Genomic DNA, 46834 nt, shown 5'->3' with positions numbered 1-46834 from the left:
AATGCTGTATTGCCGCCTCCAATACAGGCCACTACCTGGTCTTTAAAAAACATCCCATCACAAAGGGCACAATAAGATACGCCTCTGCCTGTAAATTCCTCTTCACCTGGCACCCCTAATTTTTTGTGATTGGCTCCTGTGCAAATTATAACGGTCTTGGCTTTAACTTCTTCACCTGAGAGTTTTATTTTGTTGTCCTTATATGCATGCTCTATTTTAATGACTTCATCTGTGAACCTGTCAAATTCAAAGGAGGACAGGTGTTTTTCCATTTTTGCCATGAGTTCATACCCTTTTATCCCCTCTGGGAAACCAGGATAGTTTTCAATAATCTCTGTATTTAGGACCTGTCCTCCTGGGGCAAATTTTTCTGTCCAACCAATTTTAACTCCAGCCCTTAACAAATACATACATGCTGTTATTCCTGCAGGTCCTCCGCCAATTACAAATGCTTCATATTCTTTCATCACTAAAACGCCTTTTCATCGATCATTTTTTTGAGGTTACTTTTGGCCACAGCTCCAGTAACCTGGGAAACCACTTCACCATTTTTAAACAAAATAAGTGTTGGTATAGCCCTGATACCATATTTACTTGGGGTTGATGGATTTTCATCTACATTCATTTTAACAATTTTTACTTTCCCATCATATTCCTGGGCCAACTCTTCTACAACAGGTGCAATAGCCCTACAAGGTCCACACCATGGAGCCCAAAAATCTACCAACACAGGTAATTCACTTTTTAAAACTTCTGTCTCAAAATTGTTGTCAGTAACTGCATTTGCCATAATTTCCTCCTATAAATTAAAAAATATTATAAAACTTGCTGCAATATTGATTATAGATATTAGCAAGATGTGTTCATTGTCAACTCCTGTTTTTTCACTTTCAAATAGTCAAAGGGAATAGGTTTACCCCTAGGGATTGCATCTATGTCAAGGGGGTGTATATATCCATTTTCATATAAAATCCTTCCAGCATTCGCTATCATAACTCCATTATCAGTACAAAATCTTTTATCTGGAAAATATACTGGAATAGAATATTTTTTTCCAAGATCCAAAAAATAATTTCTGATTATAGAATTGGCAGCAACTCCACCTGCAATCAATAATGACTTTATGCCATTATTTTTTTTTAAAGCCCTCTCAAGCTTTATCTCTAAGGTCTTTGCCACACAATGATTAAAGGACGAGCATACTTTATACAACATAGGATCAATATCTTTAATTTGTTCTATGTCTAGTTTTGTTGGCATTTTTTTTAATCTGATTTCTGGATGATTATTTAAAAAATTTAGAACTGCTGTTTTAAGTCCACTAAAGCTAAAGTCTAAGTTATCATTATCTATATACGGGAGTGGAAACATTTTTGGATCAGGGCTAGCTAAGTTGGCTAACGTATCTATGTATTTACCTCCAGGATAGGGAAGATTAAGTAGTTTAGCGGTCTTGTCAAATGCTTCACCCACTGCATCATCTAGGGTCTTACCTATGAGATCAAATTTTATAGGGTCGTGGACTCTGTATATTTGAGTATGGCCCCCTGATATAAGGAGGCCAAGTGCTGGAAATTCTATCTTATTTTCAATAAGACATGCAAGGATGTGGGCATGAAGGTGGTTTACGCCAACTAGTGGTCTATCAAGCGATAGGCACAGTCCTTTAGCAAATCCAAGACCCACGAGCAGGCTCCCCATAAGTCCAGGCCCCCTTGCAACACAAACAACATCAATGTCTTCAGGATCTAAGGAGGATTCTTTAAGTGCCTTCATAAACAAAATCGGCATAGATTCTAGGTGATTTCTTGATGCAATTTCAGGGACAACGCCACCAAAAATGGCGTGTATATCTTCCTGTGACAAGAGCTTTTCGCAAATTATGTTATCATCCTTTAAAACAGCTATTCCTGTATCATCGCAAGAGGTTTCAATTCCAAGATATATACTCATATGATTTAATTATTCACTTTTGCTTTCTTTGTATATTTCCCTGGCTTTCTCGACCTCTTTTTTTGAGCCTATGAAAAGTGGTGTTCTTTGATGTAATTCCTGGGGCTCTATCTCCAAGATGCGGTTTAATCCATCAGTGGCCATTCCACCTGCATGTTCAACCACCATGGCCAGTGGAGATGCCTCATATAGTAATCTGAGTTTTCCCTTGGGCTTTTTTGGATCCCTGTAGTCTGCGGGATACATAAATATTCCACCATATAGAAGAGTCCTGTGAAAATCAGCAACTAAAGATCCAATATATCTCAGACTGTACAACCGACCAAGATCACTATTGGGATCTTTAAAGGTCGAGACAACTTTCTGGGTCGCTCCATCCCAATAGTTCCAATATGCCTCGTTTACTGAATATATCTTGCCCTGCTCAGGAATTCTAATATCAGGATGGGAAAGTAAAAATTCCCCAACAGTTGGGTCCAAAGTGAAACCATGAACTCCACCATCTTTTGTTGTATATACCATCATGGTAGATGGTCCGTAGATAAAATAGCCAGCTGCAACTTGTTCTATCCCTTTTTGAAGGACGTCACTTAACTCAACCTCTGGACCAACCCTTTCTCTTTTTGACCTGTATATGGAAAAGATGGTCCCAATGTTAACATTGGCCTCGATATTTGAAGATCCATCTAAAGGATCAAACACCAAGAAATAATCCCCAACTGGCAAACCATGGGGTATCTGAATAAGATCAGCGTGTTCTTCCGAAGCCATTGCGCATAAAACACCAGCCCTTTGCATCCTGTGGACTATCACTCTGTGGGCGTATTCATCTAATCTGGTTACCTGTTCCCCATGTATATTTTTATCTCCAGTATACCCTAAAATGTCTACTAGCCCTGCCTTGTTTACTTCTCTTGATATTATTTTTGCAGACAAAATAAGTTCGTTTAAGAGTCTAGTAAAACGTCCAGTAGCCATGGGAACCTGCTTCTGATGGAGTAGAAGGTGTTCTATTACAGTTACCTGCCTCATCTCTGGCCTCCTTTAGGTAATAATATTTATTCCTTGATTAAATAAAAAATGGGCTTTTCTCCTAAAAATCTTACCATCCAATAAAAGTTTCCACTTTTTGTTTGAATTGTACCCTTACTTTTATTTTTTATCAATGGAATCCACTTAATTTCTAAAATATGTGATCTCTCAATACCATTATCTATAATTATATATTTATCAGTCACAATAGCAAATTTTTGTAGTAAGTTACATTTATAAAAGGCCAACTTTTTGATATTTAATACAATTGATGTAACATTATACTCTCCTTCTCCTTTTCTCTGACGGTTAAGTAAAATCATCTTGTTATCATAAATTAAATAAGTCATCGAATTTATTGATGAGGCTGGATACTCTTTAACAAGTTTATCTGGTTCTACACAGAGTTTTTGTCCAACCTGTTTTTTTAGGGTAACATGATCCTTTGTTCCTTGAAGTAAATATACCCCCAAAACCCACGGCCTGTTGGAAATAATTTTTTGAGATATCACTTCAAAGTTTGCATTTGACAACTTTTCTAACGATTTGGTTATGTAGTCAAGCTCAGTATCAAACTTATAAAAAGTAACTGCTAGTTTTTTCTCATCTAATGAAAGCTCCCATCTTTTTTTAGAAATATTCGTATCCACCTTTAAAAAACGGCCCTGCCATAGATAGGTAACCTTTGACCACACTGAACATCCTGTTAAAATGAAAACCAATAAGTATATAGTAAGTAGCTTTTTCAACTGTTTTCTCCTCATATCTATTTTTTTATTTGTAAAAGGGTTAAAAGTTTATTAATATTTAACACATGGGATATATTGCTTTTTGCTTTCCGTGGTTTTATCCTTTTTAACCTAAAAAAGGCAACCCAAAAAAGGGCAAAAAAATGGAATTGGGTATAATTTTTCTTATGGTTATAGTAGTTGTATCTGTGGATTTTTTTATTTATCTAAAGATCAATGAAAAGTTTAAAAATGGTGCATCTCATCTAGAGGAAGACTATATCAAACTCAAAGAAAAATATGAAGCTTTGAAGCGTGAAGTTGAGATGTTGAAAAAGGAACTCAAGGAAAAAGAAGCAGAGTATGTGAAGTTGAAGAACAAAAAAGAGGTGGAAGAAAGAAAAAGTGAGCAGGCAGTGCCAGATGAGGTAGAAATTTTGTTGTCTGAAAAATTAGTGTCTACCTCTGACATACAAAAGGCCAAGGATTTTATAAAAAACAACAATGTTTCTTTTTCCATAAGTGATGCCTTAGTGCTTTTAGGTAAGTTAGATCCCAAAGGAGCCCAAATCGTTAAGGCCAAATTAAGGAAGGATGAATAATGTCCATAGCAATTTCTGCAATAATATTATTTTTAATATCTTTTTGGGTACTGGGTTATATTTATCAACAAAACAACGCCCAGATGTCGGTATCTCAAAGAAAATTTAATGAAAAGATTAATTCTTTAAACAAGAAAATAAATGCCCTTGAAAAAGAAAAAAAAATTTACCAGAAAAAAATTAGCTCCCTTGATGAAGAGTTAAAAAAAATAAAGAAAAAAATAGAAGATATTGAAGAGAAAAATAAACTAAAATTAGATTAAATTGCACGGGCCTCTAATCGTGTGGCCAGCTTTTTTAAAGTAGTTAGGAGCTTCCTTTTATTGGCCCTGTGTTTTGGCTCTATTGGTCTAGCACCTGGTGCAGCAGAAAGTTTTTGTTCAGCCTCTTTAATGCATTTTTTGAGTTCAATTAATTTTGTTTCATCAGTTTCTTTTTCCAATAGTTCCCTGTAAATATTAATGGCACCTTTATAATCTCCTTGAGCCATTAATATATCTGCCATAGTTTTGGTTTTAAATTCTATTTCTTCGTTTGTCTGATCCTTTGTCTCAGCCTGGCTTTTCTCTTCACCCTCTTCAATTTTTTGCTTTTTCTTTTCATATTTTGATTTTTCTTCTAATGGAGTTTCTTTGATAGATGTTAAAAGGTCGTGTCCTTTTAGATATCTGTAAAGGGATTTACTTATACTGGGTAAATTTCCATTTTTAAATACTATGCTCAAGACAAAAATTATCAGAGCTAAATCATAATTTCCATTTTTAGATAGTAATTCCGCCCAGTTTTTCCAGAAAGAGGTGTATTTAGTAAGTATAGAATGAATTTTTTCAATATGTAAATTAGCCTCATTTTCCATGTTATTTTTTGTAAGAAGATCTATCAAAAGGAGACGGGCTTCCATATGTTCTGGATGTTTAGATAACCCCATTTTTAAAGTAGATATGGATTTATCTATCTTATCTTTTTCAAGATATAATTTTGCAAGCTGAAAAAAAAGTTTGGATGAAGGATCTTGTTCTAAGATCTCTTCAAATAGTTTTATCCTTTCATCTAAATCCATATTTTAATCCTGGAATAACCTATTGGAATTAGTTTACTCTGATATAAATAAATTCATTTTTCCTTCCAAAATGCAGCCTCTGTCTGATTATCTTTTCCTGAAATTCCTTATTATTTTTTATAAGTTGAATTTTTTGACTTAATTCAATATTATGTAAATTAAGATGTTGTATTTTTTTTTCGTAATTTTCCTTTATTTTTTTTAGTGTTAGGTAATAAAAAATACCAGTTGGTGACATTGTAAACTTGTATAATAAAAAAATATTCACAAATAAAAGAAAAATAATACTAATTTTTATTAGCTTCATTCCCTCAATCTAGTTTTGCAGGTATTTTAATTTTGTCAAATTTAACATACAATTGTTAATTTCTCGACACAAATCCTTTGCAATATATTCTATTTTCTCAAACTCCTTTTCAGAAATTTCTATATTATTTATATTCTTTTTCATATTTTTCAAAAATACATATTCTTTTTCAAAAAACTCCCTTCCAATAACCCTATTAAAAATCGGTTGTGTTTCAAGGATAAAATCTATCCAGCTTAGAATTTGCAATTTTGTTTTTTTTCTAGTCATTTTTATTCACAAAATTCCATGGAGTTAAAAAGTCTTCATGCCTTTTGATTGCATTTTGGATTAAATCATCAATATTTTCAAAATCATCAGTTGAAATATAGGAATTTACGCCCAATATAAATTCTTTATTTGGATCAAAAGTTTTTGCTGAACTTCCCATGGCTATAACATTTATTTGTCTTCTTAAGTTCCCTGGCCAAAGTTCTATCTCTTTATAAATCATTTTTGTGTCTGGGGCATCAGAAATTATGATCATATTGTATCTGTTGAGATTTATTTTTGCCACTGCCTCTTCTGTTTTTGAAGCTGTGCTTATTATATATCCCAATTTTTCCAGTATTTTTTCTAATTTGTCAAATAGTTCCTTTTCCTTTAAAAACACAAAAGCCACCTTTGAACCTGGTGGATGCATTTCAGGTTCAACTGATGGTAAATTAAGTGCTTGATCAAGACTATTTTCTTTAGACTCAGTGTGAAGATTTCTTTCAACACGTATTTTATGACCACATGCAGGACATTTTACACTGAATTTAGACACATTAGGAATCTTTTCATCTGGTATTTTGAATTTTTTATTGCAGTTTGAGCATTGTATCTCCATAGAATATCCTTTATTTATAGTCAGTTATTCTTTTTTCATATTCTAAATCCAATTCTAATCCCTCTATATCACTGACCTTTTCTCCCTTTTTCGCCTTGATTTTATCTATCATTTGTCCAAGTCTGGCCTTGTCAGAACCATTTAGCATGGCAACTTCTTCAGTTATAATGTCATCTTCATACAGTTTTGCAATATATTGATCAAAGGTGATCATTCCATATGTGGAGCCAGATTCTATTACATTATAAAAGGTCTTTTCTCCTTGCTCACCATTGACGATTAGATCCCGAATTCTGATATTGTTTACCATAATTTCAAAGGCAGCCACACGTCCCCCCTGTTTTTTAGGGAGAAGTCTTTGAGATACAACATATTTTAAACTTTCAGATAAACGACCCCTAATTAGCCTTTCTTCTGCAAGATCAAACATCCCTATTATCCTGTTCACAGTTTGTCCAGCATCTGATGTATGAAGGGTTCCCATGACCAAATGTCCAGTTTCTGAAGCCTCCAGGGCTATTTCAACAGTTTCCCTATCCCTCATCTCACCAACAAGGATTATTTTTGGTGCCTGACGAAGGGCAGCCCTAAGGCCTGAGGCAAATGTATCAAAGTCTATCCCCAACTCTCGTTGGTTAATAGTGGCTTTTTTGTGGGGGTGTATAAATTCAATAGGATCTTCTAAAGTAATAATATGTTTTTTTTGGGTAGAATTGATGTAATCAATCAAAGCTGCAAGGGAGGTTGACTTACCTGTTCCCGTTGCACCAGTAACCAAGATCAATCCAAATTTTTCCTTTGCCATTTGATAAAATATTTCTGGCAGACCTAATTGTTCAATGGAGGGTGGTTCCATTGAGAGTTTTCTCATAACTATTGCAAGGGAGCCCTTTTGATTGAACACATTCACCCTGAATCTTGACCTTCCTCTAAGTTCATAAGATAAATCACAAGATCCTGTTTTTATTAAATCTTCATAGAGTTTCATGTTCCTATTTAAAAGACATTCCACAATGCAATCAATTTGCCACGGCTTTAATTTCCCTGGATCTGGGTTAACTGGAATGTCACTAAGTTCTCCATCCACTTCTGCCTGGATTTTTTTCCCAACTGTAAATAGTATGTCTGAGGTATTGGGTGCATAATCTAAAATTTGCCCCACCATATGGTCTAATTGCGATCTTAACATATTTTATATCTCCACAGATTTATTCTGAATTTTTAAACTTCTGTAAAATCTTTTGGAGGTTCAGATAGAAATTGTTTGAATTTTTCCTTATTAACTGCCTTGTTATATGCCTGCTCAGGATCAATTATGCCTTTTTCAAGGAGCTTCATAATGGCATCATCCAGAGACTGCATTCCATATTTCCTTCCAGTTTCAATCATGGAATTGATTTGAAATACCTTATTTTCTCTTATTAAGTTTCTCACAGCTGGGGTAGCTATTAAAATTTCCAAAGCAGCGACCCTTCCCTTTTTGTCTATTCTCTTAAATAGGTTTTGTGCAATTATCCCTCGTAGGGAATCTGCTAAAGATGACCTGATCTGGCCTTGCATTTCAGAAGGAAATACCTCAATAATCCTATCAATGGTCTTTGATGCTGAGATTGTATGTAATGTTCCAAATACAAGATGTCCTGTTTCAGCAGCTTCCAGGGCAAGAGCTATGGTCTCAAAATCTCTCATCTCACCAACTAGAATAATGTCTGGGTCTTCACGTAAAGCACCCCTTAGGGCTGCTTTAAAACTTTTGGTGTCCCTACCAACTTCCCTTTGATTTATAAGGCAATTAATAGGTTGATGCACAAATTCAATTGGATCTTCAATGGTCAATATGTGGTCTTTTCTATTTCTATTGGCATAATCGATCATAGCGGCAAGGGTAGTGGATTTACCACTTCCAGTTGGACCTGTAACTAAAACCAGCCCCTTGGGAAGCATTGTTAAATTTTTTAGGATTGGAGGTAGTCCCAGCTCATCAATGGTCAAGATTTTTTGTGGTATTTCCCTAAATACAGCAGCAATACCCCTGCTTTGTAAAAAGAAGTTTGCCCTGTATCTGGCAATATTCGGAACTTCATATGCAAAGTCAATATCTCCGGTCTCTTCAAATTCTTTTACCTTTGACTCAGGTGTTATTTCATAGAGCATCTTTTTTAATTCTTCATGCTCAAGAACTTTATATTTTACCCTTTGTAAGTCCCCATGAAGTCTGATTATGGGCTGGGACCCTGATGATAGGTGCAAATCCGATGCACCCACTTCATGCATCATTTTAAAAAAAGCATCAATCTGTGCCATATATATTCTCCACTTTAAATCTTAACTTACTTCTTTTAAAAATTTATATGTATAATTTACACCAGAAAACAGAGTTAGAGCAAGTGCAATATAGAGCAAAATATTTCCCCAATATGATGGATCAAACTCCTTTATTTGGTAGTGAAAGATAATGGGGCTGAGCGCTATAATTTGAAATATAGTCTTTAATTTTCCATACTTATCCGCAGCTATCACCATTCCCTTTTCAGATGCTATTGCCCTGAGACCAGTTACCATTATTTCCCTGCCTATTATTAAAATTGATATCCAGGCAGGTACCCATCTTAAATATGTGAGCATTACAAGGGCAGACATAATGAGCAATTTATCTGCTAAGGGATCCAGAAATTTTCCAACATTGCTTATTAAATTATATCTTCTTGCTAAAAAACCATCTAAAAAATCTGTAATAGATGCCAGGATAAATATTATTGTAGCGACAGTGCAGGAAAATTTAGATGGGAAATACAAAAGCACCACTATAAAGGGAATTGCCAAAATCCGAAGTAAAGTCATTTGATTGGCTTTGTTAAGCATTATGTCCTCCATGGACAATCATTTTTCTTCTTTGGATAGGGTTAAAATATAATTTTTGTTCTTAAGTCTTTTATACAATCTTAACACTTTTTTTACATAATTTTTCGTCTCCTTATAAGGCGGAATTCCATTATATTTTATAACTGCATTTGGTCCAGCATTATACGCAGCTATAACTAGTTCTATTCTATTAAACCTATCCATTAACTTTCTTAAGTACCTAACCCCACCTTCAATATTTTCCTCTGGGTCAAATGGTGAGAAGATTTTTAATTCTCTTTGAGTGACTGGGACAATTTGCATTAGGCCCTTGGCGCCTTTTTGGGAAACTGCGTGGGGATTAAAATTAGATTCAACCTTTAATATTGAATAGGCAAGGTAATAATCTACATTGTATATTTGACAATACCTCTTTAAAATTTTTTTTATTTGCTTTTTATTGATAAGACTATAATCAGAGATAAAAGGTCTGTATTTGGGATTATCTGGAATATCTGTAAAATGTAAAACCCCATTTTTATCCTTGAAAAAATATATAGTTCCTGCGTCTGAAATACTAGAAGCTAATATAAAGATAATAATGAAAAATGAAAAGAATCTTGTCATTAATTTAACCCGTTATAATCTCCTTTCATCCATCCATGTTTACCCACTAATTCAACAAATTGTGCAGGACCAAGGTCTTTTTTTAAATATTTGCCCTGTTTTTTTATAATTTTAATAAGGCGCTGTTTTCTTTGAATACCTCCCATTGGGATCACTAAGATACCAGGATCCTTGAGCTGATAAAGTAGGGGAGAAGGGAGCTTTGGACCTCCGGCTGTAACAATTATTCTATCAAATGGTGAAAATTCAGGCCAACCCAATGTTCCATCGTCTAATTTTAGTTTCACATTAAAGTATCTCAATTTGGTCATTCGATTTAACGCATTTATATAAAGGGGCTTAATTCTTTCCACACTATATACTTCTGCCCCCATTTCAGCAAGTACTGCAGCCTGATATCCTGAGCCAGTCCCAATTTCCAGAACTTTCATCCCTGGTGCAACTTCAAGAGCTTCGGTCATTTTTGCCACAATATATGGTTGGGAAATGGTCTGGCCATATCCAATTGGAAGAGAATCTTTGGAATATGCCCTATCAGCCAGGGCCTCATCTACAAATTCATGCCTTTTTACCTTTAACAAGGCCTCTATAACAGCAGGATCTCTAATGCCTTTGTCAATAACCTGCTCTTTTACCATTTTTTCTCTTCTTATCCTAAAATCTAACTTCATAAACTTCGCTATATAACTATTTTTTCTCAGCCCTCAACCAACCACTAGTGACTATACTTTTCTCTCTGTCTTTTTAATGCCTCTTCCTGCTCTTCAAAAGAGGAAAAGCCGGCCTGGTGTAGTGCATCCAATACAGTTTGATCCCAATCCCAATTGGCATAAATTACTGGTTTATGCAATTTATCTCTAAAGGATTCTAGTTCATTTCTGTAAAATTGCTCTTTTGGGGTTTGCAAATTATTATATAATTGCCTGCTAAGTCTGTTTATCTCTCCTTCATACCACTGGAGTATGTCAGAAGGGGTGGTATTTTGTTTAATTATGTGTCCATAACCCTCTTGATTTAAGATATTACACAGTCTTTCAAAGTGTTGCTGCTTTAACCATTTTCCGAGATCTTTCAACTGTATATTCTCTTGCTCAAGTTCATATACATCGTGCTTAGTCTGGGCATATGTATCAGGCACTACAGATGCTGATACGATGCCTGCAATGCATACAAGCCCTCTAATTATTTTACTATTAGACACACCCTGACCGCAGAAACCAACTTTTTTGCCATATTTTTGCCCTGTAAAAATAGTAGTTAAAATAGCCCATACAACTGCTGGATCTTCTTCGTCGTATACCTTTCTAAGTCTGGGATTATCCCTATCTGTTCCCAGTACCAGCTGGGTCATATCGTTGGAACCAATGGAAAATCCGTCAAATTCCTTGATAAATTCCTTTGCTAGAATAGCATTACTGGGGATTTCTGACATCTGAATAATCTTTAGTCCATCTTCACCACTTTTTAGGTTGTGAACGTGTTCTAAATATCTTTTCATGGACCTTGCTTCTTCCAGAGTCCTTACAAAAGGCAACATCAAACACAAATTTTTACCACCATATGCGCCCCTGGCCAATTTAAATGCCTCTATTTCCCAGTCGTGGAGGTTTCTGGAAACACCCCTATATCCTAACATTGGGTTGTCTTCTACCTGTTCAAACAAAAGCCCACCTACGAGATTTCTGTATTCATTGGTTTTAAAGTCTGTGGTTCTATAGATAATTTCTTTGCCATAAAAAGCCATGGCAAAAAGGGCTAGCCCCTGTGCAAGGGATTGTACATATAATTCTTTCCCTGTCCTATATCCTTTGCTCCTGATGTGATTTGCGATTTTCCCAGGTAGATTCCTTACATCGTCCATTCTCTGTCCAAGACCTACTTTTTGGGCAACATCTTCCCTTAACTTTTTTATTCTCTCAATTACATGTCTAACTTCTGGATCATCTTTTATTCTCTCATAGTGAAAATTGATTTTCTCCTCAATTTCTTCTTTTTTTTGTCTATCTTCGCGGGAATCTCCAAGGGTAAGTAATTTATCATAGTAACCCATTACATAGGCAATGTGTTCTTTGATATCAGTAGATGTCTTTATTTCATTTAAATAGTGGGTAGCGTTTTCTAAATATTCATCTAGTGCCCTATCGCATTCCCTTATTTTCCTCTGAACTGCTAGCTCTTCCTCTCTTCCTGCTGTAACCTTTGCACTCAGTTCCTCTATCTTGTCTGTTAGGCCAGAGATTATACCTACGTATTTTCTTAGGTTTAGATCAAAAGTCAAAATTCCATTGTCCAGTTGTTCTTTTATTATCTTTGTAAGTTCATTATCAAGTTCTTTCAATTTTTCTTCAACATAGTTATTGAGCGTCCCATTATCGTAGGCTTCAAGTGCCATTGGGTGTACGCCTATATTCCCCAGCATAAACTCTGCGCGCAAGAGTCCTACTTCAAAATCAGGCGAGTATCTCAGTCTGGAGAGAAACATTGCCTGTCCAACATCTGCAAGTATTAAGCCTATTTTTGTCTTGGTTGGTGGGAGTTTAGATACATCTACCTCTCCCCCAACTTCTATTAGAGGAAGTGCTCCCCTATACACCTTCCCCCTTGAACCATCAACAGTTACTTCCTGCCCATCTAAAGCCCTTAATGATTCAACTTTATTTATACCAATAACTGAGGGTATGCCTAATTCTCTAGAAGTTATGGCAGCATGGGACGTATCTCCACCTGCACTTGCAAGTACTGCAGAAGCTATCCTCATCCCTGGCACCATATCAGGATCTGTCCTCTCAGCAGCCAGTATATCCCCTTTGTTAATCTTATTTAACTCCAGGGCAGAGCGTAAAAATCTTACCTTACCACTACCTGCCCCCCTGGATGCACCATTTCCAGTAAGGAGAACTTCAGCATCCTCTAAGGCCTTGGGATCTACTTCCAATCTTTTCATATAGATGGTGTATGGGTGTTTTTCAAACTCAATATTCCACCTTGTTTCAGGCCTTGCCTGAACAAACCAGAGTCTATCCCATTCATCTATACAAAACTCTGTGTCCATTATGATTCCGCCATAGGCCTGGCTTATCTTTCTAACACCCCTGGCCACTTCTTCTGCCTGAGCAAGTGAAAGCGACCACTTATACACTTCCTCTTCTGGAAGACTTACAACAACAGTTCCGCTTTCATCATCTTTGTATACAATTTTTTTGTCTTTTTTACCCATTTGTCTGATTACTACTTCTTGCCCATCATCCCTTTGAAACACATAATATTTATCAGGGGTGACCATTCCAGATACAACTGCTTCCCCAAGACCATAACTTGCATCAATGGATACCAGGTCATTTCTGTCTGTCCCTCTACAACCAGTTGCTGTATCTGCAGAAAAGGCAGTTCCAGATATAACAGGGTTAATCATCCTCATTATACAAACTGATAGCGAGGTATTTTCAATGGCCCATTCTTTTTTTGCATTTTCAGCAATGGTATCATCACCAGTTTTTTCAGCAAGATCCACTGCATCTAAAATTGCTTCCCTTCTATATGTCATTGAACGCAGATTATAAGCTGATGCACAGTCCCATTGATAGGCAACTATTACTTCATCTTCTGATGTTATATTTAAATAGGTGTCCTGAAGCCCAGCAAATGCCTTTTTAGCACTATCTTCACCTGCAGCAGAGGATCTAACAGCCACTCTTACATTTTCTTCTCCAACTTCTTTGCAAATCTCCCTATATGCCTGACGAACAGCCTCCTTTACCTCCTCAGGTAAATCCACAGACAATATAGCCACCTGGACAAGTACTGAACGTTTTCTCAACTGGTCAATGCCCTCTGGAGATGTGGCAAATCCTTCAACCACGTTGTTTATAAATTTCCTTAACTTTATAAGCCTCTGTCCTTCTTTTTCCTGTAGTTTTTTCACCTTTGCTGCAGTCTTTCTGACAAATTTTCTCAAAAATTCAGGATCACTATTTACTTCAACGCTGTTCCAGTCCACCTGCTCATATTCCCTTTCAACAACCTCTCTGATCAAGGTTGCATTAACATTTGTCTCATCCAATAATTTATGAAATGCCTTGGCAGATATTGCCCGAAATTGCGGTGCCCTTATCCCTTCAATCTGGCTAATAATAGCTGTATTATAGTTCTTCCCTCCAACCAGGTATTCACCCTGCTTCCCCAAAAGAACAATTTCGCTCCCACTGAGTACCAATTTTTTTGTTAAATCTTCTGTAGAAGCAACAACTTTGGTCTTGACCTCTTCTTGTAACTTGACATCTATTTTAGGCTCTATTTGATTCTCTTTTTGTTTTACCATTATTTTCCTCCTTAAATATCAAAGTCATAGAGAAAATTTTTAAATATAAGAAGCTACTAAATCTCCCATCTCTGAACACGATACTAGTTTAAAACCCTTTGTATAAATATCCTGGGTCCTATAACCCTCTGAAAGTACCCTATTTACTGCATTTTCAATAGATTTAGCCTCATTTTCCAGAGAAAATGAATATGTGAACATCATGGCCAATGATAGTATTGTTGCCAAAGGATTTGCCTTGTTTTGGCCAGCAATATCAGGAGCTGATCCATGTATTGGTTCATATAGGCCTGGACTATTAGCATCTTTTATAGATGCGGATGGAAGCATTCCTATAGATCCTGTAATAATGGATGCTTCATCAGATAAGATATCTCCAAATAAATTTGAGGTAACAATTACATCAAATTGGGAAGGATTTATTACAAGCTGCATGGCTGCATTATCTACATACATATGTTGAAGCTCAATGTCTGGATACTCTCTGGAAATATCTTCTACAACTTCTCTCCATAGTCTAGAGACATCTAAAACATTGGCCTTGTCTACAGAACACACCTTTTTATTTCTTTTTCTGGCAATTTCAAAGGCTACCCTTGCTATCCGCCTGATTTCTTTTTCTGAATATACCATTGTATTATATCCAAATCTCTCCCCATTTCTTATTTCAATGCCCTTAGGTTCACCAAAATAAATCCCTCCAGTAAGCTCCCTTACAACTATTAAATCTATGCCCTTTTCAACTATCTCTGTTCTAAGGCAGGATGCATCTTTTAATTCCTTAAAAACCTTTGCAGGTCTGAGATTGGCAAAAAGCCCCATCGCCTTTCTAATTCCTAGTAAACCTTTTTCAGGCCTTAAATTGTGGTCAACATTATCCCATTTAGGTCCACCTACTGCACCAAGTAATACTGCATGGGATTTTAAACATTTGTCTATTGTTTCTTGAGGAAGTGGTTCGCCACATTCATCTATAGCACAGCCGCCAATTAGTGCGTGGTCAATATAAATCTCATGGTCAAATTTTTTTGCTACTTTTTTTAGGACCTTTTCGGCCTGGGCCACTATCTCTTTGCCTATTCCATCTCCTGGAAGGACGCAGATTTTTAATTCCACCTCTAATTCCCCTTTATCTTGTTTTTTACATATTCAATAAGTCCACCTACTTTCAATAAATTTAACATAAAGTCTGGTAATTTTGGAATATTTATAATCTGGTTTTTAGTTAAATTTTGAATTTCCCCTTTTACTAGATTAACTTTAAGTTCATCACCTTCATCAATATTTTCCCACATGTCTCCAATTTCAATTAAGGGAAGACCCATATTAAAAGCATTTCTATAAAATATCCTCGCAAAGCTATGGGCAATAACCAATGGAATCCCTGCACCCAATATGGCCAGTGGAGCGTGTTCTCTGGACGATCCACAACCAAAATTAGGGCCAGCAACTATTATATCGCCCTTTGATACTTTTTTTACCCACTTTGGGTCTATGCCTGCCATACAATGACCGCCAAGCTCCTTAACATCAGTTGTAACCAGAAAACGTGCAGGAATAATAGCATCGGTATCTATGTGCGCCCCAAATTTATGTACCTTGCCTCTAAATTCCATAACCTACCTCTTTTATTGTTCTATGTTCAGAACCCAAAAACTAGAACCCTTCTAATCACTAGTTCCTATGACTATTTTAGGATGTACTATTTCACCACAAATAGCACTGGCTGCTGCTACATAAGGGTTTGATAAATATACAAAACTTTCTAAACTCCCCATTCTGCCTTTGAAATTTCTATTGGTTGTGGCCACAGCTACTTCCCCTGACGCAAGTATCCCCATATGTCCTCCAAGACATGGTCCACATGTGGGAGGACCTACAATTGCGCCAGCATCAAGAAAAATTTCTATCAACCCTTCTTTTAAGGCCTGTTTATAAATATTTGGAGTTGCAGGAAGTATTATTAATCTTACACGTTTTTTAACTTTTCTTCCCTTTAAAATTTCTGCTGCTTGTCTTAAGTCAGTAATCCTGCCATTTGTGCACGAACCAATTACTACTTGATCAACCTTTACTCCCCTCACCTCTTCAACAGGTTTCACATTTTCAGGAAGGTGTGGACACGCAACCTGAGGCGATAGTTGGTCAACTTCAATAGTTATTTTCTTTTCATAACTGGCATCCTCATCTGGATAGACAAAATCCTCAACCTTTTTCCCCCTCTCATCCATATATTTTTTTGTGACCTCATCAATGGGAAATAGTCCTACTTTTCCTCCTGCCTCTATGGCCATATTGGCTATGGTCATGCGCATCTCAATATTTAATTCTTTTAATGTATCCCCACCAAATTCCAATGCCTTATATAAGGCTCCATCTACCCCTATATTTCCAATTAAATTTAAGATTATATCTTTTCCCTGAACAAATTCAGGTAGTTTACCCTTTAGCTCCACATATATAGTTGACGGGACTTTAAACCATGTCTCACCTAATACCATTGCAGCCGCTATGTCAGTACTACCAAGCCCTGTTGCAAAAACTCCAAGTCCCCCATATGTGCATGTGTGGCTGTCTGCGCCAACAACAATATCCATAGGTTCAACTAATCCAAGTTCTGGAAGCAGGGCGTGTTCAACACCAACATCTCCGCCTTCAAAATAATATTTAATTCCCATTTTTTTTGCAAATTCCCTTACGAATTTTACCTGTTCTGCTGAATCTATATCCTTATTTGGGGTAAAGTGGTCGCAGACAAGTATTACTTTCTCAGGGTCAAAGACCTTTGTTGCTCCCATTTTTTCAAAGGATTTTATTGCAAGAGGAGCTGTGATGTCGTTTGCCAGCACCTTAGATACCTTGCACTGGATGATTTGACCAACTGAAAAATCCTTTTGTTTTGTATGTGGTTCTAATATCTTTTGAACTAAACCCTTGCCCATACCTTTTCCTCCTGTTTTCGGGCGAGACGATTCAATGCGTTAATATAGGCCTTTGCACTCGCCACTATAATATCTGGATCAGATCCCCGTCCTATAGCTGTCTTGTTTCCTTCTTCTAACTTTACAGTAACTTCACCCTGGGCATCTGTTCCACCTGTAATTGCATTTATGGAAAATTTAACCAATTTTGGTTGTCTTCCTATTAGCTTACTTATCGCATTAAATACTGCATCAACAGGACCGACCCCAAATTCTGAGATCTGCTCTTCCATTCCATCTATGTCCATTTTCAATGTGGCAGTTGGTATTGCCATATTTCCTGAGATAGAACAGAGATATTTTAATTTGTATTTATCTGGTATCCTGTATATTTCCTCTAAAACTAAGGCTTCTAAATCTTCCAGAAAAATCTGTTTTTTCTTGTCTGCCAGTCTTTTTACTGCATGAAATACCTGATCTAGCTGCTCTGGAGTTAATTTATAACCGAGGTTTTCTAGCTGTTGTTTACACGCATGTCTTCCTGAATGTTTTCCTAAAACCAATTCAGAGGGTGGCCTACCTATTGATTCTGGGGTCATGATCTCGTAGGTGAGTCTATTTTTGAGTATTCCATGCTGGTGGATCCCTGCCTCATGGGCAAAGGCATTGCCACCAATAATTGCTTTATATGCAGGTATGGGCATGCCAATGATCATGGAGAGGAGTCTACATGCTGGATAGATGAGTTCCTTCTTTATATTAGTTTCAAATCCATAATATGAGTTTCTAACATGAAGAGCCATAACCACTTCTTCCAATGCCGCATTCCCTGCTCTTTCTCCAATACCGCACAGGGTAACTTCTACTTGCCTAGCTCCTGCTCTGATAGCAGCCAGGGTATTAGCAGTTGCAAGACCCAGGTCATTATGACAATGGACACTTAAAATTGCATTGTCTATATTTTTAACATTTTTCTTTAGATATCTAATTAAATCTCCAAATTCTTCTGGCTGTGCATATCCAACTGTATCTGGGATATTTATTGTGGTAGCGCCTGCATCAATTGCAGTTTCCACTACTTGTACCAGAAAATCCCAGTCAGAGCGAGAGGCATCTTCTGCTGAAAATTCAACATTGTGGGTGTATTCCCTGGCCTTTGACACAGATTTTTTTACAGCAGCTATAACTTCTTCTCTACTCATCCCCAATTTGTGCTGCATGTGTATATCTGATGTAGCAATAAATGTATGGATTCTGGGATAACGGGCACCTTTGATTGCTTCAAAGCCCCTGTCAATATCTGCGTCAGATGCCCTACAAAGGGCAGCTACCTGGGCATTTTCTACAACTTTACTAATTTCTTTTACAGCTTCAAAATCTCCCTCACTTGCTGCGGGAAAACCAGCTTCTATTACATCAACACCAAGATTATCCAGTTGCCTGGCAAGTCTTTTCTTCTCTTCTATATTCATTGTAGCGCCTGGGGATTGTTCTCCATCCCTTAAGGTTGTATCAAAAATATATATTTTCTCAGACATATTATTCCTCCTTGGAAATTTCAACTTAACTCTTTGAAAAATTAAAACTTTTTAATTTTATTAATTATTTCCTAAATCAACCCAATTACGTATTTATAATCGGTCTTTATTTTATGAGGACTTGCGCTTTGCAAGCCCTCTAAGCAAAGGGCGATCTTTTTGAAAAGGATGATATATATAGGTATAAATTGGGCCGTATAAGGTATAAAACAGAAAAAACAAAAATGTGATTAAATAAGGTTCAGAACCAACCAGGACAAATAGAAGTACCACTAAAACTGATGACGTAAATGGTCTTGCTTTGAACAAACTTAAGTCTTTAAAAGAATAATATTTTACCTTGCTAACCATAAGCAGCGATAGACAAAATGTTGATGCCAGCAAAAAGCAAGATAGTGCTTTTTCTGAAAATAAATTATCAAAGGCCGCCCATTTTGAAAATAAGATAAAAGTAGCCAGAAAACAAGCAGCAGCGGGAATAGGCAGTCCCATAAAAAATTTGGGATCATATATATCTTTTCTCATAGCCATTAGATTAAATCTCGCAAGTCTAAGAGCCCCACACGCCAGAAAAAGAAAGGAAATTGCAATCCCAAGTCTTCCAAAATAATGTAATTTCCAGAGATACACAATTATTGCTGGAGTTACTCCAAAGGCTATTAAATCTGCCAATGAATCCATCTGTATCCCAAAATCAGAGCTTGCCCTAGTGAGCCTGGCAACCTTTCCATCAAGTCCATCCAATACGCAACTAATAAGTATTGCCATGGCTGCATGATAAAACTTACCTGAAATAGCCCATAAAATCCCCACAAATCCAGTAAACATACTGGCTGTTGTGAGCATGTTGGGGATAACATAATAACCAATAGGTGTGCGTTTATTTTTTTTCATAATCCTTTCCTTGTTTTTTTGCCAAAATAGTTAGTCCAGCAACAACCTTTTGCCCTTTATTTATTATAATTTCATAGCCAGAAGGAAGATAAAGGTCAACTCTTGATCCAAATTTTATCATTCCAATCCTTTGACCAATTGTAAGTTTATCTCCTTTCTTCACCCAACACACAATTCTCCTGGCAATGAGGCCTGCAATTTGAACAACTGTAAAGTCTCCATATTTTGTTTTGACAGAGATTAAATTCCTTTCATTTTTTTCAGAAGATTTATCTAATGATGCATTAAAAAATTTTCCAGATATGTATTTTATCTGTTGTACCTCACCAGATACAGGAGCTCTGTTTACATGGACATTAAAAATATTCATAAAAATAGAAATCCTTGATCTTTCTATACCCTTTATGGGATCTAAAACCTTCTTTATTTCAACTACCTTTCCATCAGCCGGACTTACAACTACATTTTCATCACATGGGGGATACCTTTCTGGATCACGAAAAAAATTCAACACAAAAAAAGTCAATGCCAAAAATAAAATACACAAAATTTTAAAATCTATTAATGCAAAGATAAAGGTACAAAAAGCAAAAAATAATATAAAGGGTATTCCCTCTTTAGCAATACCAAAAGACATACCAGTTAATATACTTTTCATAATGTATTCCTATGTGCTTACGTAAATTTTTTATTTACACTTTTAAATCAAAAGTAATCTCTTTGAAAAACAGTTGTTGTTAAATCACCCTAAATTTAGGACCTGAACAGAACTAGGTATCTATCTATTATTTCCAAATCCTGGTACATATAATTTTTTTTCAATCCATTTCAAAAACCACCCGGCCAAAGTAACCATAATTAAGTAATAAAGTCCAACTGCTAGAAAAACCTCTGTAAACCTAAAAGTCTTTGTGGCAATAATTTTTCCTTCACCAGTTAGTTCAATACAGGTAATTATGTAGGCAAGTGAAGAGTATTTTATCAAATAAATTATTTCATTGCCACAACCAGGCAGTGCCCGCCTCATGGCCTGTGGCAAAATAATGTTGACAAGGCTTGACCATTGAGAAAAACCAAGGGCCTGAGCAGCCAATATTTGACCTTTTTTTATGGATAAAAGGGCTCCCCTTATGTATTCAGAGTGATATGCTCCACTACACAAGGTAAATCCAAGTGTGGCTGCTAAATAAGGGGAGAGATAAATTCCTATATTGGGTAATCCAAAATAGAGAATAAATAACTGTACAACTAAAGGAGTCCCTCTAAAAATAGTAGCATAACCTGCTGCAATTTTAGAAAAAATACCTTTTCCATTGGCTCTCAGGGTCCCAATTATAACCCCTATTATTAGACCACAAATCACAGAAGGAAAAATTAAAGACAATGATACTAAAAGTCCTTTATTTAAAGCAGGTATTACCTGATTCATATAAAATGAGGTGTCAAACAACTTACCATCTCTCCTAAATTTTAGGCAAGTTTTGAGCAAAAATCTAAAGTACGGGACTTTTTACTAAGCAGTCTCTTTGGTGTATCATGCTCAATTATCATCCCATTTTCCATAAACAGGATCTCTTTTGCAATGTTTTTTACAAAACTCATTTGATGGGTCGCCATAAGCATGGTCATGCCAGATTCGCTTAAATTTTTAATAACCGATAAAACTTCCATGATGAGTTCTGGATCAAGGGCAGATGTGGGCTCATCTAAAAGTAAGACAACTGGATCCATGGCAAGGGCCCTTGCTATAGATACCCTCTGTTTTTGCCCCCCTGAAAGTTCTGCTGGATACGCATGTAGCTTATCTGATAGACCAACCCTCGCAAGTTCAATTTCTGCTCTTTCAAAAGCCTTTTTTTTGGGAAGTTTTTTTACCTTTCTAAGTGCAATAGCCACATTATCAATGGCAGTTAAGTGATCAAACAAATTAAAGTCTTGAAAGATCATTCCAATTTGTTGCCTCAGCGCCAGTATCTCTTTCTTTTTTTTAAAAGAAACCTCTTTCCCGTTTAAGATTATCTGCCCTTTGTCTGGAATATGGAGTAGATTAATACACTGGAGCAAAGTGGATTTCCCTCCACCTGATGGCCCAATTAAGACCTTTAAGTCCCCTTTATCTAAGGATAAGGAGACATCTTTTATAATTTCCCTACCTCCTAGGACTTTGGTCAAATTTTTTATCTCTAGCAATGTTTTGTTATTCGATCTGTAGTCCATTATTAAATAGTGTATCCTGGGATTTTTAATTTGTTTTCAATTTGTTTAAGCAAGTAAACTCCTGCCCATGTCAAAATGAAATATATCACACCAGCACAAAGATACATTGCAAGTTGTTCATATGTCCTAGATGCAACAAAGTGTGTCCTAGACATTATCTCAGATGTTCCCAATACAAAGGCTATGGCTGAATCCTTTAAAACAATTGAGTATTCATTGGACCAGCCAGGTAGAGAAATTCTAATTACCTGGGGAAGGATGATGAACAAAATTCCCTGGGCATCTGTCATGCCCAGGGCCTTTGCCGCCTTTAATTGTCCATCTGGAATAGACTGGATACTTCCCCTAAATATCTGAGATTGATAGGCCCCACCTCTTAGTCCTAGAACCAAGACTGCTGACCAAAAGGCAGAGATATTTAAGTCTATTAAGGTAAATAGTCCAAAATAAAACAGAAATAAAAGAACTAAAACAGGAACCCCCCTGAAAAACCATACATAGATATTTGCAATAAACTTAAGTATGTTGTTGCCATAAACCTGGACAAGGCTTAAAGGAAGACCTATAAAAAAACCACAGGCCATGGCGCCAACTACAATGGCCACTGTATTAACGGCTCCTCCAAGCACATATGGAAGACTTGAGATGACTACTTCTAAAGAGTGCAACATAATAGTAGGAACATGGTGCGGGCACCAGGGATATAAAAGTGCCCGCCTAATTTTTTACTGTCCAGGTTTATATTTTTTTATTAATTCCTGCCAATACGGGTCTTTCATGAGCATTCTAAGTCCAGTATTTAACGTATTTAAAAGCTCTTTATCCTGTTTCCTAACTGCGTATCCAAATTTTTCAGAAGGCATTCCAAAAGTACCTAATACCTTGACGGGCCTTTTCTTTGCTGCATCATAGGCCGGAGCATCGTCCATTGCAGCTGCATCTATCCTTCCATTAACCAGATCAACCACTGCAAGTGGAGCAGAGTCATAATATCTCAAGGTAAAATTCCAGCCCTTTTTGCTTTTGTTCTTTTCAAGCCATTCAGCTTCAGATGTCCCCCTTTGAACACCTAAAATCTTTTTTCCTTTTAATACATCATCAACTGTTAAGTTGGAATCTTTTCTCACAACTATCACCTGCTTGATTTCCCAATAAGGGATTGTGAAGTTAACCACCTTTTGTCTTTCAGGAGTAATACTCATTCCAGCTGCTATCATATCTATTTTTTTTGCAAGCAGGTTTGGAATTATTCCATCCCAATCCATTGGCTTGTGTATGACCTTAAAACCCATTTTTTTTGCAATCCAATTTAGTGCCTCTACGTCAAATCCAGTGGGATTTCCATTTTTATCAACATAAGAAAATGGCGGGAAGTTGGCATCAATACCATTAATATAGATCTTTTTGCCTGCAAAACTACTTACTGAAAAAACTAAACAACTCATCAAAATAAAAGTAAAAATTTTTTTCATGACCTATTCCCCCTATTTGTTTTAGCTCAAGGTTTTGACCAGCTAGAGAGCGCTTTTTCTACCAAATAATTCTGTTTTCTTCAAGAAAAACATCTGCTCTCATTTTTTTGCCATTTTAGCCCATTTATCTCTAAGGGGCACGATTAAATTAAAGACTAATCTATCATTACTTGAGTCTGGATCAACGCAAAAGTATCCTTTTCTTTCAAATTGAAATCTATCCCCAGGCTGGACATCTTTTAGGGAAGGTTCTAGTTTGCTATGGGTTATAACTTTGAAGGAGTCTGAATTTATATATTCTTTGAAATCAATTCCCTTTTTTTCGTCTGCAGTTGGGTCTGGTTTTATAAATAAACGGTCATATAGCCTTATTTCAGCAGAGATTGCGTGTTTTGCAGACACCCAGTGCAGCGTTGCCTTTACTTTTCTGCCGTCTTTGGCATTACCACCTTTGGTCTCAGGGTCGTAAGTGCAATAGATTTCTTGAATATTTCCATTTTTATCTTTTTTTACGTCAACACATTTTATAAAATATGCGTATCTTAATCTCACTTCCCTGCCTGGCGTAAGCCTATAAAACTTTTTAGGAGGATTTTCCATAAAATCTTCTCTTTCAATAAATAATTCTCTGGAAAATGGAATTTTTCGTGTGCCTTGAGATAGATCTTCTGGATTATTTATAGCATCTAGATATTCTTCTTTGTCTTCTGGATAATTAACTATTACCACCTTAACAGGATCCAATACCCCCATTCGTCTAGGCGCTATTTTATTTAAGTCTTCCCGTATTGCATATTCTAAAAGTCCTATATCCACCATAGATTCGCTCTTGCCAACTCCAATTAATTCACAAAACCTTCTAATGGATTTTGGTGTGTAGCCACGTCTTCTAAGACCAGCTATAGTCGGCATTCTTGGATCATCCCAGCCATTTACAATTCCTTTTTCCACAAGCTGTATGAGTTTTCTTTTGCTAAGCACAGTGTAAGAGAGATTTAACCTTGCAAACTCTATTTGTTTGGGCTTTGGTTCTCTATTAATGAGCTCATTTATAAACCATTCATACAAGGGGCGGTGGTCTTCAAATTCTATAGAACACAGGGAATGAGTTATATTTTCTATTGCATCGCTAAGACAATGGGCAAAGTCATAGGTTGGGTATATGCACCACTTATTTTCGGTCCTGTGGTGGGGCCTTTTTATTATCCTGTAGATTACGGGATCGCGCATGTTAATATTGGGTGATTTCATGTCAATTTTTGCCCGAAGGACCTTTGATCCTTCTTCAAATTCTCCATTTTTCATCCTGTAAAAGAGATCTAAATTTTCTTCAATACTCCTGTTTCTATAAGGGCTTTCAATACCAGGCTCTGTTAATGTTCCCCTATATTTTTTTATTTCCTCTGGACTAAGTTCACACACGTATGCCTTATTTTTCTTTATTAACTCAACTGCAAATTCAAACAATTTATCAAAATAGTCAGATGCAAAATATAGATGTTCTCCCCAGTCAAAGCCAAGCCATCTAACATCTTCTTTTATTGCGTGAACAAAAATATCGTCTTCCTTTGCTGGATTTGTATCGTCAAACCTTAAATGACACCTGCCATTAAATTCCTCTGCAAGCCCAAAGTTCAAACAAATGGATTTTGCATGTCCAATATGTAAATATCCATTTGGCTCTGGTGGAAACCTTGTGATTATTTTTTCAACTCTACCTTCTTTTAGATCTTGCGTAATTATATTTTTTATAAAATTTTTGGGCACTTGTATCTCTTTTTTCATCTTCTCTCTCCTATATTGCTTGCTCCAGGAATAAAAATAGCTATTTTAATTTTATCATCATCCAGATTGACAATATCAATTTTACCATCCACTTGTTTTATAAACTTTAAAATACCTCTTGAGCCTAATTCTTTTTCTATATCATCTATTTTAAAATCCTGTTTTTTGGCTTCAACAAAAAGACATACGATTTTTTTGTCTGAGTCTTCCAACTTTTTGTTTTTAAGTGAAATTTTTAACTGGGTATCAGGCTTTACAATGTTTTTTAAAGTCTTTAATAAAGATTGGCATAATAGATAAGTCTGTGATGGATCTGCATATATTTCATCGCATTCCTTGTTTATGTCTTCTATTATGGATATTGTCCCCAATACATCAAACTTTTCTATGCGTAATGTCTCTTTTAAAATTACATGAAATGGAAATATTCGCTTCTCCATATTTTCCCAATTGCGGCTATATTGAGCGAGTTTATCTACTAGATTCTTAGCCTTATCAGATGCCCTTAAAATTAAATCAACATATCTACTAAGTTCTTTACTCTCTCTTGTCTTGAATTTTAAAAGCTCTGCATATCCTATTATCGCACCAAGTAAATTATTAAAATCATGGGCTATGCCAGCAGCGAAGATACTAAGGGCTTTTATTCTATTCGCTATATTTAATTCTTTTTGTATATTGAACTTTTCTATTGCAAGATGTAAGGTATTTAATACTGCATGGTTATTAAATGGATACACAATATAACCATATTGTTCTAAGGCACTATTTTTTAAAAAATCATTAATTTGTTCAGGAAATATAAATACAATTGGGACATTAAAAGTAACATCTTTAAAAGGGTTTTCTTTTTCTCTATTCCAGTCAATGAGTATTAAATCAACTTGATTTCTGGCTGCTAAATCAAGGGCTGTTTCCTTTGAATCAGTAATTAAATTCAGTGAAATACTGCTATTTTCTTTGAAAATTTCAGATAGTTCAGTTGCAAGTCTTTTTCTTTTTGTGACAAGGACTAATTTTATCTCTTTACTCGTCATTTTTACTCTCCATAGAATAAAAAAAGACGTTTTATTAAAACCGTGGCATAAGTCCCCCTTTGTAAGAAAAAATCAATTTGCCAGATATAAGGGGTGGATTTTTCCCATTTAAATATTTTTGGAATAAAAATAGCGTGCCTTGGACTGGATTTAAAAACAGCTCCCTTAACCCTTGTCCTAAATGCACCAATATCTTTTATCCCCTCCTCCTCTAAGACTCTTCTGTAAATTTCATAGACGTTACTTTCTAACACACTATTAGGGCCAGGTAAAGGGATTTGGGTGGTGATAACCTGGTCGAAGGCTTGTGGTTTTAAAGAGCTATAAAAAAATAGGTCCAGGATTTCACCTGGAACTTTTTTTAAGGGTATATTAAGGGATTTTAAGAAATTAATTAACACTAAGTTCCACACATAGGATTGATAGACATTACACTGAAAAAACAAAAACTCTCTATCAATTATAGAGAGGGCCTTTTTTATTTTAGAATTTGATAGCCTGCCACATGAGAGTGTTCTTAAAACTTGTTTTTCCCAATTTGGGGGTGCAAGAGAAAGACACTTTGAAAAATCCCCCCAATTTTCCTTTAAACATTCCCTGAATTTTTTTGTTTTTGATGATTCTTTTTGACTGGAGTTGACTAAAATGGAATATAGTGCATTTTTGTATCTTTTTAAGATAAGTTCCTTTGCAAAAAACAACTTATTTTTTGGAACAGACGAAAACCTCTGGTCATCATAGTAATTGGGAATACCATACGTTTCAATTAACTCCACTTGTTTTAAAAAGAAATCTTCAGGAATATCTTTTGATATCCTGATTTTTATTTTGAATCTATTTCCTTTAAGGTTTGACCTTGAGATAGGTCTATCTGTCTGTCCAAGATATTTCAAAATATAGTTTTTCCCTCTAATATCTTTTTTAGGGCCTTGATGTATGGTGATATATTGAGAGGTTATTGCATGTCTGTCTTTTAGACCTGCGTATGCAATATCTCTGGTGCTCCTTCTAAGCCTTTTTTTTATATCACCCAGAACGTCCCAGGTATTTGCTCCCCATTTTTTAAGAATATAAACTCCAAAATCACCTGTGTTTTTAATTGGAAAATCAACTATTTCTTGAACCTGAAAATCTTGAGCTCCGTTTTTTATGGATATTTTTATATCTCCAAGATCAATCTTCATAAAGTATAAACCACAATCTTTTTTTCTAAAAAAGTAGAAAGTAAAATCATAGGGGTTAATTGTTTTGCAAATGCCTGTCAAGGTAAGGAGGCACAAAAAGGCCTCTTGCTTGGGGGGGAAGATATTTTAATAATTTCTTTTTAATTAACTCCACTTATCAATGAGGATGCCGCTCATCTCTTCCATTCTTTTGGCAATCTTCAGCATCTCTTCTGGTGGAATTTGTCTAATGACCTTTCCTGTTTCCTTATTTATGACCTTTACAATCACCTTTCCAAGGGTTTTATCTATTTCAAAATCCAGTTGAATATTTAACTGGGCCAATACTTCGTTTGTTGCCTCTTTTATCTTCTCAAGTTCATCTTTCGTTAATTTCTGTATAAGACCTTTTTTGTCTTTTTCTTTGAGTATATCCTTAGTAGGAACAGTTTGATCAATCCGATTTTCCTGCTGGGATTTTAGGAGTTTTTGTTCTAACGTCCTTTCTGCCTTTTCTAAATCATCACTATCTATCTTGATATTGTCTATATTTTGCCTTTTGATTTCCACCTGTTTTGTATCTGGAGAATTTAACTCTTTATCCTTTAATTCTATTGGTGGAGTTTTGTCTATTTTTATATTGTTCGCCATAAAAAACCCCTTAAAATTATTTTATATTTTTCCACATTTCAATGTATGAGTCCAGTTGTTCTTGGATAGCTTTGTATTTTAATACTATTTCTTCCAGATTAGAGTATTTTTTGACCAATTGTTCTTCATAGTCCTGAACATCTTCCCGGGCTTCATTATATTTATCGTTTAAGTCATTTATCTTGTTTTTAATAGAATTAATTGTCTTTGTTATGATGCCTGATGAAGAATCTGTATATGAAGATATAGCACTTTTTAGCCTTGTGGCAACTCCATTTTCTCCAGTAAATAGGGCTAAGACATCACCTGGATTAGAACTTAATGCGTTTTTAAAGATATTTTCATCAAATGTGAGCTGTCCATCATCATTAAATTCAATTCCTATTTGAGATAAATACTGATATTCATTATCAGATGTCTCAGGAACTATACCTGATACAATAGACCTTATATTATTTTGGGCAGTCCTTGCAATGGAGTCTCCTAAAAGGGCTCCTGCTTTTTTGTCTTCTAAATTATATGATGCATTCTCATCCATAAACTGGTCAAAGTTATTATAGGCATCTACAAGGGATTTTACCCTGTTTGTGATATCATCTATATCAAGGGATACTGTTATATTCGCTGTGCCTGTATTTTTTATGTTTATTGTAACCCCTTCTATAATATCATCTATTTCATTTGAGGACCTTGTGTAATCTACTCCATCTACATTTAGAGATGCATCTTCTCCTGATTGTGCATCCTCTTGTTCAGTTGCTTCTGTTGTAAATAAATCATCAGATAGGGTTATTCCGGTTGTTGTTCCATTTGAATCAGTTGTTATTTGATTTTTTCCTGACCCTGTGGTTTCAGATAAAAGGCTTAGCACATACTGAGGAGATTCTTCTGTTCCAATATTTGTAACCTGGGCATAAACTCCATTATCATCTTCTGATATCTCTTTCGCCAATTTACTTAATGTGGTCTGAGAATCTGTTGTATAGGAATATTCTCTTCCATTGTGATAAAAAGATAGGGTAACATTATCTTTAATTAAGTTCGCATCATCTGGATTGGATATCCCTTTAGTTACTCCATTTGATGAATTTCCGTCATCAACACCAATAATTAAATGGTGGGCTTTAGCAATATTATTTACAGTAACTGTGTAGTTTCCAGTATGGGCTGTGTTAGATGCATCTGCTTCTAAAATATTTTCATCAGAAGATGTAGCAGTTTTGGTGAGAAAAGAAGATGTAGTGTCTATCTCATCAGCTGCCTTATATAGATCGACCAATTTAGAGCTAAGAGATGCATAATTATCTTCCCTTGCCTGCTCATTTTGAATGTCCTGCTGAATAGGGGTTAAGAGCTGGAGCTGTTTTACCTGAACTAGTTGATCAACAATATCATCTGGGAGTCCGCTGGGTCTTCCATTGGGGTATGCATTATAGATTGACCCAAGGCTCATAAGGCCTCCCTTATTTTTTTAATTTTTTAAATTCCTTTGCTGCTTCTTTAAATCCATCATATAATTTTTGCATTATTTCTTCAATGTTTTTTAAACCATCAAAATCGTCTTCTACTCCTATCCTGGCCATCTCTTTAATCATAAATGCGTAAAGTTCTTCTAATTGCTGAACCAGCTCCTTATCTCCATTTTCCCTGTCCAGAGTTGCGTGGAGTTCTGTAATTATTGCCATGGCCCTGGAGCGACAGTCCCTTGCCCTTGCCTTTTCTCCCTGTTTCCAGAGTTTTTGTGCCTGTTGCAGAAATCTTATTCCCCCTTCATAGAGCTTTAAAAGGATGTCCTCTCTGGATGCGGACTCAATTGAGCTTTTTTGATACGCATATGCAGCACCTTTTACCATTTTATAAACTCTCCTTGTTGTGAGATTTTAAGTCTAAGGATTGGTAACCTGTGTTTATTGAAAAAATAGGATGTAACAAAAGGGGGATTTTCGTCAACTATTTTTTAAAAAGGGGCCGCCTTGGGCCCCTTATAACTTAGATTACATTCCGCCTAATAGCTGTAGGGCAAGTGCTGGGTTCTGATTTGCCTGCGCTAACATTGCAGATGCTGCCTGACGTTTGATATTGTTCATTGTTAGTTCTGCTGCTTCTTTTGCAACGTCTGCATCAACTATTCTGGAGTTTGCATCTACTAATTTCTGGACATAGTTGTTTAAGTTGTTGATTGTGGATTCAAATCTGTTTTGAGTAGCACCCAGTTTTGCACGGAATTTATTTAAATCAGCTATAGCCTTGTCAATCCTGTCAATAGCCTTTTGGGCGTTAGTTGCTGTTAAGATATTTGTTGTTTTTAAAAACATCTGTTGATTTGCTGCAGTGAATTTGTATTGATAACCGTCAGTCCTCTTTCCTCCCTGAGTTGTCATATTTACATTACCTGTTGTGTAGACAACCCTATTGGTAAGTCTGGTGAAATCCACTTTTCCTTTAGTTACTGCCACTCCTGCAGAGGTAGTAACCTTATTAAAATTAATATTACCAGCTGTACTCGCTTCTGCAGAGGTGGTTCCTCCTGCTTTTACATTAGGAGCCCAATAATCTGAGAAATTAAATGCTGATGGTCCAGTTATTGTGACCGTCCCTCTGATTACTGTTACATTTGCACTAGTTAGTTTATATCCATTGGTTGTGAATGCATCATTAGCGCCTCCAGTAAATCCAGCTGTGCCTATAAGATTTGCTCCATTGTTAAGATTAGCATTGATAAAGAATCCAGCGGCTCCATCAAAAGCATTATGATAGGTTTTAAGATGAAAATTACCTGTTGTGTGTTTTCCAACTCCTGCTGTCCCTGTTCCAACTTTTGTCCCAGCCCTTTCAGTAATTTTTATATTTCCACCGTCTAAATTATTTAATTTAAGTTTTCCATTATCAGTAACCTGAGCAGTCACACCTAATGTCTTGGACATCTTATTAATTGCAGCAGCAATAGTTGATGCACCAATCTTAACAGTTGCAGTTACTGTGGCAGCAGAACCATTTGCCAGATGAGTCTTTAGGGTCTTCGTTGCTGATATTTTATAATTGCTAAATACAGTAAAATTGTTAATTCTCAATGTATAATATCCATATGCCTTTGCAACAACTGTATATGTTCCTGTTGCAGTAGCGGTGACTTTATTAGTTTTTTTAACAGAAATAGCAGTATTAGCAGCAGTATACTCGGTCTTTGCATGGGCTGTTACACCTAAACTGGAGTTATTAATAGCCTGGGCAATAGCATAAGCACTACTTTGAGAATGACCCTTCTCAATAACATAAGTTCCAAGGTTAGCACCTGGATTCCTCATATTTTGATTCAGTGCCCTGGTTACATACGGTGTTACATTTAATTTTTGACCATTAATTGCAACTGATCCGTCGGCAATTGCCACATTCCCAGAAGCTCCATTTTTGAGTTTTAATTTTCCACCATATTCGTTTGTTACTCCAATATCTTTTGTATGCAAGCTCTGGGACAAACTCACCTGAATTTTGTTTGCTGCAGTAGTATTTGCACCCACCTGAAATGTTGCTGTGCCAAGCGTTCCATCTAATAATTTAAGGCCATTGAATTCTGCAGTATCTACAATCCTGTCTAATTCAGCCATTTTTTGCTGATATTCCTGGTTTAAATCGTCTCTATCAGAATCAGTCAGGGCATTTGATGCCTGAACTGCAAGCTCCCTCATTCTCTGGAGGATATTCATCATCTCATCCATATTCCCTTCAGCAGTCTGCATCATGGATATACCGTCGTAGGCATTTCTAATTGCTTGATTAAGCCCTCTAATCTGAGCAGTCATTCTCTTTGATATGGAAAGTCCAGCAGCATCGTCAGCAGCAGAATTAATCCTGAGACCAGTAGATAACCTGAGCTGATTTTTTGCAAGGGCGTCACTTGCCAGCCTTAAGCTATTTTGGGCTATTAAAGACGATATATTGGTATTAATTGTAAGAGCCATATCTTACCTCCTTTGTTTCCTTAATTTGCTTTGCTCTTTGACTATATATTCGGCAAGGAGGTAGAATACTTTAGCCCTAGCTTAGTAAAATTGGCTTTAATTTTTTTTAGATGGGTGGAGTTTAGTTTAAGAGGGTTTTTTAGGATATAAATTTTCCAGAATATCTTAAAGGTGAGAGCAGGGGGGGCTTTCTCCTGAAAAAGGTTAAAATTACCCTTTATTTAAGCTTTTCCATTGCTCAACATAGGAATCAAATTGTTCTTGAATTGCCTTGTATTTTAATACTACTTCTTCCAGATTAGAGTATTTTTTGACCATTTGTTCTTCGTAATCTTTTAAATCTTCCTGGGCATCACTATATTCATCGTTTAAGTCATTAATTTTGTCTTTAATAGACCTAATTGTCTTTGTTATAATGCCTGATGAGGAATCTGTATATGAAGATATACCATTTTTTAGCCTTGTGGCAACTCCATTTTTTCCAGTAAATAGGGCTAAGACATCATCTGGATTAGAACTTAAGGTGCTTTTAAAGGTATTTTCATCAAATGTGAGCTGACCATCATCATTAAATTCAATACCTATCTGGGATAAGTATTGATATGCATTATCTGATGTATCAGGGACTATGCCTGATACAATAGACCTTATATTATTTTGAGCAGTCCTTGCAATGGAATCTCCTAAAAGGGCTGCTGCTTTTTTGTCTTCTAAATCATAGGACGCATTATCATCCATAAATTGGTCAAAGTTATTATAGGCATCAACTAAAGATTTAACCTTGTTTGTAATATCATCTATATCGATGGAAACATTTAAATTTACTGTGCCTGTATTTTTTATGTTTATTGTAACTCCTTCTATAATATCATCTATTTCATTTGAAGACCTTGTGTAATCCACTCCATCTACATTTAAAGAAGCATCTTCTCCTGATTGTGCATCTTCTTGTTCTGTTGCACCTGTTGTAAATAAATCATCAGATAAAGTTATTCCAGTAGTTGTGCCATTTGAATCAGTTGTTATCTGATTTTTGCCTGAGCCTGTAGTCTCAGACAAAAGACTTAATACATATTGAGGAGATTCTTGTGTTCCGATATTGGTGACCTGGGCATATACCCCATTATCGTCCTCTGATATCTTATTGGCTAGATTAGTTAATGTTGTCTTTGAATCAGTTGTATATGAATATTTTTTTCCATTGTGATAAAAAGATATGGTAACATTATCCTGAATTAAATTCGCATCATCTGGATTGGAAATACCTTGAGTTACTCCATTTGATGTGTTTCCATCATCAACACCAATAATTAAATGATGGGCCTTGGCAATATTATTTACAGTAACTGTGTAGTTTCCAGTATGGGCTGTGTTAGATGCATCTGCAGTCAAAACAATCTCATCAGAAGAGCTAGCAGTTTTGGTGAGAAAAGAAGTCGTAGTATCTATCTCATCAGCTGCCTTATATAGATCGACCAGCTTTGAGCTAAGAGATGTATAATTATCCTCCCTTGCCTGCTCTTTTTGAATGTCCTGTTGAATAGGGGTTAAGAGCTGGAGCTGTTTTACCTGAACCAGTTGATCAACAATATCATCTGGGAGCCCACTGGGTCTTCCATTGGGATATGCATTGTAGATTGAGCCAAGGGCCATTTATAGGGTCTCCTTGTTTTTATTGGATTATAGTCCTTGCAGTAGCTGCAGGGCAATAGCTGGGTTCTGGTTTGCCTGTGCTAGCATTGCTGCAGCTGCCTGACGCTTGATGTTGTTTTGTGTGAGCTCTGCTGCTTCTTTTGCAACGTCTGCATCAAGAATCCTGGAATTTGCATCTATTAATTTTTGGACATAATTGTTTAAGTTATTGATTGTAGATTCAAGCCTGTTTTGGGTTGCTCCAAGTGTTGCCCGAAACTTATTTAGGTCATTTATTGCCTGATCAATCCTGTCAATAGCCTTTTGGGCGTTTTTAGCAGTCAAGATATTTGTAGTTTTTAAGAACATCTGTTGATTAGCTGCAGTGAATTTGTATTGATAACCGTCAGTCCTCGCTCCACCCTGTGTGGTCATGTTGGCATTACTTACAGTATAAGTCACCCTATTAGTGAGCCTAGTAAAATCCACTTTTCCTTTATTTACTGACGCTCCTGCAGAGGTTGTAACCTTATTAAAATTAATATTACCAGCTGTACTCGCTTCTGCAGAGGTGGTTCCTCCTGCTTGTACATTAGGAGCCCAATAATCTGAAAAATTAAATGCTGATGGTCCAGTTATTGTCACTGTTCCTCTAACTACTGTTACATTTGCATTAGTTAGTTTATATCCATTGGCGGTAAATGCATCAGCACCGCCTGGATTAAATCCAGCTGTGCCTATAAGATTTGCTCCATTGTTAAGATTAGAATTGATAAAGAATCCTGCAGCTCCATCAAATGCATTGTGATAGGTTTTAAGATGAAAATTACCTGCTGTATGTGTTCCTCTTCCTGCTGTTCCTGTTCCAACTTTTGTCCCAGCCCTTTCAGTAATTTTTATATTTCCACCGTCTAAATTATTTAATTTAAGTTTTCCATTATCAGTTACCTGAGCAGTTACACCTAATGTCTTGGACATCTTATTAATTGCAGCAGCAATGGTTGATGCTCCAATCTTAACAGTTGCAGTTACTGTGGCTGAGGAACCAGCTGCCAAATGTTTCTTTAAAGTTTTAGTTGCTGATATTTTATAATTGCTAAATACAGTGAAGTTATTAATTCTCAATGTATAATATCCATACGCCTTTGCAACAACTGTATATGTTCCCGTTGAACCAGCCACCACTTTATTAGTTTTTTTGACAGAAATAGCAGTATTAGCGGCAGTATATTCGGTCTTTGCATGGGCAGTTACACCTAAACTGGAATTGTTAATAGCCTGTGCAATAGCATAAGCGCTGCTTTGAGAATGACCCTTCTCGATAACATATTTACCAAGATTATTACCTGGATTCCTCATGTTCTGATTCAGCGCCCTGGTTACATAGGGTGTTACACTTAGTTTATATCCATTCAAAGCAATGGATCCATCGGCAATTGCCACTTTTCCAACTCCATTTCTTAATTTTAACTGTCCTCCAAACTCATTGGTGAGTCCAATTTTATCTGTATGCAAATCAGAGGCTAAATTTATCTGAATCCTATTTGCACTGGATGTATTTGCACCTACCTGAAAGGTAGCGGCACCTAGTGTTCCATCTAATAGCCTTAATCCATTAAACTCTGCTGTATCTACAATCCTGTCTAGCTCAGCCATTTTTTGCTGATATTCCTGGTTTAAATCATCTCTATCAGAATCAGTTAAGGCATTTGATGCCTGAACAGCAAGCTCTCTCATCCTCTGGAGGATATTCATCATCTCATCCATATTTCCTTCAGCTGTCTGCATCATGGAAATTCCGTCATAGGCATTTCTAATAGCCTGATTAAGCCCTCTTATCTGAGCAGTCATTCTCTTTGAAATAGAAAGTCCAGCAGCATCATCAGCGGAAGAATTAATCCTAAGACCCGTAGATAGTCTTAGCTGATTCTTAGATAAAGCATCACTTGCCAGTCTAAGGCTATTTTGCGCTATTAATGAAGATATATTGGTATTAATTGTAAGAGCCATACTTGATCCCCCTTTGTTTTGAGAATGGGAAAAAATTTCATGATAACCTGATTAAGCAATTTATATGCCAAAATAAATCATGGTTTCTTTTGAGTTAAACATACATCCCAGAGTGAAGAGGTGTTTATTTTTTAATGCATTTTATTGTGATATATGGTATAGATTTTGATATATGAGGATAAAAAGGAGGTTTAGTTTATGATAGAAGAAATTATTACTGATATAAAGTCTCTGGCTCAGGAAAGACCTTTAATTACCAGTGAGATTTTAAGAACCAATGATTTATATGGCCATGCATATATCTTAAAGATGTATGCAGGGTTAAAAGACTCTTATCAAATCAAGGGCGTTTTAGAACACGCTGCAATGCTTTTTGACCATGTTTGGCCAAATGATTTAGCAGCTCCCTTTCCTGCCCATTTTGTTTTTAGTAGTCACAGATTTCCTTTTTTAAGGCAACTGACTAATAAGGCATTATTTGCCATTGGACCTTCAATTCATTATGCTCAACCGATTTTTTCAGAGCAAGAGATAAAGGAAATCAAGAAGGCCATGGGTAAAACTTTATTGGTTTTTTTACCACATTCTGCTAAATCTTTGCTAGTTCAGTATGATAAGAAAGAAATTTTGTCTTATCTTAAAAGTATTGAAAAGGATTTTGACAATATACTCGTTTGTGTAGGCTGGCGAGATGTCTTATTAGATTGTGAAAAACCTTTTATTTCAGAGGGATATACCTGTGTTACTGCAGGTCATATAAATGACAGAAATTTTTTACCAAGATTAAAAACCCTGATACTAATATCCACCCATACAATGTCATTTGGATTTGGTACCCATGTGGGATTTTGTATACATTTAAATAGACCCCATTGGATTATGCAATTAAAAACCTCTATAGAAGGTCCTGAAGGGATAAAAAAAACATCTACTTATAAAGGAACTCCTCTGGGTTATGGCTATAGTAAGCATTTTCTAAAATTTTTTAAAGAACCATTAGATGACATTACAAAGGAACAACAAAAAGCAGTGGACTTTCTCTGGGGGATATCAGATATAAAGAGTTCTGAGGAGCTCATGGAAATTTTCCATGTTACAGAAGACATGTTTTTAGGAAGATATTATCCGTCAAACAAAAGGGATCCAATATTTTTATATCAAATTTTTGACTATTTAATCCAAGGAAACACAAAAAAGGCAGAGCTTTTATTAAATTATGCAAAGAAAATTGATTTCCATCCTGGGTGGATTTCATTTTTTAGGGAGATGATTAAAGGGCAAGATAGGAAATCAGAGGAGGTTGAAAAGATTGCTCAAGAACTTGAGAGGTATGGAGTTTTTTTTAGAGACAGTACAAATCTTTTGAGGCAGAACAAACATAAAGAGAATTCCTTAAAGAAAATTAAAGAGAACCTATATAAGATGTATCCAAGACCTCAATTTTATCAGCATAGAAAAATGGAGCTGCCATGGAAAAGGGAGGTAATATGAAGGTAGTACACTTGAGCTTAGTAGATTTTTGGGAACAGGGGCTATTGGCCTATAGGATTCACAAAGGTGTTGAAAAAGAAGGTGTGGAGTCTTTATTTGTCACTTTTTTGAAATCTTCTGGTGACCCTAGTGTTAAGGCAATTATAAAAGACCCTGTATTTAAGGATAAGATAAAATTGGTAGAGAATATGCCATATAATATAGCTCCCCCATTGATAGAAATATTTGAAGATTGGCGAAACAAATTGGGTGTAAAGATAATGCCCTATGAGGGAGAAATAACATATTCTCTGCCATATAGTAACATAGACCTTGGAAACTTAGATTGCATCAATGAAGCCGATATAATTCACATACACTGGGTGCCAGGTCTTGTTGACTGGGAACTGGCCCCTTTATTTTTTTTAGGAAAACAGGTGGTAATTACTATGTACGATCTGTCTTTTTTTACAGGTGGATGTGATTTACCTATAGCAATAGATTGTAAAGGTTATTTAAAAGGATGTATTAAATGTCCAGAAGTTATGGAGGATGCTCAAGCTTTAATCTCAGATGCATGGCAGAAAAAAAGAGAATTGTTTAAACTTATGAATTTTAAAATAGTTGTGCAAAGCACATTTTTAAAAAATATGATAGAGAAGATGGGGATAAAGGATGTTGAACTTATTTTCCCAAGCTCACCTTTTTTAGATTATAAACCTATAACTAAATCAAAGGCAAGAGATATACTTGGCATAGAACAGAATAAGAATGTAATTATCACAGTTGTTCCTTCTGTAGAAAACAAAAGAAAAGGAATAAAAAATATAATTGAAGCTATTAATATACTTATAGAAAGAGAGGAAGTTCATAATCCCTATTTCATTCTTATAGGCGCCGACTATCTTGATTTAGATATTCATGTTACATTTCCAATTCACCACGTGCCTATAATGCCCAATGAAGAAATTCTTTCATGGTATTATCGGGCATCTGACGTGTATGTTTCAGGCGCTATTTACGATCCTATTAATCTATATAGTTTAGACGCTATGGCGATGGGGGTTCCTGTTGTTGGTTTTTCTGAAACTGCACTTGAAGACTATGTAAATCACAAAAAAACTGGCTATATTGCTGAAAAAAATAACATTGATGACCTTGCTGAGGGTATAAAGTTTATTTTTCAAAAGAAAAATAGAAGTAAAGCTATCCAAAGACAGGTTAAATCAACTATTAAAAAAGAATTCTCATTAGATGGACAGGCTAAAAAATATGTCAATCTTTATCAAAGTCTATTAAAACAGAAACAAAGAATAGAAATTGATAGACTAATTAAGTGGGGAGAAAAATTTTTTAAAAAAGGCAGAAAAGATATAGCCACAAGAATTTTCGAAAAATTACTTGAAAAAGATAATCTTAATCCCTTATTATTAAACAATATTGGAGTGACTTACTGGGAAAACAGACAATATTTTAAAGCCCTCGAATATTTTAAACAGGCCCATAAAATAAATCCTCATGATAAAGATATAAAAGAGAATATGATTAAGGCTCAATCTGCAATTGGTTTAGATAAATTAGGAGGAAACTTATGATATCAACTACAGAATGGATGGATGGGTATGTTTCTGATGTATCCTATACAGCCAATTTCTATCACTATCAAGTCCCTGATTTTTTGAATGTGTGTATTCTTTTAAAAGGATTTGACCCCCCTGATATAAAAAAAGGCTTTAATTATCTGGAACTTGGCTCTGGGATGGGTTTTAATTTAAATTTGATATCATCCCTATATCCTGAAGGAAATTTTTTTGGGGTTGACTTTAATCCAGAGCATATCTGTTTTTCAGAAAAGATTAAAAATCTAGCACAATTGAAAAATGTGCATTTTTTTGAACTCTCCTTTGAAGAGATGTTGAAGGAAAAACTAAATGAGTTTCCAATGTTTGATTATATAACTCTTCATGGTGTTTTTTCCTGGATTTCACATGAAAATAGAATAAATGCAGTAAAAATAATAAGACAAAAACTTAAACCAGGAGGTGTTTGTTATATTAGTTATAATGACATGTGTGGGTGGTGGAGACAGGTTCCGCTTCAAAAATTTCTTGTAGATTTTTCAAAGATGTTTCCTGATATAGGAAGCATTTCACAAATATCAATTGGATTGAATTTAATTAAAAAAATGCAGAAATTCAAATTGGGATATTTTAATATGCCTTTTGTAAATAAGCTATTAAAAAAACATGAAGCTAAAGCAAAGGAATATTTGGTACACGAATATTTAAATCAAGACTGGAAGCCTTTATTTTTTTCAGAAATATTATCATATATGTCAGAATCAAAAACAAAATATATAACTCAGGCAGAACCCATTTGGGAAATGGAAAAAATATATTTAAATGATGAACAATTAAAATTCATACAAGAACAAAGATCAAGTGTGTTAAGAGAAATACTTAAAGACTATTTAATAGAAATGAGTTTTAGAAAAGATATATATATTAAAGGTGCAACAAGAATACCTGTAAAAAAATGGAAAAAAAAGTTAGAAGAGATACAGGTAGCCTTACGAATAGTTCCAACGGAAAAAAAGTACAAAATAGAAATTCCATTTTGTAATAAAAATGCAAATATTGCCCCAAAGACTGTTGACCGATTGATAGAAATTTTAACGGAAAAAAGCTGTAGTATAGGAAATTTACTAAAAGATCGTATTTTAGGATATAATCAATTAAACGAAATAATTCCCTTCCTTGCCTTACTCCATAATACTAGGTTAATAGATTTTTTCATTAATGAGACGCAAAATAATAGAGAATCATCTATTAGATTAAATAAAGTAGTAGCCAAAGATTCGAGGTATAGAAATATTATCAAATTTTTCAGTGCACCAATATCCAAATCAGGTATTGCAGTAAATCTAATAGAACGACTAGTTTATGATGTCATTGTTAATAGAGAGATTAAAGATGTAGAGGAAATTGTATCCTGTGTTTATAATAATCTAATTGAAGTCGCTAATATTGAGAAACAAAAAAAGGAAGATATAGAAAAAGATGTTTTAAATTGCATTGAAAATACAGTTCCCCAATGGACGAGGATGGGAATTATAGAATTAAATTTATAATAGATTTAACGGAGACTTAATATGAAAGAAAAAAATTTAAAATTAGGATCAATAAAAGACAGATTAGAGGCTGCAAAACATCTTCATCGTTCTGGCAACTTGCCAAGGGCTGAAGAAGAATACAGAAAAATTCTTGCAGAAGAGCCTAATAATTCTGAAGCCCATCATTTAATGGGGCTCTTGGCTTTACAGATGGGTAAATTGGATATTGCAAAATATTTTTTTGATACAGCTCTTACTTTAGATGACACCAAACCAGAATATTTAGTGAATTTAGGGGTTGTTTATTACCTCAAAGGGGATTTAAAGGAGGCAAAGAACCTTTTCACAAAGGCAATCTCTATTGATGATTCATATATGGAGGCATATGCTAATTATGGAAAGGTATTGGCTGAGGAAAATGATTTAGAAGAAGCAAGAAAATATTTGGTAAAGGCTGTTAATCTAGGAGATAAGGACCCCAGCACTTTAATAACGCTCGCAGAAGTGAATTTCAGATTAAAAATGTATGATCGCGCAGAACAGATATGCAAACTAATTTTTGACTTAGGAATTGATGAGACTCAGGTATATGATATTCTTATTGAGTCTTTAATCAAACAAAACAAGGCAAATGAGGCAATCCCATTTTTGGAAATTATGATAAGGAGAAGTAAGTTTGATGACAAATATAAAAAACTCTTGGAACAGATATACAAACAAACGGGATTTTTTGAGAGTTAATGTAAAGTATCAGGGGAGGAAACTTATGTCTTTAAAAATTTCAGAAAAAATGGAAAAACTCAGTGAATTGAATGAAGATATCTTACAATTAGTAATTAAAGGAGAAAAACTTCATCTCCAGGGAAGATATAAAGAAGCCGAGGAAATATATCGAGAAATATTAACTAGAGATCCAAAAAATAGCATCGCATATCACCATTTGGGCATTATGGCGTTGCAGGGCAAACAGATTGATCTGGCAAAAACACTATTAAAAGCTGCATCTGATCTGGAACCTGAAAATGTGCGATTTTTAATTGATTTAGGTACTGTGTATTTTAATATGCAAAAACATATAGAGGCTACAAAGGTCCTTAAGAAGGCACTGGAGCTAGATCCTGACAATTATGAGGCTCTTTTTAATCTGGGAACTGTATATCTTGAAAGAGGAATGCATGAAGAGGCGGTTAATTATCTGGATCGTGCAGTGGTTTTAAATCCACTGGATCCAAGACCATTTGTAAAACTTGCATATTGTCTCGCACAACTTGGTAGGTTTGAAGAGGCAGAAGAGATCGCCAAGGCCGCTTATGTGCTAAAACCAAAGACCAAAGAAGACCAATTTATTTTAATGGATACTTTTATGGATATAAATAGGCCCTGGTATGCCATACCTTTAGGAAAGATGTTAGTTGAAAAAGACCCAGCAAATATCAGTTTTAGGACCAGGCTTTCAAATGCCTATAGTATGGCAGGAGTAGTGTGTAAGGCAGAAGAAGAAGCAAGGCATGCCCTTAATTTGGCGCCTAATACTCCAGGTCTGTATAAGCTCCTTGCCCAGGCCATGATGGTTTGTACAGGATGGGATGAGGCATTAGAAGTGGTTGAAGAAGGTCTAAAACTTGACCCTGATAATGAAGGACTTCTCCTTCAAAAGGCATCAATTTACGAGAAAAAAGGTTGGGATGAAGATGCTTTTTACATAGTAAAACAATTTTTTACTGGGAAAAGGCAACATAATCCTCAAGCAGTAAGTTTACTTGGGGTGTTGTGCAAAAAATTTAAGGCAGAAAAAGAAGGCATAGATGTACTCAATGAAGCCCTTGAAAATACACACTTAGGCCAGGGATTTATTTGTTCTGTTAAGTTTACCCTTGCTGAACTATATGAGGCGATTGGAGAATATGATAAGGCCTTTAAAGAGTTAAAAGAGGCAAATGATCTGGTTCCAAGGACATACCATGGGAAAAGGGAAGAAGAATATTTTGAAAGGCTTAAAAAAGTATTTACCAAAGAATTTTTCAAAAAAGCAAAAAAGGCTACTATCAAGACAAAAAAGCCTATCTTTATCGTTGGAATGCCTCGTTCAGGGACATCTTTAACAGAGCAGATCCTGGCAACACATCCAGATGTATATGGAGCTGGAGAACTGGCAAAGATGGGAGAAATTGCTTCAAGCCTCTCCCATTGGATGGGGAAAAATATCCCATTTCCTGAGATTGCTTTAGAATTAGACGAAAAGACCTTAAATAAGGCAGCTCAAGAATACCTTGATTTCATTGATTCTCTAAGTGGCGGTTTATTTATCCATGTAACAGATAAAATGCCCCAAAATTTCCTTTACATGGGACTTATGACACTGATATTTCCAGAAGTGAAAATTATTCACTGCAGGCGAAATCCTTATGACACCTGTCTTTCTAACTATTTTCAACATTTTGCAGCTGCTGGACTATCATTTGCGTATAATTTAGAAGACCTTGGTCATTATTACCGTCTATATCTTGACATTATGCAGCATTGGACAAAAGTGTTGCCAATAAAATTTTATGAAAGTCAATATGAAGAATTGGTCAAAAAGCCTAGAGAAAAGATAAAAGAGATTTTGGATTTTTGTGAGTTGGATTGGTATGAAGGATGTCTTGAATTTTATAAGACAAAGAGGGATGTCAAAACAGCAAGTTATGATCAGGTGAGAAAACCTCTATATACAAAATCAGTTGCCAGATGGAAAAGGTATGAAAAGCATCTTGAACCACTAAAAAAAGTCCTTGAAGCAGATGAAGGACCTGGTCTATCTCTAAAGCAAGCAGGCATAATAATTGATTATGAATCAGGAGAAAACAAATAACTTGAGAGTCAGGATACAAAAATGAAAAAAGTTGCTTTTATAAATCGTGAGAAGGAATTTAAGTTTTTACAAAATTGGATAGAGTCAGAGCCAAATGCTATATTGTTTTTATATGGTCCAAAAAGTGGAGGAAAAACAACATTAATTTACAAATTTATAGATTCTCTGGATAAGGGAAAATATGAGATAAAGGATTTTAATTTAAGAGAATATGTAATTTCTAATTACAAAGATTTTTTGAGTGTATTTTTTGGGATAGATTTTAGTAAATCTAAAGAGGATGTAAAAGAAAAAAGACAATATAACCTTCGTGTGTTTAAGTTGGATGTTGAGGTATATAAAGGTCTTCAAAATTTAGAATATGATGCCTTTGAAATAATGAAAAAAGAGCTTTTAAAGATAAGGGAACAAGGCAAAAAGCCAATAATATTAATAGATGAGCTTCAGGCATTAGAAGATATTTATATAAATGGGAAAAGAGAGTTAATAAAAGAGGTATTTAATTTTTTTATAGCAATGACAAAGGAATCTCATCTATGCCATGTCATAGTTGCAAGTAGTGATGGATATTTTATAGAAAAGATTTATACTTATTCAAAATTATCAAAGACATCAAAGCTAATTGAAATAGATTATCTTGATAAAGAGGCAATTTATTATTGGCTCAAGAATATAGACAGGGAAAATAATATAACAAATTATAGATTGACAGATGAGCAAATAGATTTAATCTGGGAAAAACTTGGTGGAAGTATATGGGAGATTGATGATATTCTTCAGACTATGTTATCATATGCAAGAGATGGGAAAGTAGATACAAAAGAGTTATTGAATGAATTAAATAAAATTGTTCATGCAAATTATATAAGATTAATAGAATATAGACCTCTTTATTATAAGAAAGAACTTTTTTTAGATATTGCCAAACTATTCCTTAATAAAGGATATTTTTATTTGAACGAATTAGCAAGCAAGTATGAAGAGACAAAACTTATGGATGAACTAGGAAATTTAGTAAGATTAAATTATTTGTATTACAATCCACTTACAGGCGAATATAAGCCTCAGGGAAGGAGTTTTTACTGGGCATATCTAAAATATGGTGCAGAATTTGGTAAGTGACTAAAGAAGGGAGTTAGTTAATGAAGAAAGTAGCTTTTATAGATCGTGAGAAGGAATTTAAGTTTTTAGAAAATTGGATAGACTCAGAGCCAAACGCTATATTATTTTTATATGGTCCAAAAAGTGGAGGAAAGACCACATTAATTTATAAATTTATAGAGTCTCTGGATAAGGAAAAATATGAGATAAAGGATTTTAATTTAAGAGAATATGTAATTTCCAATTATAAAGATTTTTTGAGTGTATTTTTTGGGATAGATTTTAGTAAGTCCAAAGAGGATGTAAAAGAAAAAAGACAATATAACCTTCGTGTGTTTAAGTTGGATGTTGAGGTATATAAAGGTCTTCAGAATTTAGAATATGATGCCTTTGAAATAATGAAAAAAGAGCTTTTAAAGATAAGGGATAAAGGAAAGAAGCCAATAATATTAATAGATGAGCTTCAGGCATTAGAAGATATTTATATAAACGGAAAAAGGGAGTTAATAAAAGAGGTATTTAATTTTTTTATAGCAATGACGAAGGAATCGCATCTATGCCATGTTATAGTTGCAAGCAGTGATGGATATTTTATAGAAAAAATTTATACCTATTCAAAATTGAGTAAGACAAGTGAGCTTCTGGAGATAGATTATCTTGGGAAGGAAGATGTATTTTATTGGCTCAGCAACATAGATAAAGAAAATAATATACATGATTTTAGACTTACTAATGAGCAAATAAATTTGATCTGGGATAAACTGGGCGGGAGTATCTGGGAGATAGATTCAATTCTATTCAGGCTTAAATTAAAAGCAAACAATGGATATTTTAATACAGAGGATATAGAGACAGAGTTAAATAGAATAATTCACGCAAATTTTGTAAAGATAGTAGATTATATTGGTATATACTATGACGATGAGTTGAACCTCGCAATAGCGAAAATTTTAAAGGAAAAGAATGCATTTACTATAAAAGATTTCTCACATTTTGAAAAGGGTAAGCTTATTGAAGAATTAGGAAATTTAGTAAGATTAAATTATTTGTATTACAATCCAGTAACAGGCGAATATAAGCCTCAAGGAAGGAGTTTTTACTGGGCCTATATAAAATATGGCGAAGAATTTGATAATAAGACTTAAGGGTCAAAATATGAAATTACCAATAGGTATATCCACATTTAAAGAGATAAGGGAAGATTATGTATATGTTGATAAGACAAAATACATATTTGAGTTTAAGGTGAGAGATGAAGATCCATTAAAGCAGATAAAAGAAAAGAGATATTATGAGAAATATTCAGGAAAGAGAAAGGAAGTCGTAATAATAGGAATTGTATTTGATGAAAAGAAAAGAAATATTAAAAAGTTTGTTTGGGAAAAGGTCTAATTTAAGATCGTTATGCCATGATTGTTAATGCATGGAATTTAAAGCATAATGTAGAAATTTTGCATTTTGATGTAGTAATTGCAGGAGCTGGTTTCTCTGGACTTGAAGCCGGTTTTGGAGCTATTGGAGTAAAAGGCATAAAAAAAATCGGTATTATATCCCTTAGAGAAGGTATTTCTGGTTCATCTTTTCTAAATCACAATACACGAGTTGGAATTCAAGTGCCTCTTACAGAGAAGGAAAAGGAAAACTTTATAAATAGGGCAATAGAAATAGCTTATCCTGGCTATATTGATAAAAAATTAATAAACATTTTAATGGAAGATGTAGAAGAAAGATTTTTTGAAATAAAAAGGTTGGGGATTGATTTTATTGTAGATAATAAAGGTAATTTAACAAAATTTAAAGGTTGTTTTTTGCCTGAACAAAACAGTGCTATTGTGATTTTAAACTTAAAAAGTGCATTTTTAAAATTTTTTAACCGTATAAAAGACAAAGTATGTTTTCTTGCTGATGTATGTATATTAAAAATTCTTGTGGACAAAATGGAAAAACGCGTTCTCGGCTTAATTTGTTTTGACATTAAGAAAAATAAACTTCTTGCAATTAAAATCCAATCATTGGTTATGGCTATTGGTGGGGTTGGATCCCTATTTCCTTATAATATCTCATGGATGCACCCATATTGCGGAGTTACCCTTGGTCTTCTAAAAGATGCTTCTGTTAACTTAGTTAATGAAGGCTTTATTCAGATGCTCTGGCTTAAGACAACTACTCTTGATTTTTTCTCCTACAGTAATTTTAAACAAACAAATCTTGCAATTGAATGGAAAAAACAGGAGATTTCATTGCCTTTTGAATATTTTAATTTAATGGATGAGCGGGATTCCCACTGTCCTATTGGATATGGGATGGACGATTTTAAGTTGGATAAATTTTTACTACAATTTATAACAAAAAAAGGGGTTAGATTAAGAGACAAAAATAGGGCTTTTTTTATAAGGCCTTTTGCTCAGGCCCAAAATGGAGGTGCTAAGATTGACGAATATGGGATGAGTAGTGTAAGAGGACTATTTGCATGTGGTGAGTGTGCTTCTGGAATGCATGGAGCCAATAGGGTTGGTGGGGCGATGATTTTATCTTGTCTGGTCTTTGGGTTTAGGGCAGGTAAATATGCAGCAATTTTTTCTAAAGAAAATAAATTTTTAACCGATAAAATATTTACAAACTTAGTTAATGATTTTTTGAATGAAATAAAATGTTTAAATTCTGAGGGTAATTATATTAGGA

General features: G+C 35.1%; 45 protein-coding genes. 11 read left to right on the top strand and 34 right to left on the bottom strand.

Annotated features, from left to right (window positions below; translation table 11 throughout):
- The 5 genes from ACY2V1_RS03315 to ACY2V1_RS03295 form a co-directional block, all read right to left on the bottom strand.
- Positions 1-467 (bottom strand): FAD-dependent oxidoreductase (locus tag ACY2V1_RS03315; protein ID WP_461833377.1); only part of this gene is annotated, 467 nt, incomplete at its 3' end.
- Between the two features lie 2 nt (positions 468-469).
- Positions 470-790 carry a thioredoxin gene (trxA, locus tag ACY2V1_RS03310; RefSeq protein WP_461833376.1) on the bottom strand — a complete coding sequence of 107 codons (321 nt, stop codon included), beginning with the start codon at positions 788-790 and terminating at the stop codon, positions 470-472.
- A gap of 59 nt (positions 791-849) precedes the next feature.
- Positions 850-1953 carry a tRNA (adenosine(37)-N6)-threonylcarbamoyltransferase complex transferase subunit TsaD gene (gene tsaD / locus ACY2V1_RS03305; RefSeq protein ID WP_461833375.1) on the bottom strand — a complete coding sequence of 368 codons (1104 nt, stop codon included), beginning with the start codon at positions 1951-1953 and terminating at the stop codon, positions 850-852.
- A 9-nt stretch (positions 1954-1962) separates the two neighbouring features.
- Complete coding sequence (fbp, locus tag ACY2V1_RS03300; protein WP_461833374.1) at positions 1963-2985, bottom strand: class 1 fructose-bisphosphatase; 1023 nt, start codon at positions 2983-2985, stop codon at positions 1963-1965.
- A 26-nt stretch (positions 2986-3011) separates the two neighbouring features.
- The gene (locus ACY2V1_RS03295) at positions 3012-3734 is read right to left on the bottom strand and encodes a hypothetical protein (RefSeq protein WP_461833373.1); all 723 of its coding nucleotides are present in this window, start codon (positions 3732-3734) and stop codon (positions 3012-3014) included.
- Between the two features lie 143 nt (positions 3735-3877).
- Between ACY2V1_RS03295 and ACY2V1_RS03290 the strand changes: the two genes are divergently transcribed.
- Positions 3878-4315 carry a hypothetical protein gene (locus tag ACY2V1_RS03290; RefSeq protein WP_461833372.1) on the top strand — a complete coding sequence of 146 codons (438 nt, stop codon included), beginning with the start codon at positions 3878-3880 and terminating at the stop codon, positions 4313-4315.
- A complete protein-coding gene (locus ACY2V1_RS03285; RefSeq protein WP_461833371.1) occupies positions 4315-4578 on the top strand; it encodes a hypothetical protein in 264 nt (87 codons plus the stop codon). The genes ACY2V1_RS03290 and ACY2V1_RS03285 overlap by 1 nt, the downstream gene beginning before the upstream one ends.
- On the opposite strand, the gene ACY2V1_RS03280 is transcribed toward ACY2V1_RS03285, so the two are convergent.
- From ACY2V1_RS03280 to ACY2V1_RS03140, 29 genes are all read right to left on the bottom strand, one after another.
- Positions 4575-5375, bottom strand: a complete 801-nt coding sequence (locus ACY2V1_RS03280; protein WP_461833370.1) for a tetratricopeptide repeat protein — start codon at positions 5373-5375, stop codon at positions 4575-4577. The two genes, ACY2V1_RS03285 and ACY2V1_RS03280, sit on opposite strands and share 4 nt — an antisense overlap.
- 28 nt (positions 5376-5403) lie before the next feature.
- Positions 5404-5682, bottom strand: coding sequence for an FtsB family cell division protein (locus tag ACY2V1_RS03275; RefSeq protein WP_461833369.1), 279 nt, complete (start codon positions 5680-5682; stop codon positions 5404-5406).
- Between the two features lie 9 nt (positions 5683-5691).
- Positions 5692-5952 carry a hypothetical protein gene (locus ACY2V1_RS03270; RefSeq protein ID WP_461833368.1) on the bottom strand — a complete coding sequence of 87 codons (261 nt, stop codon included), beginning with the start codon at positions 5950-5952 and terminating at the stop codon, positions 5692-5694.
- The gene (locus tag ACY2V1_RS03265; RefSeq protein ID WP_461833367.1) at positions 5945-6553 is read right to left on the bottom strand and encodes a zinc-ribbon domain-containing protein; all 609 of its coding nucleotides are present in this window, start codon (positions 6551-6553) and stop codon (positions 5945-5947) included. The genes ACY2V1_RS03270 and ACY2V1_RS03265 overlap by 8 nt, the downstream gene beginning before the upstream one ends.
- A 10-nt stretch (positions 6554-6563) precedes the next feature.
- Positions 6564-7742, bottom strand: a complete 1179-nt coding sequence (locus ACY2V1_RS03260) for a type IV pilus twitching motility protein PilT (RefSeq protein WP_461833366.1) — start codon at positions 7740-7742, stop codon at positions 6564-6566.
- A gap of 32 nt (positions 7743-7774) precedes the next feature.
- Positions 7775-8857, bottom strand: coding sequence for a type IV pilus twitching motility protein PilT (locus tag ACY2V1_RS03255; RefSeq protein WP_461833365.1), 1083 nt, complete (start codon positions 8855-8857; stop codon positions 7775-7777).
- Positions 8858-8878: 21 nt separating this feature from the next.
- On the bottom strand, positions 8879-9415 hold the full coding sequence (pgsA, locus tag ACY2V1_RS03250) for a CDP-diacylglycerol--glycerol-3-phosphate 3-phosphatidyltransferase (protein WP_461833364.1): 537 nt from the start codon (positions 9413-9415) through the stop codon (positions 8879-8881).
- Between the two features lie 18 nt (positions 9416-9433).
- Positions 9434-10021, bottom strand: coding sequence for a lytic transglycosylase domain-containing protein (locus tag ACY2V1_RS03245; RefSeq protein ID WP_461833363.1), 588 nt, complete (start codon positions 10019-10021; stop codon positions 9434-9436).
- On the bottom strand, positions 10021-10692 hold the full coding sequence (locus ACY2V1_RS03240; protein WP_461833362.1) for a protein-L-isoaspartate(D-aspartate) O-methyltransferase: 672 nt from the start codon (positions 10690-10692) through the stop codon (positions 10021-10023). The genes ACY2V1_RS03245 and ACY2V1_RS03240 overlap by 1 nt, the downstream gene beginning before the upstream one ends.
- A gap of 44 nt (positions 10693-10736) precedes the next feature.
- The gene (locus ACY2V1_RS03235; RefSeq protein WP_461833361.1) at positions 10737-14339 is read right to left on the bottom strand and encodes a PEP/pyruvate-binding domain-containing protein; all 3603 of its coding nucleotides are present in this window, start codon (positions 14337-14339) and stop codon (positions 10737-10739) included.
- 39 nt (positions 14340-14378) lie between these two features.
- Positions 14379-15455, bottom strand: a complete 1077-nt coding sequence (leuB, locus tag ACY2V1_RS03230; protein WP_461833360.1) for a 3-isopropylmalate dehydrogenase — start codon at positions 15453-15455, stop codon at positions 14379-14381.
- A 2-nt stretch (positions 15456-15457) separates the two neighbouring features.
- Positions 15458-15955 (bottom strand): 3-isopropylmalate dehydratase small subunit, encoded by a 498-nt coding sequence (locus ACY2V1_RS03225; RefSeq protein ID WP_461833359.1) that lies wholly within the window; start codon positions 15953-15955, stop codon positions 15458-15460.
- 51 nt (positions 15956-16006) lie between these two features.
- On the bottom strand, positions 16007-17281 hold the full coding sequence (gene leuC, locus ACY2V1_RS03220) for a 3-isopropylmalate dehydratase large subunit (protein WP_461833358.1): 1275 nt from the start codon (positions 17279-17281) through the stop codon (positions 16007-16009).
- Positions 17266-18798: a 2-isopropylmalate synthase gene (locus tag ACY2V1_RS03215; RefSeq protein WP_461833357.1), complete on the bottom strand. Its 1533-nt coding sequence runs from the start codon at positions 18796-18798 to the stop codon at positions 17266-17268. Before ACY2V1_RS03215 ends, leuC begins: the two co-directional genes overlap by 16 nt.
- Before the next feature lie 111 nt (positions 18799-18909).
- Entirely contained in the window at positions 18910-19692 is a 783-nt protein-coding gene (gene pssA / locus ACY2V1_RS03210; RefSeq protein ID WP_461833356.1) for a CDP-diacylglycerol--serine O-phosphatidyltransferase, read from the bottom strand.
- Positions 19679-20350, bottom strand: coding sequence for a phosphatidylserine decarboxylase family protein (locus ACY2V1_RS03205; protein WP_461833355.1), 672 nt, complete (start codon positions 20348-20350; stop codon positions 19679-19681). The genes pssA and ACY2V1_RS03205 overlap by 14 nt, the downstream gene beginning before the upstream one ends.
- A 120-nt stretch (positions 20351-20470) precedes the next feature.
- Complete coding sequence (locus tag ACY2V1_RS03200; RefSeq protein WP_461833354.1) at positions 20471-21142, bottom strand: amino acid ABC transporter permease; 672 nt, start codon at positions 21140-21142, stop codon at positions 20471-20473.
- Between the two features lie 20 nt (positions 21143-21162).
- Positions 21163-21909, bottom strand: coding sequence for an amino acid ABC transporter ATP-binding protein (locus tag ACY2V1_RS03195; protein ID WP_461833353.1), 747 nt, complete (start codon positions 21907-21909; stop codon positions 21163-21165).
- A gap of 2 nt (positions 21910-21911) precedes the next feature.
- Positions 21912-22580, bottom strand: a complete 669-nt coding sequence (locus ACY2V1_RS03190) for an amino acid ABC transporter permease (RefSeq protein WP_461833352.1) — start codon at positions 22578-22580, stop codon at positions 21912-21914.
- Positions 22581-22634: 54 nt separating this feature from the next.
- Complete coding sequence (locus ACY2V1_RS03185; protein WP_461833351.1) at positions 22635-23381, bottom strand: ABC transporter substrate-binding protein; 747 nt, start codon at positions 23379-23381, stop codon at positions 22635-22637.
- A 99-nt stretch (positions 23382-23480) separates the two neighbouring features.
- Positions 23481-25166, bottom strand: coding sequence for a glutamine--tRNA ligase/YqeY domain fusion protein (locus ACY2V1_RS03180; RefSeq protein ID WP_461833350.1), 1686 nt, complete (start codon positions 25164-25166; stop codon positions 23481-23483).
- Positions 25163-26203 carry a histidine kinase dimerization/phospho-acceptor domain-containing protein gene (locus ACY2V1_RS03175; RefSeq protein WP_461833349.1) on the bottom strand — a complete coding sequence of 347 codons (1041 nt, stop codon included), beginning with the start codon at positions 26201-26203 and terminating at the stop codon, positions 25163-25165. The genes ACY2V1_RS03180 and ACY2V1_RS03175 overlap by 4 nt, the downstream gene beginning before the upstream one ends.
- Positions 26204-26205: 2 nt before the next feature.
- A complete protein-coding gene (truD, locus tag ACY2V1_RS03170; protein WP_461833348.1) occupies positions 26206-27387 on the bottom strand; it encodes a tRNA pseudouridine(13) synthase TruD in 1182 nt (393 codons plus the stop codon).
- A 144-nt stretch (positions 27388-27531) separates the two neighbouring features.
- Positions 27532-28017, bottom strand: a complete 486-nt coding sequence (locus ACY2V1_RS03165) for a flagellar protein FlaG (RefSeq protein ID WP_461833347.1) — start codon at positions 28015-28017, stop codon at positions 27532-27534.
- 16 nt (positions 28018-28033) lie between these two features.
- The gene (gene fliD, locus ACY2V1_RS03160) at positions 28034-29470 is read right to left on the bottom strand and encodes a flagellar filament capping protein FliD (RefSeq protein WP_461833346.1); all 1437 of its coding nucleotides are present in this window, start codon (positions 29468-29470) and stop codon (positions 28034-28036) included.
- Positions 29471-29480: 10 nt separating this feature from the next.
- Positions 29481-29870: a flagellar export chaperone FliS gene (fliS, locus tag ACY2V1_RS03155; protein ID WP_461833345.1), complete on the bottom strand. Its 390-nt coding sequence runs from the start codon at positions 29868-29870 to the stop codon at positions 29481-29483.
- 141 nt (positions 29871-30011) lie between these two features.
- Entirely contained in the window at positions 30012-31976 is a 1965-nt protein-coding gene (locus ACY2V1_RS03150; protein WP_461833344.1) for a flagellin N-terminal helical domain-containing protein, read from the bottom strand.
- Between the two features lie 210 nt (positions 31977-32186).
- Complete coding sequence (fliD, locus tag ACY2V1_RS03145) at positions 32187-33629, bottom strand: flagellar filament capping protein FliD (protein WP_461833343.1); 1443 nt, start codon at positions 33627-33629, stop codon at positions 32187-32189.
- Positions 33630-33656: 27 nt separating this feature from the next.
- Complete coding sequence (locus tag ACY2V1_RS03140) at positions 33657-35618, bottom strand: flagellin N-terminal helical domain-containing protein (RefSeq protein WP_461833342.1); 1962 nt, start codon at positions 35616-35618, stop codon at positions 33657-33659.
- 198 nt (positions 35619-35816) lie between these two features.
- On the opposite strand from ACY2V1_RS03140, the gene ACY2V1_RS03135 reads away from it, so the two are divergent.
- From ACY2V1_RS03135 to ACY2V1_RS03095, 9 genes are all read left to right on the top strand, one after another.
- Positions 35817-37109 carry a hypothetical protein gene (locus tag ACY2V1_RS03135; protein ID WP_461833341.1) on the top strand — a complete coding sequence of 431 codons (1293 nt, stop codon included), beginning with the start codon at positions 35817-35819 and terminating at the stop codon, positions 37107-37109.
- On the top strand, positions 37106-38683 hold the full coding sequence (locus ACY2V1_RS03130) for a glycosyltransferase (RefSeq protein WP_461833340.1): 1578 nt from the start codon (positions 37106-37108) through the stop codon (positions 38681-38683). Before ACY2V1_RS03135 ends, ACY2V1_RS03130 begins: the two co-directional genes overlap by 4 nt.
- Complete coding sequence (locus tag ACY2V1_RS03125; RefSeq protein WP_461833339.1) at positions 38680-40218, top strand: class I SAM-dependent methyltransferase; 1539 nt, start codon at positions 38680-38682, stop codon at positions 40216-40218. Before ACY2V1_RS03130 ends, ACY2V1_RS03125 begins: the two co-directional genes overlap by 4 nt.
- A gap of 21 nt (positions 40219-40239) precedes the next feature.
- Complete coding sequence (locus tag ACY2V1_RS03120) at positions 40240-40941, top strand: tetratricopeptide repeat protein (protein WP_461833338.1); 702 nt, start codon at positions 40240-40242, stop codon at positions 40939-40941.
- Positions 40942-40966: 25 nt separating this feature from the next.
- Positions 40967-43051, top strand: coding sequence for a sulfotransferase (locus ACY2V1_RS03115; protein WP_461833337.1), 2085 nt, complete (start codon positions 40967-40969; stop codon positions 43049-43051).
- A 21-nt stretch (positions 43052-43072) separates the two neighbouring features.
- A complete protein-coding gene (locus ACY2V1_RS03110) occupies positions 43073-44173 on the top strand; it encodes an ATP-binding protein (protein ID WP_461833336.1) in 1101 nt (366 codons plus the stop codon).
- Between the two features lie 20 nt (positions 44174-44193).
- On the top strand, positions 44194-45297 hold the full coding sequence (locus ACY2V1_RS03105) for an ATP-binding protein (RefSeq protein WP_461833335.1): 1104 nt from the start codon (positions 44194-44196) through the stop codon (positions 45295-45297).
- A gap of 10 nt (positions 45298-45307) precedes the next feature.
- On the top strand, positions 45308-45544 hold the full coding sequence (locus ACY2V1_RS03100; protein ID WP_461833334.1) for a PD-(D/E)XK nuclease domain-containing protein: 237 nt from the start codon (positions 45308-45310) through the stop codon (positions 45542-45544).
- 17 nt (positions 45545-45561) lie between these two features.
- On the top strand, positions 45562-46834 hold a 1273-nt coding region (locus ACY2V1_RS03095; RefSeq protein WP_461833333.1), incomplete at its 3' end, for an FAD-binding protein.

It is taken from the genome of Desulfothermus sp. (assembly GCF_053993635.1).
The sequence above is the reverse complement of the archived record's forward strand: the minus strand, read 5'-3'. Positions and strand labels throughout refer to the sequence as shown.

Bases quoted from the DNA above. Each gene is read 5' to 3' on its own strand.
- trxA (WP_461833376.1), bottom strand. From the start codon at position 790: ATGGCAAATGCAGTTACTGACAACAATTTTGAGACAGAAGTTTTAAAA.
- tsaD (WP_461833375.1), bottom strand. From the start codon at position 1,953: ATGAGTATATATCTTGGAATTGAAACCTCTTGCGATGATACAGGAATA.
- fbp (WP_461833374.1), bottom strand. From the start codon at position 2,985: ATGAGGCAGGTAACTGTAATAGAACACCTTCTACTCCATCAGAAGCAG.
- ACY2V1_RS03290 (WP_461833372.1), top strand. From the start codon at position 3,878: ATGGAATTGGGTATAATTTTTCTTATGGTTATAGTAGTTGTATCTGTG.
- ACY2V1_RS03285 (WP_461833371.1), top strand. From the start codon at position 4,315: ATGTCCATAGCAATTTCTGCAATAATATTATTTTTAATATCTTTTTGG.
- ACY2V1_RS03280 (WP_461833370.1), bottom strand. From the start codon at position 5,375: ATGGATTTAGATGAAAGGATAAAACTATTTGAAGAGATCTTAGAACAA.
- ACY2V1_RS03275 (WP_461833369.1), bottom strand. From the start codon at position 5,682: ATGAAGCTAATAAAAATTAGTATTATTTTTCTTTTATTTGTGAATATT.
- ACY2V1_RS03270 (WP_461833368.1), bottom strand. From the start codon at position 5,952: ATGACTAGAAAAAAAACAAAATTGCAAATTCTAAGCTGGATAGATTTT.
- ACY2V1_RS03265 (WP_461833367.1), bottom strand. From the start codon at position 6,553: ATGGAGATACAATGCTCAAACTGCAATAAAAAATTCAAAATACCAGAT.
- ACY2V1_RS03260 (WP_461833366.1), bottom strand. From the start codon at position 7,742: ATGTTAAGATCGCAATTAGACCATATGGTGGGGCAAATTTTAGATTAT.
- ACY2V1_RS03255 (WP_461833365.1), bottom strand. From the start codon at position 8,857: ATGGCACAGATTGATGCTTTTTTTAAAATGATGCATGAAGTGGGTGCA.
- pgsA (WP_461833364.1), bottom strand. From the start codon at position 9,415: ATGCTTAACAAAGCCAATCAAATGACTTTACTTCGGATTTTGGCAATT.
- ACY2V1_RS03245 (WP_461833363.1), bottom strand. From the start codon at position 10,021: ATGACAAGATTCTTTTCATTTTTCATTATTATCTTTATATTAGCTTCT.
- ACY2V1_RS03240 (WP_461833362.1), bottom strand. From the start codon at position 10,692: ATGAAGTTAGATTTTAGGATAAGAAGAGAAAAAATGGTAAAAGAGCAG.
- ACY2V1_RS03235 (WP_461833361.1), bottom strand. From the start codon at position 14,339: ATGGTAAAACAAAAAGAGAATCAAATAGAGCCTAAAATAGATGTCAAG.
- ACY2V1_RS03225 (WP_461833359.1), bottom strand. From the start codon at position 15,955: ATGGAATTTAGAGGCAAGGTACATAAATTTGGGGCGCACATAGATACC.
- leuC (WP_461833358.1), bottom strand. From the start codon at position 17,281: ATGGGCAAGGGTTTAGTTCAAAAGATATTAGAACCACATACAAAACAA.
- ACY2V1_RS03215 (WP_461833357.1), bottom strand. From the start codon at position 18,798: ATGTCTGAGAAAATATATATTTTTGATACAACCTTAAGGGATGGAGAA.
- pssA (WP_461833356.1), bottom strand. From the start codon at position 19,692: ATGAAAAAAAATAAACGCACACCTATTGGTTATTATGTTATCCCCAAC.
- ACY2V1_RS03205 (WP_461833355.1), bottom strand. From the start codon at position 20,350: ATGAAAAGTATATTAACTGGTATGTCTTTTGGTATTGCTAAAGAGGGA.
- ACY2V1_RS03195 (WP_461833353.1), bottom strand. From the start codon at position 21,909: ATGGACTACAGATCGAATAACAAAACATTGCTAGAGATAAAAAATTTG.
- ACY2V1_RS03190 (WP_461833352.1), bottom strand. From the start codon at position 22,580: ATGTTGCACTCTTTAGAAGTAGTCATCTCAAGTCTTCCATATGTGCTT.
- ACY2V1_RS03185 (WP_461833351.1), bottom strand. From the start codon at position 23,381: ATGAAAAAAATTTTTACTTTTATTTTGATGAGTTGTTTAGTTTTTTCA.
- ACY2V1_RS03180 (WP_461833350.1), bottom strand. From the start codon at position 25,166: ATGAAAAAAGAGATACAAGTGCCCAAAAATTTTATAAAAAATATAATT.
- ACY2V1_RS03175 (WP_461833349.1), bottom strand. From the start codon at position 26,203: ATGACGAGTAAAGAGATAAAATTAGTCCTTGTCACAAAAAGAAAAAGA.
- truD (WP_461833348.1), bottom strand. From the start codon at position 27,387: ATGAAGATTGATCTTGGAGATATAAAAATATCCATAAAAAACGGAGCT.
- ACY2V1_RS03165 (WP_461833347.1), bottom strand. From the start codon at position 28,017: ATGGCGAACAATATAAAAATAGACAAAACTCCACCAATAGAATTAAAG.
- fliD (WP_461833346.1), bottom strand. From the start codon at position 29,470: ATGAGCCTTGGGTCAATCTATAATGCATACCCCAATGGAAGACCCAGC.
- fliS (WP_461833345.1), bottom strand. From the start codon at position 29,870: ATGGTAAAAGGTGCTGCATATGCGTATCAAAAAAGCTCAATTGAGTCC.
- ACY2V1_RS03150 (WP_461833344.1), bottom strand. From the start codon at position 31,976: ATGGCTCTTACAATTAATACCAATATATCGTCTTTAATAGCCCAAAAT.
- fliD (WP_461833343.1), bottom strand. From the start codon at position 33,629: ATGGCCCTTGGCTCAATCTACAATGCATATCCCAATGGAAGACCCAGT.
- ACY2V1_RS03140 (WP_461833342.1), bottom strand. From the start codon at position 35,618: ATGGCTCTTACAATTAATACCAATATATCTTCATTAATAGCGCAAAAT.
- ACY2V1_RS03135 (WP_461833341.1), top strand. From the start codon at position 35,817: ATGATAGAAGAAATTATTACTGATATAAAGTCTCTGGCTCAGGAAAGA.
- ACY2V1_RS03130 (WP_461833340.1), top strand. From the start codon at position 37,106: ATGAAGGTAGTACACTTGAGCTTAGTAGATTTTTGGGAACAGGGGCTA.
- ACY2V1_RS03125 (WP_461833339.1), top strand. From the start codon at position 38,680: ATGATATCAACTACAGAATGGATGGATGGGTATGTTTCTGATGTATCC.
- ACY2V1_RS03120 (WP_461833338.1), top strand. From the start codon at position 40,240: ATGAAAGAAAAAAATTTAAAATTAGGATCAATAAAAGACAGATTAGAG.
- ACY2V1_RS03115 (WP_461833337.1), top strand. From the start codon at position 40,967: ATGTCTTTAAAAATTTCAGAAAAAATGGAAAAACTCAGTGAATTGAAT.
- ACY2V1_RS03110 (WP_461833336.1), top strand. From the start codon at position 43,073: ATGAAAAAAGTTGCTTTTATAAATCGTGAGAAGGAATTTAAGTTTTTA.
- ACY2V1_RS03105 (WP_461833335.1), top strand. From the start codon at position 44,194: ATGAAGAAAGTAGCTTTTATAGATCGTGAGAAGGAATTTAAGTTTTTA.
- ACY2V1_RS03100 (WP_461833334.1), top strand. From the start codon at position 45,308: ATGAAATTACCAATAGGTATATCCACATTTAAAGAGATAAGGGAAGAT.